The sequence below is a fragment of the Ensifer adhaerens genome (assembly GCF_001270265.1).
Lineage (GTDB): Bacteria > Pseudomonadota > Alphaproteobacteria > Rhizobiales > Rhizobiaceae > Ensifer > Ensifer adhaerens_B.
Window position 1 is genome coordinate 57,672 of record NZ_LGAP01000017.1, and the last position, 57,671, is coordinate 115,342.

The following is a 57,671-nucleotide window of genomic DNA, read 5'->3' on the forward strand; positions in this document are numbered from 1 at the left end:
GCCCGAAGGAGTAAGCGGCATATCGATCGACAGCCGCTCGGTCGGCAAGGGCGAGGCCTTCTTCGCGATCAAGGGCGACCGGGTCGACGGCCACGATTATGCCGGGCTTGCGCTCGCCAATGGCGCGGCACTGCTCGTCGTCAGCGAAGGCAAGCTGCCGGCGCTCGGCCGCCTCAGTGCGCCGATGATCGTCGTCGACGACGTGCTTGAGGCGATGATCCGGCTCGGTTGTGCTGCGCGCGACCGCAGTGCCGCCAAGATCATCGCCGTCACCGGTTCGGTCGGCAAGACCACCACCAAGGAGATGCTCCGGCATGTGCTGGTGCCGCAGGGGCGGGTGCATGCATCCGTCGCCTCGTTCAACAACCATTGGGGCGTGCCGCTGACGCTTGCGCGCATGCCCGAGGCCACCGACTTCGGCATCTTCGAAATCGGCATGAACCACCCGGACGAGATCCGGCCGCTGACGAAGATGGTTCGCCCGCATGTGGCGATCGTCACCAGCATCGCCGCCGCCCATCTCGGGAACTTCGAGAGCCTGGACCAGATCGCCGAGGCCAAGGCCGAGATCTTCGAAGGCGTCGTCAATGGCGGCCACGCGATCATCAATCACGACAGTGCCCAGTACAAGCTGCTTGAGAGGGCTGCCGGCACGGCCGGCGTCAGCTATATCCACTCCTTCGGCGTCAACCCGAAGGCGGAGTTCCGTCTCGTCGAGTTTGCCGGTGCTGCGGACGGATCGGTGCTTTGGGCCGCACTCGGCGGCCGGACGCTGGAAATCACCATCGGCGCACCTGGCCGTCATATCGCCGAAAATGCGCTGGCGGTGCTGGCAGCGGTGAAGCTCGTCGGCGCCGATGTCGATTATGCCGCCTCCACCCTTGCGACGATGCAGGCCGAAACGGGCAGGGGCCGGCGGCATCAACTGCTGATCGGTGCCGGCACGCTGACGCTGATCGACGAAAGCTACAACGCCAATCCGACCTCGATGCGCGCGGCGATTTCGCTGCTGCAGGATGCGGTTCCGGCGCCGGACGGCCGTCGTATTGCCGTGCTCGGCGACATGCTGGAGATGGGCGAACACGCCATCGACGTCCATGCCGCGCTCGCCAAGCCGCTGGTCGAAGCCGGCATCGCCGATGTCTGGCTTGCCGGGCCGCTGATGGCTCACTTGCGCGACGCGCTGCCGCCGGAAGTTTCCGTCGTCTACCGCGAAAGCGTCGACGAACTGAAGGCCTACGCACTCGGCGCGGTTGCAGCCGGAGACGTGGTGATGATCAAGTCTTCGAAGGGCACGGGCTGCGTCAAGATCGTCCACGCGCTGATCGAAGCCTATCCGGAGCCTGAGGCCGAGGGGAACGAAGCGACTGCATGATTGCCGGACCGCAAGCGGTTCAGGGGCAATGATGCAGCCGATGAAATGACTTGCCGCGACCTTCGTGCGCCTCGGGCGGCACGCAGCGTTGCGGCGGACGCCGTCGATGCTGGCGGCGGTGGATACAGCCTACTGCATGTTTCCTTAAATCGTAGCCGATTTGAGGACAAAAACATGCAGCAATTCAAAGTGCTACAGCGACCTTTGCGCGTCTGATAAGACGCGCGGCGCTGTAGGGTTAGGCAGCGCGGCCTAACACTTTCGCATACAAGCGCGTATCGTTTTTCAGATGATTCTGTTGGACGGTGTCCGATTTTAAACCTTTGGGGAAAGGTCCCTTATGCTCATCTGGCTCGTGGAACTGGCGGACCACTTTCAATTTTTCAATCTCTTTCGCTACATCACGTTCCGCACCGGTGCAGCGCTTTTCACTTCGGCTTTGATCGTATTCCTTTTCGGTCCGCGCATGATTGCCTCGCTCCGCATCCGTCAGGGCAAGGGCCAGCCTATTCGCGCCGATGGACCGCAGACGCATTTCAAGAAGGCCGGCACGCCGACGATGGGCGGCTTGATGATCCTCGCGGGCATCGTCGTCTCGTCGCTTCTGTGGGCCGATCTTTCCAGCGTCTATGTGGTGTCGACCCTTCTCGTCACGCTCGGCTTCGGCGCCATCGGCTTTTATGACGACTATCTCAAGGTCACCAAGCAGTCGGACAAGGGTTTTTCCGGCAAGGCGCGCCTCAGCATCGAGTTCGTCATTGCCGCAATTGCCGTGTTCTTCATGATGCAGGCGTCGCTTTCGGGCGGTACTGCCGGTTCGACCTTCGGCTCCTCGGTCACGTTTCCGTTCTTCAAGGATCTCGTGATCAATCTCGGCTATTTCTTCGTTCTGTTCGGTGGCTTCGTCATCGTCGGCGCCGGCAATGCGGTGAACCTGACGGACGGGCTCGACGGGCTTGCCATCGTGCCGGTCATGATCGCGGCGGCCGCCTTCGGCCTCATCGCCTATCTCGCCGGTAACGCCGTTTTCGCCAACTACCTGCAGATCCATTTCGTACCCGGCACGGGCGAGCTTGCCGTCATCCTCGGCGCGGTCATCGGCGCCGGTCTCGGCTTCCTCTGGTTCAACGCGCCGCCCGCCGCCATCTTCATGGGCGACACCGGTTCGTTGGCGCTCGGCGGCCTGATCGGCACCGTTGCCGTCGCCGTCAAGCATGAATTTGTCATGATCATCATCGGTGGCCTGTTCGTCATGGAAACGCTGTCGGTGATCATCCAGGTGTTCTGGTTCAAGCGCACCGGCCGCCGCGTCTTCCTCATGGCGCCGATCCACCACCACTTCGAAAAGAAGGGCTGGACGGAAAGCCAGGTCGTGATCCGTTTCTGGATCATTGCGGTCATCCTGGCGATGATCGGCCTGTCCACCCTCAAGCTGCGGTGAGCGGACGATGATCGCGGTCAGCACATTCAAGGGCAAGAAGGTCGCTCTCTTCGGGCTCGGCGGCTCGGGGCTGGCGACGGCCCAGGCGCTCGTCGCGGGCGGGGCCGATGTGACGGCCTGGGACGACAATCCCGACAGCGTCGCCAAGGCCGGGGCGGCGGGTGTGCCGACGGCGGACCTACACGGCATCGACTGGCGCGCTTATGCAGCCTTCGTGCTTTCGCCCGGCGTGCCGCTGACCCATCCCAAGCCCCATTGGACCGTCGACCTGGCGCATGCCGCCGGCGTCGAGATCATCGGCGATGTCGAGCTCTTCGTGCGCGAGCGCCGGGCGCAGGCGCCCGATTGCCCGTTCATCGCCATTACCGGCACCAACGGCAAATCGACGACGACGGCGCTGATCGCTCATATCCTCAGAGAGAGCGGCCGCGATACGCAGCTCGGCGGCAATATCGGCACGGCCGTAATGACACTCGATCCTCCGAAGGCCGGCCGGTTCTATGTGGTCGAGTGCTCGTCCTACCAGATCGACCTGGCGCCGACGCTCAACCCGACGGCCGGCATCCTGCTCAATCTCACGCCCGATCATCTCGATCGCCACGGCACCATGCAGCATTACGCCGATATCAAGGAGCGGCTGGTGGCCGGCAGCGGCACGGCCATCGTCGGCGTCGACGACAGTTTCTGTGCGCTGATTGCCGACCGTGTCGAACGGGCGGGCACCAAGGTGGTTCGCATTTCGCGCCGGCATGTGCTGGCTGACGGAATCCACGCCGAGGGCTCGCGCATCCTGCAGGCTCACGGCGGAACGTCGCGGCTCTTCGTCGACCTCGATGGCATCCAGACGCTGCGCGGCGGCCACAATGCGCAGAATGCGGCAGCCGCAATCGCCGCCTGCCTTGCCGTCGGCGTCAGCGAAGATGAAATACGCCAGGGGCTGACAAGCTTCCCGGGGCTGAAGCATCGCATGCAGCCGGTCGGCCGCAAGGGTGCGGTCGTATTCGTCAACGACAGCAAGGCGACCAATGCGGACGCAGCGGCACCGGCGCTGTCGAGCTATGAGCGCATCTACTGGATCGCCGGCGGCCTTCCGAAGGAGGGCGGCATCACTTCGCTGTCGCCGTTTTTCCCGAAGATCGTCAAGGCGTACCTGATCGGCGAGGCCGCACCTGCCTTTGCCGCGACGCTCGGCGAGGCGGTGCCTTTCGAGATCTCGGGGACGCTGGAGAAGGCCGTTGCTCACGCCGCGGCGGATGCGGAAGGTGACGACAAGGGCGCTTCGGCGGTGATGTTATCCCCGGCTTGCGCAAGCTTCGACCAGTATAAGAACTTTGAAATACGCGGCGATGCCTTCGTCGGTCACGTCAAGGCGTTGCAGGGCGTGACGATGCTGATCTGACATTGCCCTGTCTGCGCGCCCCAGCTGGCGCGCAGCGGTGGCGATGATGCCGGGGTTTCGGACGTTTGGCGCAAGCGCGCCTGATAAAGGGGACTGACAAGATGGTAAGCCGAGCCGAACGTGGCCCTGTGGCCGACTGGTTCTGGACGATCGACAGGTTCTTCCTGGCGACCTTCATCCTGTTGATGGGCGTGGGCTTCATGCTGTCCTTTGCGGCAAGCCCGGCGGTCGCCGAGCGCATCGGCCTCGACAGCTTCCACTTCGTCAAGCGCCATGCCGTCTTCCTGCTGCCGTCGCTGGTGGTGATGGTGGCCATCTCCTTCCTGTCGCCGAGGCAGGTGCGCCGCGCCGCGATCATCCTGCTTGGCGTGTCGCTTTCCATGATGGTGCTGGTGCTGTTCGTCGGCCAGGAGGTCAAGGGCTCGATGCGCTGGATCTCGATCGCCGGCATTTCGATCCAGCCCTCCGAATTCATGAAACCGGCCTTCGTGGTCGTCTGTGCCTGGCTGTTTTCCGAACATGCGCGCCAGCCGGAAATCCCCGGAAACCTCTTTGCGATCCTGCTCTTCGGCATCGTCGGCGCGCTGCTCGTCGCCCAGCCCGACCTTGGCCAGACGATCCTGACGACGGCGGTCTGGGGCGGCATGTTCTTCATGGCCGGCATGCCGTGGCTGTGGATCATCGTACTCGCCGGCGCTGCCTTCGGCGGCTTCTTCGTCGCCTATACCATGCTGCCGCACGTGGCCGGCCGTATCGACAAGTTCCTGACCGGGGAGGGCGACACCTTCCAGATGGACACGGCACGCGAGGCGATCATCCGCGGCGACTGGTTCGGCCGGGGTCCGGGCGAAGGCATCGTCAAGCGCATCATCCCGGACAGCCACACCGACTTCGTGTTCTCGGTCGCGGCCGAAGAATTCGGCATCGTCTTCTGCATGCTGATCGTGATGATCTTTGCCTTTCTGGTGCTGCGCGGCCTCAACCACGCCTTCCGCGAGCGCAACGACTTCAATCGCTTCGCCGTCGCAGGCCTTGTCCTGCAGATCGGCATCCAGTCGATGATCAACATCGGCGTGAACCTCGAACTGCTTCCGGCCAAGGGCATGACCCTGCCGCTGATCTCCTATGGCGGCTCGTCCATGGTGGCGATCTGCGTCACTGCCGGCTTCATCCTGGCGCTCACGCGCCACCGCCCGGAGAAGCGCGCCGTGGAGCGCAGCCTGTTTCGGTCCGGCATTGGCGTGCCGGCGGAGTAAAACATGACCAAAGGCATCATTCTTCTTGCCGCCGGGGGCACCGGCGGCCATCTGTTTCCAGCCGAGGCGCTCGCCCATGAGCTGAAGGCCAGCGGCTATTCGGTGCATCTGGTGACCGACAGCCGCGCCGAGCGTTTCGCCGGCAAGTTCCCGGCCGACGAGGTGCATGTGGTGCCGTCGGCGACGATCGGCTCGAAGAACCCCATCCATGTCGTACGCTCGCTGTGGACGCTCTGGACCGGCATGCGCGCGGCGCGCCGGCTGATCGCCCGGCTGCGGCCGAAGGCCGTCGTCGGCCTCGGCGGATTCCCCACCGCCCCCCCCCCTCTTGCGGCCACGGGCACGGGCGTGCCGTCGCTGATCCCTGGGCAGAACGCGGTGGAGGGCCGTGCCCACAAGGCGCCCGCCGCCCGCGTCAAGGCGATTGCCGGCGGCTTCCCGCCCGAGGGTACCGGCACCTTTGCCGCCAAGACGGTGACGACAGGCAACCCGGTACGTCCCGCCGTGCTCGAGGCTGCCAAGGTCTCCTATGACGCAGCCTCCGGTGACGTCCCGTTCCATCTCGTCGTCTTTGGCGGCAGCCAGGGCGCACAATATTTTTCGAAAGCGGTCCCGCAGGCCATCTGCCGTCTCGACGACGCGCTTCGTCAGCGGCTGAAGGTGACGCAGCAGGCGCGCCCGGAAGATCGCGACGGCGTCATTGCCACCTATGAGAAGCTCGGCGTTCCCGCCGACGTCTCGCCGTTCTTCACCGACATGGCCGAGCGCATCGCTAGCGCCCAGCTGGTCATCTGCCGCTCGGGCGCCTCGACGGTTTCCGAGCTTGCCGTCATCGGCCGCCCGGCGATCCTCGTTCCCTACCCTTACGCGCTTGATCACGATCAGGCGGCGAATGCGGCGGCGATCGCCGCCAAGGGTGGGGCAAAGGTAATCGCCCAGGCGGAACTGACCGCCGAGCGTCTTGCCGGCATTCTCGCCGACGCCATGGCCAATCCGCAATCGCTGGTGCAGATGGCCGCCCATGCGCGCGAAACCGGCAAGCCTGATGCCGCGCGCTTGCTTGCATCCATGGTAGAGGCTATTGCCAGCGGTTCGACAGTCGAGAAATTCAGGGAAACACGCTCATGAAAATGCCGAAAACGATCGGTCTGGTCCATTTTATCGGTATCGGCGGTATCGGCATGAGCGGCATTGCCGAGGTGCTGCATAATCTAGGGCACCGGGTGCAGGGCTCCGACCAGTCGGACAGCGCCAATGTCCAGCGCCTGCGCGACAAGGGCATCGAGGTGTTCGTCGGCCACAAGGCCGAGAATATCGGCGATGCCGAAGTCGTCGTCGTGTCGACGGCGATCAAGAAGGACAATCCCGAACTGATCGCCGCGCGCGAGAAGCTGCTGCCGGTCGTGCGCCGCGCCGAAATGCTGGCCGAGCTGATGCGCTTCCGCAATGCGATCGCCATCGGCGGCACCCACGGCAAGACGACCACGACCTCGATGGTTGCCGCCCTCCTTGATGCCGGCGAGCTCGACCCGACCGTCATCAACGGTGGCATCATCAATGCCTACGGCACCAATGCCCGCATGGGCGAAGGCGAGTGGATGGTGGTCGAGGCTGATGAGTCCGACGGCACGTTCCTCAAGCTGCCTGCCGATGTCGCCGTCGTCACCAATATCGACCCGGAACATCTCGACCACTACGGCAACTTCGATGCCGTGCGCGCCGCCTTCCGCCAGTTCGTCGAGAACGTCCCGTTCTACGGCTTTGGCGTGCTCTGCCTCGATCACCCCGAAGTGCAGACCATGGTCAGCAAGATCGAGGACCGCAAGGTCATCACCTATGGCGAAAACCCGCAGGCCGACGTCCGCTTCCACAACATCCGCATGGACGGCGCCACCTCCGTCTTCGACATCGAGATCCGCCGCCGCCGTACCGGCCAGGTGATCACGATGAAGGACCTGCGCCTGCCGATGCCCGGCCGCCACAATGTGTCGAACGCCACGGCCGCGATCGCGGTTGCGCAGCGCCTCGGCGTCAGCCCCGAGGCGATCGCCAAGGGGCTTGCCTCCTTCGGCGGCGTCAAGCGGCGCTTCACCTTTACCGGCGATTGGAACGGCGTGCGCGTCTATGACGACTACGGCCACCATCCGGTCGAGATCAAGGCCGTGCTCAAGGCAGCGCGCGAGGCGTGCCAGGGGCGAATCATCGCCGTGCACCAACCGCACCGCTACTCGCGCCTTGCGAGCCTGTTCGAAGATTTTTCCGCCTGCTTCAACGACGCCGACACGGTCCTGATCGCGCCGGTCTACGCGGCCGGCGAGGAGGCGATCGACGGCGTCAACGCGGAAGAACTCGTCAACCGCATCAAGGCCGGCGGTCATCGCGATGCCCGGTACGTAGTTGGCCCCGAAGCAATCGCGCCGGTTGTCAGCAAGATTGCGCAGCCGGGTGATTTTGTGGTTCTCTTGGGGGCTGGTAGCATTACTTACTGGGCCGCTGCCCTGCCGCGGGAACTCGCAGACATTTCAGGAAATTGAGCATGAAACAGGTCAACGGTCATAAACTACTCGAAGCACTCGGAAGCGGAATAAGCGACGTTCGCGGCCGCATCACGCCCGACGCGCCGATGGATCGCGTGACCTGGTTCCGCGCCGGCGGTCTTGCCGAGCTGATGTTCCAGCCGCACGATACCGACGATCTGGTCACCTTCCTGAAGCTGGTTCCTGCCGACGTGCCGGTCATGGTCATGGGCGTCGGCTCCAACCTTTTGGTTCGCGACGGCGGCATTCCGGGCGTCGTCATCCGGCTGTCGGCCAAAGGCTTCGGCGATCTCGAACTCGTCGGCGAGAACCGCATCAAGGCCGGCGCCATCTGCCCGGACAAGAATATCGCGGCGATGGCGCTCGATAACGGCATCGGCGGCTTCTATTTCTACTATGGCATTCCCGGCGCGATCGGCGGCGCACTGCGCATGAACGCCGGCGCCAACGGCACGGAGACGCGCGAGCGCGTCGTCGAAGTGCATGCGGTCGATCGTCAGGGCAACACGCATGTGCTGTCGAATGCCGACATGGGTTACGGCTATCGCCACTCCTCGGCGTCCAAGGACCTGATCTTCACGCATGCCATCTTCGAAGGTTATCCCGAGGACAAGAACAAGATCCGCACCGACATGGACGCCGTGCGCCAGCATCGGGAAACCGTGCAGCCGATTCGCGAAAAAACCGGCGGCTCGACCTTCAAGAACCCGGAAGGCCATTCGGCCTGGAAGCTGATCGACGAAGCCGGATGCCGCGGCATGATGATCGGCGGCGCGCAGATGTCGCCGCTGCACTGCAACTTCATGATCAATACCGGACAGGCGACCGGCTACGAGCTGGAATATCTCGGCGAGACCGTGCGCAACCGCGTGCTCGAACATTCCGGCGTTCGGCTCGATTGGGAAATCAAGCGCATCGGCACCTTCATGCCGGGCTACGAGATCAAGGAATTCCTCGGCCGCGGCATCGCCTGAGCCGGAGCGAGCAAGGTATGTGAGAAAGGGCCGCAGCGGCAACGCTGCGGCCCTTTTGTTGGTCCGGCAAACGCTCCAATCCGAACGGCTCCTCGCGCTCCGTCATGCTCGGGCTTGACCCGAGCATCCATAGCCACAGGTCTTCCCTCTTGCACGGAGGCTGGATCCTCGGGTCAAGCCCGAGGATGACGGGAGGAGAGGTTGCGCCCGATGGGTGGCGGCGTTGAGGCCAGCGGGATCAGACGCCGAGGCGGCGGAGTGAAGTGAGGTCGATCGGAAGAGAGGGTCGACGTCCCTTCAATTAGCTCAAAGGGCGGCCAGATCGCCACTGCGGCTCTTCCATTTGTCTGGGATACCCTGTCCCGAACGGCTCCTCGCACTCCGTCATGCTCGGGCTTGACCCGAGCATCCACGGGCTCAGGTCATCCCTCTTGCACGGAGGCTGGATCCTCGGGTCAAGCCCGAGGATGACGGGAGGAGAGGTTGAGCCCGATGGGTGGCGGCGTTGAGGCCGACGGGATCAGACGCCGCGGCGGCGGAGTGAAGTGAGGTCGATCGGAAGAGAGGGTCGACGACCCTTCAATTAACTCAGAGGGCGGCCAGATCGCCACTGCGGCCCTTCCATTTGTCTGGGTACCCTGTCCCGAACGTCTCCTCGCGCTCCGTCATGCTCGGGCTTGACCCGAGCATCCATGGACTCAGGTCATCCCTCTTGCGCCGAGGCTGGATCCTCGGGTCAAGCCCGAGGATGACGGGAGGAGAGGTTGAGCCCGATGGGAAGAGGCGTTGAGGCTGACGGTATGTCAAAGCGGCGGGAGGAGAAGTCGAAGCTGGGGAGGCGGACATCCTGTCATCAATGGAAAGGGCCGCAGCGTTGCCGCTGCGGCCCTTCTTTTGCCGGTGTCTGACGCGCAAGCGCGGCTGATCCTGATCAGGCCGAGACCTCTTCCTCCGAGGAGAGGACGAGGCACAGGAGCGTGATCGCGGCGGCCGCCAGCAGGTAGTAGCCGACATGGTCGAGGCTGTAGTTGGTTGCAAGCCAGGTGGCGATATAGGGCGCCAGCGACGCGCCGAAGATGCCGGCGAGGTTGAAGGTCATCGACGCGCCGGTATAGCGCACCGAGGTCGGGAAGGGGGCAGCGAGCGCTGCGCCGATCGGACCATAGGTGAGCCCCATCAGGCCGAGGCCGAGGATGGAGAACAGGAAGGCGCTGCCGAGGCCGCCGGCCAAAAGCGGCGCCATGACCAGGCCGAAGGCGCCGATGCCGATGGTGGTGACGATCAGCACCAGGCGGCGGCCGTAGCGGTCCGACAGGATGCCCGAGACCGGGATCATCAGGCCGAAGAAGACGACGCCGGTCATCTGCACCACGAGGAATTGCTCACGCGAATAGCCGAGCTTGGCCGTGCCCCAGGACAGCGAGAATACCGTCATCAGGTAGAACAGCACGAAGGTGGCGAGCGCCACGAAGGTACCGAGCACGAGGCTGCGCTTGTGGAACCGGAAGATCTGCGCGATCGGAACCTGGACGCGCTCATGCTTGTCGATCGCTTTCTGGAATTCCGGCGTCTCGGTGATCTTCAGTCGGACATAAAGGCCGACGATGACCAGCAGGATGCTGGCAACGAAGGGCACGCGCCATCCCCAGGCGAGGAAGGCCTCGTCGGTCATAACTTCGCCAAGGATGAGGAAGGTTCCGGCCGACAGGATGAAGCCGATCGGTGCGCCGAGCTGCGGGAACATGGCGTACCACGTGCGCTTGCCCTCGGGCGCATTCTCGGTGGCGAGCAGCACTGCGCCGCCCCATTCGCCGCCAAGGCCGAGACCCTGGCCGAAACGGCAAAGGGCGAGCAGCAGGGGCGCCGCGACGCCGATCGACGCGTAGGTCGGCAAGAGGCCGATGACGACGGTGGAAATGCCCATGGTCATGAGCGCTGCCACCAGCGTCGCCTTGCGGCCGACCTTGTCGCCGAAGTGGCCGAAGATCACGGCGCCGAACGGGCGGGCGAAGAAGGCGATGGAGAAGGTCGCGAAGGACTGCAGCATGGCCGATGTCGGATCGGCCGTCGGGAAGAAGAGGTGCGGGAAGACGAGCACCGCTGCGGTGGCGTAAACGTAGAAGTCGAAGAATTCGATGGTCGTGCCGACGAGGCTGGCGAACAGCACCCGGGCAGGGGAGTTCACTGCCGGCGTCTGCAACGCGCTATCCTTCGGCGACAGGGAGGTTGTCGCGTCTGTCATTGTTGTCGTTCCTGATATGGATGTCATGCCGTCTTGGGAGGCGGTCAGGGCGTCTTAACGCAAGTTTCCGCATGATGAAACCCTGAAATCGTAAGATATGCGAACGAAATCGAAGGGCGGCGCAGCATTATTCCGAGGCTGCATGGGTCAAGGGAATCGCAGCTCTTGCTGCTCTGAAAATAGGCAGATCGGTAAGGGGGCGGTGTCCGATTTCGTGTTTTACGGGCGATGAAGCTCACGTCACAACCGGGCTTGACCGGAATCAAAATGTGGCAAACTCTGGGCGACTGAAGCGATCGGCTTCGGTTTTCGGGAGAGAATGCATGTTCAGGAAGCTTTCTGCGGAATTTCTCGGTACATTCTGGCTCGTTTTCGGCGGTTGCGGCAGTGCGGTGCTGGCGGCTGCTTTTCCGGCTGTTGGTATCGGCCTGCTCGGTGTCTCCTTCGCCTTCGGCCTGACCGTTCTGACCATGGCCTATGCGGTCGGCGGCATTTCCGGCGGGCATTTCAACCCGGCCGTTTCCGTTGGTCTGACGGTTGCCGGCAAGTTCCCCGCCTCCAATCTCATCGGCTACATCATCGCCCAGGTGCTGGGCGCGATCGTGGCTGCAGCCGTGCTTTACATTATTGCCAGCGGCAAGGCGGACTTCCAGCTCGGCGGCTTTGCCGCCAATGGCTATGGGGAACATTCGCCCGGCGGCTATTCGCTGACCGCTGCGCTTGTCATGGAAGTGATGATGACTTTCTTCTTCCTGTTCATCATTCTCGGCGCTACCCACGGCCGCGTGCCCTCCGGCTTTGCGCCGATCGCCATTGGCCTGGCGCTGACGCTGATCCATCTGGTGTCGATCCCGGTCACCAATACGTCGGTCAATCCGGCCCGGTCGACAGGGCAGGCGCTGTTCGTCGGAGACTGGGCACTGGCGCAGCTTTGGCTCTTCTGGCTGGCGCCGATCGTCGGCGCGGCGATCGCCGGAATCGTCTGGAAGATTGTCGGCGAAGACGACCTTGCGTTTGTGCCCGATTCCCTTAGAGCGGAATCGGTTTAACGAGAATATCATGCGGCAAGTTTGAGCTGATCAGCGTCCTCAGCGCATCATGTTTGACACGTGGCGCTATCCGCTGAAAGGCGGCCAATCGTTAAGGTCCCGCACCGAACTGGTGCGGGGCCTTCATTTTTTAGCAGCTTTTGTTTCGTGTAAACAGGCGCTGGCAACACGCTGATTTTGCGCCAGAAAGTGTTGTATTCGCAGCGTTTTCGGGCGCAGCCGCCGATCGTTTCCCGACTAAGGTTAATAAAAGTAAACGGTTCATTAACTATAATGCCGTTCTAGTGCCCCCGATGGCCACCGGCGACTCGCGATGCCGGAACAAGCCAGGCGCAAGCAAGCGTTGCGATAGTGGCGTATTTTCGGGGGTATGGATGAACGGCAAGCATGTAGCTGTCCTTATGGGCGGATTTTCTTCGGAGCGACCGGTGAGCCTGTCGTCCGGGGCTGCTTGCGCCGATGCTCTGGAAGCTGAAGGTTACCGCGTTACGCGTGTAGACGTCGCGCGCGATGTCGCTTCGGTTCTTGCCGAACTGCGCCCGGATGTTGCCTTCAATGCCCTGCACGGGCCCTTCGGTGAAGATGGTACGATCCAGGGCATTCTCGAATATCTGGAAATTCCCTACACCCATTCCGGCGTTCTGGCTTCGGCGCTCGCCATGGACAAGGCGCAGGCAAAATACGTTGCTGCCGCTGCCGGTATCCCGGTCGCCGATGCGCTGGTCATGGATCGCCAGGACTTTGGCCCGAAGCACCCGATGCAGCCGCCCTACGTCGTCAAGCCGGTTCGCGAAGGATCGAGCTTCGGCGTCGTCATCGTCAAGGAAGATCAGTCGCACCCGCCGCAGGTCGTCACCTCGAGCGAGTGGCGCTACGGCGACCGAATCATGGTCGAGCGTTATGTCGCCGGCCGCGAGCTCACCTGCGGCGTCATGGGCGACAGGGCGCTTGGCGTCACCGAGATCATCCCGCAGGGCCACGCCTTCTACGATTATGATTCCAAATACGTAAAAGGTGGCTCGCAGCACGTCATTCCGGCACAGCTTTCACCAAATATTTACCAAAAAATACAAACACTCGCATTGAAGGCGCATCAGGCAATCGGTTGCCGTGGCGTCAGCCGATCCGACTTTCGCTTCGACGACCGTACCTCCGGTGAAGGCGAACTGATCTGGCTGGAAATCAACACCCAGCCCGGCATGACCCCAACCTCCCTGGTGCCCGAGATGGCCCAGCATGCGGGCCTTGGTTTTGGCGAGTTTCTGACTTGGATGGTGGAGGACGCTTCGTGCTTGCGGTGAGGGGCAAAAGGGGCAAGAGAGTTCGTGATCCGCTGGGCGCAGTTGCTGCCGAGGCCGATGGCGCACGCGTTCTGCCGCGGCCGCTTCGCAAGGCCGTTCGCTTCCTGGTCAGCCTCGGCAGCGGGCGCGTCCGCTTTCCCGCCCATACCGGTACGATCGCGGCCATCGCTTTCTTTGCTGCCACCGGATTTTATGGCATGTCGCTCGGCGGCCACACGCAGAACGTCGCGCAGGCTTCGACCACCGCGGCCGGTTTTGCCATCGAGGACGTGCGCGTCTCCGGCAACGAGCAGACGTCAGAGATCGATATCCTGCAGCAGCTTGGCCTGGACGGCACGACCTCGCTGGTGGCGCTCGACATCGTCGAGGCGCGCAAGCTGATCGCCGAACTGCCCTGGGTGCAGGGCGTCACGGTCCGCAAGGTCTATCCGAGCACGATCGAAGTGACGCTGACCGAGCGCAAGGCCTTCGGCATCTGGCAGCACGGTTCCGACCTGTCGCTGATCGAGCGCAGCGGCAGCGCGATTGCGCCGTTGCGCGACAACAAGTTTGCAGCCCTGCCGCTGTTCGTCGGCCGCGATGCTGAGACGGCTGCCGCCGATTTCTTCGACGAGTTTTCCCGCTGGCCGGAGATCCGCTCGCGGGTGAAGGCCTTCGTGCGCGTTGCCGGCCGTCGCTGGGACTTGCGCCTCGACAACGGCATCGTCGTCAAGCTGCCGGAACACGATGTCGCCCGCGCGATGCAGGTTCTGTCCGAAATGGAAAGCCAGCACCAACTGCTCGAGCGCGACATCGCCGCCGTCGACCTGCGGCTGGAAGATCGAACCACAGTTCAATTGACGCCGGATGCGGTCACCCGGCGCGAAGTTGCCTTGAAGGCGAGGGACAAGATGCTGAAGGCGCAGGAGACGGAGAAGAAGAAAGAGGGGCGGATATGAGTTTGTTCGGTTCCTCCAGCTTTGGCCTGCCACGCCTGAAGCCGCTTTCGTCGAAGCGGTCTCATGTCGTCTCGGTGCTGGATATCGGCTCGACGAAGATCGTATGCATGATCGGCCGGCTGACGCCGCGCGCCGAAAGCCAGATCCTGCCGAACCGCACGCATAGCGTCGAGATCATCGGCATCGGCCACCAGAAATCCCGCGGCGTGAAGAACGGCGTCGTCGCCGATCTCGATGCGGTCGAAAGCGTCGTGCGGCTCGCCGTCGATGCGGCCGAGCGCATGGCCGGCCTCACCATCGACAGCCTCATTGTCAACATCTCCGCCGGCCGCCTGCAGAGCGACGTCTACACAGCGACCATCGATCTCGGTGGCCAGGAGGTCGATGCCAGCGACCTGAAGAAGGTGCTGTCGGCCGCCGGTCAGCAATCGCTGCGCTCCGACCGCGCCATCCTGCATTCGCTGCCGACGGGCTTCTCGCTCGATGGCGAGCGCGGTATCCGCGATCCGCTCGCCATGTTCGGCGACGTTCTCGGCGTCGACATGCACGTGCTGACCGCCGAGCGGGCGGCGCTGAAGAATCTTGAACTTTGCGTCAACCGAGCGCATCTCTCGGTCGAGGGCATCGTCGCGACGCCCTATGCCAGCGGTCTGGCAGCTCTCGTCGATGACGAAGTCGAACTCGGCTGTGCCGCGATCGACATGGGTGGCGGCACGACGACGATCTCGGTCTTTGCCGAAGGCAAGCTGGTTCACGCCGACGCCGTCAGCCTCGGCGGCCACCATGTGACGACGGATCTGGCGCGCGGTCTTTCGACCCGCATCGAAGACGCCGAACGGCTGAAGGTCGTACACGGCTCGGCCCTGCCCAACAGCGCCGACGAGCGCGACATCGTCTCGGTCCCGCCGATCGGCGAGGACGACCGGGATCAGCCGACCCACGTGCCGCGCGCGCTGGTGTCGCGGATCGTGCGTGCCCGCATCGAGGAAACGCTGGAACTCATCCGTGACCGCATCCAGCGCTCGGGCTTCAGCCCGATCGTCGGCAAGCGCATCGTTCTGACGGGCGGTGCCAGCCAACTGACCGGCCTGCCGGAAGCGGCACGCCGCATCCTGGCGCGCAACGTTCGCATCGGCCGTCCGCTCGGGGTTTCCGGGCTGCCGGCGGCTGCCAAGGGACCGGCGTTCTCCACGGCCGTCGGTCTGATGATCTATCCGCAGGTCGCCGACCTCGAAACGCATGCGGCCCAGGGCGGCATGTTCTCGGGGCTCGGCAACGGCAACGGCCGCATCGCCCGCATGGGGCAGTGGCTGAAAGAGAGTTTTTGAGTACGACCGGTACCGAGCAGGACGGTGCTGGACGAAGACAGTTTTGGAATTTCAAGGATTTGGTCGGCTCGGCAAGGCGGCCAGAAAACAGAAGGAACGGGTACTATGACTATCAACTTGCAGAAGCCGGATATCACGGAGCTGAAGCCCCGCATCACCGTCTTTGGTGTTGGCGGCGGCGGCGGCAATGCTGTCAACAACATGATCACCGCGGGTCTGGAAGGCGTCGATTTCGTCGTTGCCAACACGGACGCGCAGGCGCTGACCATGACCAAGGCTGAACGGATCATCCAGATGGGTGTCGCCGTCACCGAGGGCCTGGGCGCCGGCTCGCAGCCGGAAGTCGGCCGCGCGGCTGCCGAAGAGTGCATCGACGAGATCATCGATCACCTGCAGGGCACCCACATGTGCTTCGTTACCGCCGGTATGGGCGGCGGTACCGGCACCGGTGCAGCCCCGGTCGTCGCGCAGGCCGCCCGCAACAAGGGCATCCTGACCGTCGGCGTCGTCACCAAGCCTTTCCATTTCGAAGGCCAGCGCCGCATGCGGCTCGCCGACCAGGGCATTGCCGAACTGCAGAAGTCGGTCGACACCCTGATCGTCATCCCGAACCAGAACCTCTTCCGCATCGCCAATGACCGCACGACATTTGCCGATGCGTTTGCGATGGCCGACCAGGTTCTCTACTCGGGTGTTGCCTGCATCACCGACCTCATGGTCAAGGAAGGCCTCATCAACCTCGACTTCGCCGACGTCCGCTCGGTGATGCGCGAAATGGGCCGCGCCATGATGGGCACCGGCGAAGCCTCGGGCGAGGGCCGCGCAATGGCCGCAGCCGAAGCTGCGATCGCCAACCCGCTACTCGACGAAACCTCGATGAAGGGCGCACAGGGCCTGCTGATCTCGATCACCGGCGGCCGCGACCTGACGCTGTTCGAACTCGACGAAGCAGCGACCCGCATCCGCGAAGAAGTCGATCCGGACGCCAACATCATCCTCGGCGCCACGTTCGACGAAGAACTCGAAGGCCTGATTCGCGTATCGGTCGTTGCCACCGGTATCGATCGCACGGCCGCGGAGGTGGCCGGTCGTTCGGCTGACTTTCGTTCGGTAGCAGCACAGAAGCCGATCGTCCGTCCGTCCGCAGCCATTCCGGCACAGCAGCCGGCAGTCGCCCAGCACCAGCCCGCTCCGGTCCAGCAGCCGGTCGCCCAGCCGGTGCAGCAGCAGCAGAATTCCGTCGACCAGATCGCGCTTGCGATCCGCGAAGCGGAAATGGAACGCGAACTCGACATCGCGACCCGTGCGGCCACCCAGGCTCCGGCCCCGGTGCAGCAGGCCCACGATGACTTTCGTCCCCAGAGCAAGCTTTTTGCCGGTGCAGCACCGGTAGAAGCCGCTCCGGTCATGCGTCAGCCGGCTCCGGTTCAGCGTCCGGCCGAAATGCCGGTTCACGCGCAGGTCCAGCCGCAGCCGGTTCAGCGCCAGGAGCCGATCGCTCCGGTCGTACGCCAGCAGGCCGAGCCGGTTCGCATGCCGAAGGTCGAGGACTTCCCGCCGGTCGTCAAGGCCGAGATGGACCAGCGCGCCCAGCCGGCGCCGCAGATGCAGGAAGAGCGCGGGCCCATGGGCCTTCTCAACCGCATCACCAGTTCGCTCGGCCTGCGCGACAGGGAAAGCCACAGCGTGGCCGCCGACATGACGGCCGGTGCGCCGGCCGCCGCTTCCCAGCAGCGCCGTCCGCTTTCGCCGGAAGCCAGCCTCTATGCGCCGCGTCGCGGCCAGCTTGACGATCACGGCCGCGCCGCTCCGCAGGCGCGCTCGCACGAAGATGATCAGCTCGAGATCCCGGCGTTCCTGCGCCGGCAATCGAGCTGATTTGAAGGCCCGTTCCTTCACCTTGCCGAATGCCCGGGCTACCGCCCGGGCATTTTTGCATTTCAACCATTGTTTCAATTGGTTGCTTCGTTCGATCCGCCTGTTGCAAATGCGTAACAAAGCGAAACGAACAGTGATTTGGAATGGTGCCTCAGAACCTCTATTTTCAAGCTCGGAATTGGGGATGCATGCGATTCGATCACGCGCTGTCTGTTCGAAACGCAGAGTTCCGGCCTTTGTGCCGAAACTCTCGGGCGCCTTTGTTGTGCCCTGAAAACCGCTGCATCCGCCTGATGTTTGGGCCTTAGGGCCATAGGTATTGAAAGTGAAGACGAGAATGGGAATCGAACTGCTCGGGTTTCAGACCACGATCGCTAGCCCGGTAACGCTTAGGGGTATTGGCGTTCATTCCGGCGCCGAGGTGGAAATCACCTTTCATCCGGCCGAAGCCGATGCGGGCATCGTTTTCCAGCGCGTTCTCGCCAATGGCCGCCTGAGCGAGTTCAAGGCGGTTTCCCCGCAGGTCGGCAACACCGATCTCTGCACCGTCCTCGGCATGTCGCCGGCCACCTCGATCGCAACGATCGAGCATGTGATGGCTGCCATCTACGCGCTCGGCCTCGACAACCTCACCATCGAGGTTCACGGCGCCGAGATGCCGATCATGGACGGCAGCTCCGAACCCTTCATCGATGCGATCGAGCAGGTCGGCGTTCGCGCGCTGGCCGTCAAGCGTCGTTACATCCGCGTGATCAAGCCGGTGCGAATCGAATCAGGCGCTTCCTGGTCGGAATTCACGCCCTATGACGGCATGCGCTTCGAGGTTGAAATCGATTTCGATTGCCCGCTGATCGGTCGCCAGGCCTGGAAGGGCGACATGTCGCCTTCGGTGTTCAAGCGCGAACTGTCGCGTGCCCGCACCTTCGGCTTCATGCGCGACGTCGAGCGCCTGTGGGCTGCCGGCTACGCGCTCGGCTCGTCGCTCGAAAACTCGGTGGTGATCTCCGACGACAATACGGTCGTCAATATCGAAGGCCTGCGCTACACCGACGAGTTCGTGCGCCACAAGACGCTCGACGCCGTTGGCGACCTGTCGCTCGCCGGCGCACCGTTCATCGGCTGCTACCGTTCCTATCGCGGCGGCCACAAGATGAACGCAAATGCGCTCAAGGCTCTGCTCAGTGATCCGACCGCCTACGAGGTCGTCGAAACCGCCACGCCACGCCAGCGCACCCGCGCGCGCGACATGGTTGCGGTTGCAGTTCCGGGCTTCGCGCCCTGGTCCGCATAACAACAAAAGGACAATCTCCTCCAGTCGCCGGCCGAAAGGCCGGCATTTTCATGTCGGCGCCGCCACAAATTTGCATGAATCACCGATCATGACGTTGCGGTCTTGAGGCAACTTGCTCTAAAAGCGCATGTCTGGCGGGGTCCATGCCCGCAGAATGGAACGGGAATATCCGATGGTTCTTGCAGTTTCTGTTGATTTGAGAAAGTCAGCGCGTGTGTTCGCCGTGGTAGTCGCGGCCGTTGCCGGCAGCGCCCTGATTACCGCCTGCCAGAACGATCCCGATATCGACATCACCAAGCTGACGGCTGAGACCGATCCGCCGGAGGTGCTGTACAACCAGGGGCTCGCCAACCTCAATGCCGGCAAGACCACGGAAGCGGCGCGCAAGTTCGAAGCGCTCGACCGGCAGCATCCGTTCTCCGAATACGCTCGCAAGGCGCTGGTGATGAACGCCTTCGTCAGCTATCGCAACGGCCAGTACCAGGAGGCGATCAACTCCACCGGGCGCTACCTGAACCTCTATCCGCAGTCGGAAGATGCGGCCTATGCGCAGTACATTCAGGGTCTTGCCTATACCAAGCAGATCCCGGCCGTGACGCAGGACCAGAAGCCGGCCTTCAAGGCGATCGAGGCGATGCAGGCCGTCGTCGACAAGTATCCGGACTCGCAATATGTCGAGGATGCCCAGGCGAAGATCCGCTTTGCCCGCGACCAGCTCGCCGGCAAGGAAATGCAGGTCGGCCGCTATTATCTCGAGCGCAAGGAATACCTCGCCGCCGTGTCGCGTTTCCGTACCGTCGTCGAGCAGTATCCCAATACCAACCAGGTCGAAGAAGCTCTGGCCCGTCTGGTCGAAGCCTATTACGCAATGGGCGTGACCTCCGAAGCGCAGACCGCTGCCGCCGTTCTCGGACACAACTATCCGGACAGCCAGTGGTATAGTGATTCCTTCAAGCTGTTGCAGTCGGGTGGCCTGGAGCCACGCGAAAGCGGCAGTTCCTGGATTGCGCGCGCAGGCAAGAAGCTGATCGGCGCCTGACACGGAAGATTTGACCCCGGATGCTCGCCCAGATCTCGATCCGCGATATCGTCCTGATTGAACGGCTTGATCTGGCGTTCGAGGCCGGCCTGTCCGTGCTGACCGGTGAGACCGGCGCAGGAAAATCGATTCTGCTCGACAGCCTGTCGCTCGCCCTTGGCGGGCGCGGCGACGGCTCGCTCGTGCGCCACGGCTCGGACAAGGGGCAGGTGACGGCGGTCTTCGACGTGCCGATGGGGCACTCGGCACGGCTGATGCTGCGCGACAACGGCATCGACGATGACGGCGATCTGATTTTCCGTCGGGTGCAATCGGCCGATGGCCGCACCAAGGCCTTCGTCAACGACCAGCCGGTCAGCGTTCAATTGATGCGGCAGCTTGGCCAGACGCTGGTCGAAATCCACGGACAGCATGACGACCGCGCCCTGGTCGATATCGACGCCCACCGCACGCTGCTCGATGCCTTCGGCGGCACCACCGACGAGGCCGAGCAGGTCTCCGGCCTCTATCGCGCCTGGAAAGATGCCGAACGCGGGCTGAAGAAGCATCGCGAGCGCGTCGAGGCGGCAGCACGTGAGGCGGACTATCTGCGCTCCTCGGTCGAGGAGCTGGAAAAGCTCAGGCCGCGTGATGGCGAAGAGGACGAACTTGCCGAAAAGCGCGCCCGGATGATGAAGTCCGAGCGCATCGCCGGCGACATCAACGAGGCCTCCGAATTCTTGAACGGCAATGGCTCGCCGGTTCCGCTGATCGCCTCGCTGGTGCGCCGTCTGGAGCGCAAGAGCCACGAGGCGCCGGGGCTGCTCGAGGAAACCGTCGAGCTGCTGGATGGCGCGCTGAACCAGCTTTCCGACGCGCAGATGGCCGTCGAGCGGGCGCTGCGCAACACCGAATTCGACCCGAAGGAGCTGGAGCGGGTGGAAGAGCGCCTGTTTGCGCTTCGTGGCGCCAGCCGCAAGTATTCCGTGCCGGTCACTGAGCTTCCGGCGCTGGCCGTCAGGATGATTTCTGACCTGGCCGACCTCGACGCCGGCGAAGAGAAGCTGAAGCAACTCGACGCACAGGTTGGTGCCGCGCGGGTTGCCTTCGACGCTGCCGCGCGCACGCTGTCCGAAAAACGTCACAACACCGCGTCTGCGCTGTCGGCTGCCGTCATGGCCGAACTGCCGGCGCTGAAGCTCGAGCGCGCCCGCTTCATGGTCGAAGTGCAGAGCGATGCCACGCAGCCGACCGCCGATGGCATCGATCTCGTCGAATTCCATGTCCAGACCAACCCAGGCACCCGGCCCGGGCCGATCATGAAGGTTGCTTCCGGCGGCGAACTTTCGCGCTTCCTGCTGGCGCTGAAAGTGGCGCTTGCCGATCGCGGCTCGGCGCCGACGCTCGTCTTTGATGAAATCGACACCGGCGTCGGCGGTGCCGTGGCCGATGCCATCGGCCAACGGCTGAAGCGACTTTCCGGCACGGTCCAGGTGCTTTCGGTTACGCACGCGCCGCAGGTGGCCGCACGCGCGGCAACGCATCTCTTGATCTCCAAGGGACCATCGAGCGAAAAGGCCGAGATGATTTCGACCCGCGTCGCCCGCATGGACGACAGGGCCCGCACCGAGGAGATCGCCCGCATGCTCGCCGGCGCCTCGATCACCGAAGAGGCGAGGGCGGCCGCCGCAAGCTTGCTTTCCGGCAACGGTTAGGGCCGTCTGACGGCATCGGCGCCGTCATCAGTCAAGTGTCGCCGCAGCCGGATGATCGCGCGATGGCGGTTGCTCTTTTCTTTCCCGGCAGTTGCTCTAAAAAACGACTCCCAATCCGGAGTCGTCGCGCATGTCCAGTGAACTGAAACCCGTCGAGAATCTGAACGAAACGGAAGCCGCCGAGGAGCTGGCCTTTCTCGCCTCCGAGCTTGCCCGCCATGACGCGCTCTATCACGGTAAGGACGCGCCGGAGATCACGGATGCGGACTATGATGCGCTGAAACGGCGCAATGACGCGATCGAGGCGCGGTTCCCGGCGCTTGTGCGCGAGGACAGCCCTTCGAAGAAGGTCGGAGCTGCGCCATCCGTCACCTTCCAGCCGGTCGTTCATGCCCGGCCGATGCTGTCGCTGGACAATACGTTTTCCGACGAGGACGCCCGCGATTTTGTCGCTTCTGTCTACCGCTTCCTCGGGCAGCTGCCGGATCATTCCATCGCCTTTACCGCCGAACCCAAGATCGACGGCCTCTCCATGTCGCTGCGCTACGAGAACCGGCGGCTGGTGACGGCGGCGACGCGCGGCGATGGCACGACCGGCGAAAACGTTACCGCCAATATCCGCACCATCGGCATGATCCCGCAGACGCTGCCGGCGGGCGCGCCCGAGATCGTCGAGGTGGGCGGCGGAATCTACATGGGGGAGTCTGACTTTGCCGCCCTCAATGCCGAGATGGCAGCGCTCGGCAAACCGCTCTACGTCAATCCGCGCAACACGGCTTCCGGCTCGCTGCGCCAGCTCGACGCCAAGGTGACGGCCAGCCGCAAGCTGCGCTTCTTTGCCTATGCCTGGGGCGAGATGTCGGAAATGCCGGCCGATACGCAATTCGGCATGGTCGAGGCGTTCAAGGCCTGGGGCTTCCCGGTCAACCCGCTGATGCAGCGGATTTCGTCGGCCGACGAGCTGCTCGCGCATTATCATCACATCGAGCGCGAACGCCCCGATCTCGACTATGATATCGACGGCGTGGTCTACAAGGTCGACCGGCTCGACCTGCAGGCGCGCCTCGGTTTCCGCTCGCGCTCGCCCCGCTGGGCGACGGCGCACAAGTTCCCGGCGGAGCAGGCATTTACGCGGCTGACCGCCATCGACATCCAGGTGGGGCGCACTGGCGCACTGACGCCGGTCGCCAGGCTGGAGCCGATCACCGTCGGCGGCGTTGTCGTCACCAACGCCACGTTGCACAACGAGGATTACATCAAGGGGCTCGGCAACAGCGGCGAGCCGATCCGCGAGGGCCGTGACATCCGCATCGGCGACATGGTGATCGTCCAGCGGGCCGGCGACGTCATCCCGCAGATCGTCGACGTCGTGATGGACGAGCGCAAGGAAGGGAGCGAGCCCTATCGTTTTCCGAGCACATGCCCGGTCTGCGGCAGCCATGCGGTGCGCGACATCAATGAAAAGTCAGGCAAGGTCGATGCGGTGCGCCGCTGCACCGGGGGCTTCGTCTGCCGGGCGCAGGCGGTCGAGCATCTCAAGCATTTCGTCTCACGCAATGCTTATGACATCGAAGGCCTCGGCTCCAAGCAGATCGAGTTCTTCTTTGAGAGCGAGGACCCGACTCTGTCGATCCGCACGGCGGCCGATATCTTCACGCTGGAGAAGCGGCAGGAGACGTCGCTGACGAAGCTCGAGAACATCGACGGCTTCGGTCGCGTAAGCGTACGCAAGCTCTATGACGCGATCAACACGCGCCGCTCGATCGCGCTTCATCGCTTCATCTACGCGCTCGGCATTCGCCATGTCGGCGAGACCACGGCCAAGCTGCTGGCGCGCTCCTACGGCAGCTACGAAGCCTTCGGCGCAGCCATGAGCGAGGCCGGCACTTTTGCCGGCGATGCCTGGAACGAACTCAACAGCATCGACGGCATCGGCGAAGTGGTCGCCCGCGCCATCGTCGAATTCTACAAGGAGCCGCGCAACCTCGAAGTGGTCACGCGGCTGCTTGCGGAAGTGACGCCCGAAGGGGCGGAGAAACCGGTTACCAGCGACAGCCCGGTCGTCGGCAAGACCGTCGTCTTTACCGGTTCGCTGGAAAAGATGACGCGCGACGAAGCCAAGGCCAAGGCGGAAAGCCTGGGCGCCAAGGTGGCAGGTTCGGTGTCGAAGAAGACCGATATCGTCGTCGCAGGCCCGGGGGCGGGCTCCAAGCTCGACAAGGCGCGCGAACTCGGCGTGCAGACGATGGACGAGGACGAATGGCTGGCGCTGATCGCCGGCTAATGCCCGCGATCAGCGCGTCGACATACCGTGTGGTTACGCCTGCTCGGTATCGTAGGCTTCGGATGCGGCCTTCAATGCGCCGATGTCGTCGGCGCAGATGAAACGGCGCAGTGCGTCGAATTTTGACCTCTCCCACCGGTAAATGCCGAGTGCGAGCAGCGCCTCGACATCAGCCTCGGGGAAGCGTTGGCGAACGGAACGGGCCGGATTGCCGGCAACGATGGTGTAGGGCGCCACGTCCCTGGTCACGATAGCGCCCGAAGCGATGACGGCGCCTTCGCCAAGCGTGACGCCCGGCATGATCATGGCGCGCAGGCCAATCCAGGCGCCGTCGCAGATGACGGTGTCGCCCTTGCCGATATAGGCCTCACCGATCACGTCGAGGAAGGGATAGAGGCTGACCCAATCGGTGCGGTGGGTGTGGTTGCCGCCCATCAGGATCACGGCCTCGGCACCGATCGCGACATAGTTGCCGATCCGAAGCTGGTCGATCGGCCATTGCGGCTCCCAGGCCTTGAGGCTGTAGTCATCGCCGTAGAGATAGCGCACGACGCTCTCTTCGAAGGAACCCGTCCAGGCGTTGCTGTAATAGCTGTTGGTGCCGCGCACATGGATGTTCGGGTTGCGCACGGTCTCGTGCAGAAGCTCGACCTTGGACCAATGCTTGGCTTCGACATTCGTGGACATGGGGCTTCCTCGTTCTGCATGCTTGCAAGCGTCGCCTACGGCTCGCTCGCCCTTCTCGACGTTTAAGCTCCCCAACTATCGGATTTCTCGAGCAATTTCTCCCCCAAACCGCCGCGACCGAAAGCCCTTTCGTTGTTCCTGTCGTTGGAACACGCAAAAACGCCCGCCGCGAAAAGCGGCGGGCGCAAGACAAGGGGGCATTGCGTCAGATCAGGAGGCCTGCTGCTGGGCGGCTTCCTGGTCCATCCACATGAATTCCCAGACGTGGCCGTCGAGGTCTTGGAAACTGATGCCGTACATGAAGCCGTAGTCGAGCGCCGGCTTCCAGGGCGTGGCACCGGCAGCGAGTGCCTTGGCGAGCATGTCGTCGCATTCGGCGCGGCTCGAAGCCGAAAGGGCGGTGATGACCTCGGTGCCCTTTCTGGCGTCGCTGATCTCGCCGGTGATGAAATCGCGGAACTTCGGTTCAGTCAGAAGCATGACGAAAATATTGTCCGAGATCACCGTGCAGGCGGCCGTGTCGTCGGAGAACTGCTCGTTGAAGGTGAAGCCAAGCGCGCCGAAGAACGCGCGCGACGCCTTCAGATCCTTGACGGGCAGGTTTACAAAAATCATGCGCATGGAATGCTCCTCGTAAGGGATTTTCTTGATTGGACATAACTAGGACGTTCGGCGGGACACGGGGCCGACAGCCCGTCAGAATTTTTTTGAGGAATGCGATTTGTCCCTGCTGATGTGGTGTGCAATCAGGGGTTTTCAACCACCCATGTCTACCCGAGGCTGCCGGCAAATCTCTCGGCAAGGCGGTTTCGTTTGAAATGCTCGGCGACGAAGTCGACGAAGACGCGGGTCTTTGCCGGCAGCAGCGTCCGGCTGCCATAATAGATCGAGATCGGGCCGGCATCGGCGTACCATTTCGGCACTAGGCGGATGAGGGCGCCGCTTTCGAGATGGGCGAGCACATCGGGAACTGCCACCAGGGTCACGCCGAGGCCGAGCAGGGCCGCACGGCACATGGCGCTCGGGTCGTTGACGACAATGGTTTCGCGCGGCGGAGCGCTCATTTCATTGCCGGCGGCGTTACGCATCGCCCAGTGGCGGATGCGGCCGGTACGGGTGGCGCGCATGACGATGCCGTCAAGGTCGGCGAGCCCGCTGGGGTCGACGGGCAGGGGGCGGTTCTTGAGGAAGGCGGGCGAGGCGACGGCAATGATGTGCGCCGGCGCTATCGGCCGCGAGACGATGCCGGGCGAAAGCTCGAAGCCGCCGCCGATCGCCGCGTCGAAACCTTCGGCGACAAGATCCACCTGCCGGTTGTCGAACTGCCAGTCGAGGCGGATCGCCGGATACTTCTCAAGGAACGCCGGCATGAGCGGCAGGATGTGGTCGGTGCCAAAGGTGGGGCTGAGACTGACCTTGAGCAGGCCGGCCGGCTCACCGCCTTGGCCCGCTATGCCGGCGATGGCGCTTTGCAGGCCCTCGAGATTGTCGCGGATGGCAGCGAGGAAACGCTCGCCTTCTTCGGTCAGCGTCAGCTTGCGGGTCGATCGATGAAACAACCGTACGCCGAGGTTCCGCTCCAGCATCGCCACGTTGCGGCTGACGGCCGCCGGCGTCAGCGCCAGCTTGCGCGCCGCACCGGAGAAGCCGCCGAGTTCGGCGCTGCGCACGAAGGATTCGAGATTGGCCAGCGTTTCCATGATCGAATATTCAAGCAATCGTTGAAGATGATGAAAGCCATTTCCGACTTATCCTAACGGAATGAAATGGCAATATCCACTCCATCAAAACCCTGAAGGAGTTGATGTCATGACCGAGAACAGAAAGACGCTTGCAGGCAAGGTGGAGCTGGTTACCGGCGGCTCGCGCTCGATCGGTGCCGCCGTCGCGAAGCGCCTGGCCACAGACGGTGCGACCGTCGCCATCACCTATCACGGCTCGCCGGAAAAGGCGGCTTCCGTGGTCGCGGCGATCGAGGCTGAGGGCGGGCGCGCCGTTGCCATCAAGGCGGATGCCGGCGATGCCGGCGCGGTGCGCGCTGCCGTCAATCAGGTGGCAGATGTGCTGGGCGGCGTCGACATTCTCGTCAACAATGCCGGCATTGCGCTCGGCGGGCCGATCGACGAGATCACCGACGAGGACTACAACCGCATGATCGCCGTCAACGTCACCGGCGTCTTCGTCGCCACCCAGGAAGCGGTGCGCAAGATGAAGCCGGGCGGCCGCGTCATCCATATCGGCTCGTCGATGGTGCGCTATGCCGCCTTTCCGACGGCCTCGCTCTACACGCTGACCAAGGGTGCCGTCGCCGGCTTCAACCGCAGCCTGGTGCGCGATCTCGGCCCCCGCGGCATCACCGTCAACACCGTGCATCCCGGCCCGACGGACACTGACATGAACCCGGATGGCGGCCCCGTCTCCAAGATCGTCGGCCCCGGCATGGCAATCGGCCGCTATGGCAAGCCGGAGGAGATCGCCAGCGTGGTGTCCTATCTGGCAAGCCCGGAGGCTGCCTTCGTCACCGGCGCCGACATCGTCGCCGACGGTGGCTTTACCGCCTGATCGGTGAACTCGCCCAAGGCCGTGCGCCGGCTGGCGCACTGACCATCGCTTCCTAACCCCGACCAGCGCCGCGGCAGCCCTTCGACACGGCTCGCCTCCGCGCGGAGCAAGCAAAGGAGAATGTCCATGTCCATCGGTATTATCGGCTCCGGCAATATCGGATCGGCCTTCGCCCGGGCGCTGGCAAAAGCGCGGATCCCTGCAACCATCGCCAACAGCCGCGGCCCGGAAAGCCTGACGGGGCTTGCCGACGAACTCGCATCCTTCATCACCGCCGGCACGCGGGAAGAGGCGGCAAGCGCCGATATCGTGCTCGTTGCCGTCAACTGGTCGAAACTGCCGACCGCGCTTGCCGGCCTGCCCGACTGGAACGGCCGCATCGTCATCGACGCGAACAATCCGATCGAGGCGCCGCTGTTCAAGCCGGCACAGCTCGACGGAAGACTCTCGATCGAGGTCTTTGCCGACCTCGTGCCCGGCGCCCGCGTCGTCAAGGCATTCAACCACCTGCTGGCGCCGCTCCTCTCCGGCGACCCGAAGGCCGAAGGCGGCAGCCGGGTGCTGTTCTTCTCCGGTGATGATGACGCCGCAAAGGCAGAGGTCGCAGTGCTGATCGACCGCCTCGGCTTCTTCGGCATCGACCTCGGATCGCTGGCGGTCGGCGGCAGGCTGGTGCAGTTCCCGGGTGGGCCACTGCCAGCGCTCAATCTCGTCAAGTTCGGGTGAGGGGGCCGGAGCCGATCTCTCTTCCATCACTGAGGTGCGCCGCGCCGAGTGCATTCGGTGCGGCGCATCGATCATTGCCGCCTGGCTCCGTCATCCTTCAAGCCAATGGTTCCTGCGGAACCCTTATCATTTGCACATCCGGCGTTTCTGGCGGATGTTCACGCAATTCTGCAAGGGCGAGGGGGGCGCCCATGATGTGAGGGGACACCATGCGTTTGAATCAGGTGACGGTGACGATGCCCGATCTCGATGCGGGGTGGGAATTCTACCGCACGCTCGGGCTCCGGCCGATCGTCGATGCGCGGCCGCATTACGTGCGCTTCGTCTGCCCCGATGGCGGCAGTTCTTTCTCCTTGCACCAGGGCGAAGCGGGAGGCGGCGGCACCACCGTTTATTTCGAGTGCGACGATCTCGATCTGACCGTCAGCCGGCTGATCGAAGCCGGCATCCTGTTTGCGAGCAGCCCCGCCGACAAGAGCTGGCTGTGGCGGGAAGCCGAAGTCTTCGATCCTGCGGGCAATCGCATCGTGCTCTATTTCGCAGGAGCCAACAGGCTTGATCCGCCCTGGCGGGTGCCGAGTTCCGCAGACCTGTGAGCCTGCGGGTTCCAGATACCCCACCCATGCCGTGCGGTAGGCTGGCGGATGTGTGATGGCATCGATGCCGGGTTCGCCCCATTCGCAGCGGCACCATTTCCGTTTGTCTTTTTGCGCTGCACAAGATAGAGATTTGCAGCCAAATTTTGTGCAATTGCCTTTTCGCGGAGCCGGCCGAGCGCCCTATACTGCGAGGCAGGGCGCTAGCGGCGCCTTCGCGGATTGGAGGGTCCGGATTTGAAGACCATTGCCACCATCACCGAGCTGCGCGCAGCCCTTGCCGAACACCGGCGGGCGGGCAAAACGGTCGGGCTCGTGCCCACCATGGGCTATCTGCATGTCGGCCACATGGAGCTCGTGCGTCGTGCGCGCGGCCAAAACGACGTGGTCGTTGCCAGCATCTTCGTCAATCCGCTGCAGTTCGGCCCCAACGAAGATCTCAGCAAATATCCGCGCGATCTCGCTCGCGACCAGGCAATGCTGGAGGAGGGCGGCGTCGACTTCCTGTTTTCGCCCGGCGTGTCCGACATGTATCCGCGCCCGATGGAAACGGTCGTCGACGTGCCGAAGCTCGGCTCGGAGCTCGAAGGCTCGGTGCGCCCCGGCCACTTTGCCGGCGTTGCCACTGTCGTGACCAAGCTGTTCAACATCGTGCAGCCGGACCGTGCCTATTTCGGCGAGAAGGATTTCCAGCAGCTGCAGATCATTCGCCGCATGGTCGAGGATCTCGCCCAGCCGGTGGAAATCATCGGCGTGCCGACAGTGCGCGAGGCCGACGGGCTCGCCTGTTCGTCGCGCAATGTCTACCTCAACGCCGAAGAGCGCCAGGCGGCTGCCATCGTGCCGAAGGCGCTTGCCGAGGCCGAGCGGCTGGTCGCGTCCGGGATCACCGATGCTGGCGAAGTGGAAAGGGCGGTCACGGCCTTTCTTTCCACCGAGCCGCTGGCCCGGCCGGAAGTCGTGGCGCTGCGCGACCCCGACACGCTCGAAACCATTGACGCGATCGGCGCCAAGCCGGTGCTCCTGCTGCTCTTCGTCCGCTTCGGCACGACGAAGCTGCTCGACAACCGCGTGATTGCTCCGAAATCAGCCCATTTTGCAAAGGTTGCCTGAGAATGAGCGTACAATCGTCCAGACGCCGCCTGAGCCCCGCCAATATCGAAGCGCTGAAGGGCGAGCGCCCGATCGTCAGCCTGACCGCCTATACGACGCCGATCGCCCGGCTGCTCGATCCGCATGTCGATTTCCTGCTGGTCGGCGATTCGCTCGGCATGGTGCTCTATGGTCTCGACACCACCGTCGGCGTCACGCTCGACATGATGATCGCCCATGGCCAGGCGGTCATGCGCGGTTCGGAGCGCTCGTGCATCGTCATCGACCTGCCGTTCGGCTCCTACCAGGAATCCAAGGAGCAGGCCTTCCGCAGTGCGGCACGCGTTCTGAAGGAAACCGGCTGCAGCGCCGTGAAGCTCGAGGGCGGCGCCGAGATGGCCGAGACGGTCGCGTTCCTCGTCAGCCGCGGCATTCCGGTCCTCGGCCATGTCGGCCTGATGCCGCAGCTCGTCAACACCACCGGCGGCTATCGCTCGGTCGGTCGCAACGAGAAGGAAGTGGCCAAGATCCGTCGCGACGCCAAGGCGATCGACGATGCCGGCGCCTTCGCCATCGTCGTCGAAGGCACGGTCGAGCCGGTTGCGCGCGAGATCACCAGCGAGTTGCGCTCGCCGACCATCGGCATCGGCGCGTCACCGGCCTGCGACGGCCAGATCCTGGTCTCCGACGACATGCTAGGCCTGTTCAACGACTTCAAGCCGCGCTTCGTCAAGCATTTCGCCGAACTGGCGCCGGCGATCTCCAAGGCGGTCGAGGAATACGCAAACGAGGTCAAGGCGCGCACGTTCCCGGGCGTCGAGCATACGTTCCAGGTCAAGCGCTAACCCATTTCGCATTCACGCGATCTCGCCGCGCCGAACGAAGGCGCGGCGAGGCGGTGACAAAACGGTGGCCGTTTGCCGGCCCATGCGCATTTCGTTCAAGCCTGCAGCCGGCAGGCATCATAAAATTCAATCATTGCATAAGCGCAATTGAATTGTTGGTCAGGGGCGAAGCGCCTATCTGTCCGGCACAGGACGATGGCCGTGCGCGCTTTGAGGCGCGCGACGGCGGTTGTCGCAGTTTTGAAATGCTGCATGTGGCCTTGATCGAAGGCGGCATGCCGCGGGCGCCCATTGCCGGTGCCGCGGGAGGACTCCATGAGAAAAGACGAATTCTGGGAAGGGGTGCGCGGCGGCTTCCCGATCATGCTGGCGGCGTCGCCGTTCGGTGCGCTGTTCGGGGCGCTTGCGGTCGACAACGGTTTTACCATTGGCGATGCCGTCTTCATGAGTGCGGCGGTCTATGCCGGCGCCAGCCAGATGGTCGGCATCGAGCTGTTCGGCAACCATGTCCAGCCCTGGCTGGTGGTGCTTTCGGTCTTCGCCGTCAATTTCCGCCACGTGCTCTATTCCGCCTCGATCGCCAAGCATGTCCGGCATTTCACCTTCGTCCAGAAGTTCTTTGCCTTCTTCCTGCTCGTCGACCCGCAATATGCCGAGACCGAGAAGCGCGGCGAGCGTGGCCTGCCGGTCACTTTCCCCTGGTATCTCGGCTTCGGCCTGGTGATCTATTTCCCCTGGATCTTCAACACGCTGCTCGGCGCGATCTTCGGCCAGCTGGTCGGCGATCCCAAGGCCATCGGTCTCGACGTACTGCTGCCGATCTATTTCCTCGGGCTGGTGATGGGCTTCCGCAAGCGCGACCGCTTCCTGCCGATCGTTGCCGTTTCCGCCGTGGCTTCCGTTGCCGGCATGCATTTCGTCGGCTCGCCCTGGCATGTCAGCATCGGGGCGCTGGCGGGCATTCTGCTTGCCGCCTGCCTGCCGCCAGCCGAGACCGTGGCAGCGCCACCCGTCGCCATCGAGAAGGAGGCCTGAGCCATGGATCCGCAACACCTCAACCTCATTTACCTCATCATCGCGGCGGCGGTTGCGACCTTCATAACCCGCATCGGCGGCTATGTGCTCATTACCCAGATGAAGCAGATTCCGCCGCGGCTCGAATCGGCGCTGAACGCCGTTCCAGCGGCGGTGTTGACGACGCTGGTGGCGCCGGCCTTCGTCTATGGCGGCTTCGACGTCGCGGTCTCGATGTTCGTCGCCTTCGCCATTGCGCTCGGGCTTAATCTCTCCACCTTGCGCATGCTCGTCATCGGCTGGGTGGTGGTGATGCTGCTCCGCCATCTCGTGCTGTAAGTTCTTCACACCCCTTCGCGCGGGCAATCCCTGTCGAAGACGGGCGGGCAGGGCGTGTTGAACTCTCAGGCGTTGGCGTCGGACGCGTCCTGGATTATCATCCTCTGATTGCCGGAGAGGCACTCCCGTACCACGCGCCCTGTCTGACGCGCAAAGGTCGCGGGGGCATCTTGTTGCAGCCTCCCGGCAGTGGAGGAGCGACCATGTTTACCAGGATCTCGATTGCCCTTTTGCTCGCGCTTGCGCCTGCGACGGCCCTTGCCAGCCAATGCCCGACCATGATGGCTGCGATCGACGCGGCCTTGCCCACGGCGTCTCTGTCCGACGCCGACAAGGCGAAGGTTGCGGAACTGCGCAAGAAGGGCGAAGAACAGCACAGCGCCGGCGATCATGCCGGTTCGGAGGCATCGCTCGGCGAGGCTAAGAAACTTCTGGGAATCTGAACCCAGCGGGAATTCCCGGCCCCCGCTGCTGCACTGGAGAACCGCGGCACGGCATGAAGCGGCCGCGGTGGCGAATGTGTGCCGCCTGGGCTCCCGCGATGGAGGAGCCCAGACGAATGCCTGACTCAGCGCGTGATTTCCTTTGTCGCGGCCTTCAGCCAGTCGCGGGTCTCCTCGCTCACCAGCAGCGGCATCAGCTTTTCGCGCGTCTCGGCGTGGTAGGCATTGAACCAGGCCAGCTCCTCGTCGGTCAGCAGCGCCGGCAGCACCAGGCGTCGGTCGATCGGGCAATAGGTGATCGTATCGAAGCCGAGCATGGCCAGGTCGCCGCCGGCGATCTCTTCGGCCGGCTGCACGACGATGAGGTTTTCGATGCGGATGCCGAAGGCGCCGGGGCGGTAATAGCCCGGCTCGTTCGACAGGATCATGCCCGGCAGCAGCTCCTGGGTGGAGAGCCTGGCGATGCGCTGCGGTCCCTCATGCACCGAGAGGTAGGAGCCGACGCCGTGGCCGGTGCCATGGGCGTAGTCGGCGCCCGCCTTCCACAGCGCGATGCGGGCCAAGGGGTCGAGGTCGACACCGCGCGAGCCCTTGGGGAAGCGTGCGGTGCTGATGGCGATCATGCCCTTCAGCACCAGCGTGAAGAAACGCTTCTGCTCTTCCGGAACCGCGCCGATCGCCACCGTGCGGGTGATGTCGGTCGTGCCGTTGATGTACTGCGCACCGGAATCGATCAGGAACATCGTGCCGGCTTCGATCGCGCGGTCGGTGTCGGTGGTGACGCGATAGTGCATGATTGCGGCATGCGAGCCGGCGCCGGAGATGGTGTCGAAGGAAATGTCCTTGAGCGGGTTCTGCATGCGCTCGCCGATGGCGGCGCGGGCGGCCTCCAACTGGTTGGCGGCACCGATCTCGGTGACAGTGCCGGGTTCGGCCTTGTCGAGCCAGGCGAGAAATTCGACCATGGCGGCACCGTCCTGCAGGTGCGCGCGGGTCGAGCCCTCGATTTCGGCCTTGTTCTTCTGGGCGCGGGGCAGGCGAGCCGGGTCGACGGCTTCGACCACCTTGCCGCCCTTGCCGCGGATCAGCTCGGAAATGGCGAAGGAGGCGAGGTCCGGGTCGATCATGACCGAGGCACCGGCGGCGCCCAGCGCGGACAAGCGGTCGTCGAAGGTCGAGGGCGCCGCGATCTCGGCGATCTGGGTGAGATAGGCTTCCTGCTCGATGCCGGTCTTGCGCTTGTCGAGGAAGAGTTCGGCGCGGCCATCGGCATGGATGATGGCGCGGGCGAGCGGATGCGGCGTGTGCGGCACGTCGGTGCCGCGGATGTTGAAGGTCCAGGCGACGGAGGAGGGGTCGGTGAGCACGACGGCGCCGGCGCCGGCCTTGCCGAGGCCGGCTGCAATCGTCGCGATCTTGTCCTTGGCAAGCTCGCCGGCCTGCTCGATCGGCTGGATGGAGACGCGACCGAGCGGGGCTGCCGGACGTCCGGTCCAGATGCGGTCGAGCGGGTTGTGATCGAGGAAGACGAGGGCGCCGCCGAGGACGGCAAGCGCCTTTTCCAGCCGGCGCACTTCGGCGCCGGTATGGAGCCACGGGTCGATGCCGAGCTTGAACCCCTTGGTGCCGTTATTCTCCAGCCAGAGATGCGGCGGCTCGCCAATGAGGTCGCCGCCGGTAAAGACTTGGCCGTCGACCTGCTCCTTCAACTGGGTCACGTAACGTCCATCGACGAAAACGACGGCCTGACGCTCAGTGATGAGGGCGACGCCGGCAGAGCCGGTAAAGCCGGTCAGCCAGGAAAGCCGCTCCGACGACGCCGGCACATACTCGCCCTGGAACTCGTCGGCACGGGGCACGAGAAAGCCGTCGATGCCGAGGCTAGCGAAGGAGGCGCGCAAAGCTTCGGTACGCTCCTTGCCGAACTGGGGCGTGGAGGTGACTTCAAAGGACTGAAACATGAGGGATTTCCGGTAGATTGGGCGGAGAACCGCGGGAAAGATGCGCGATCTTAGCGGAAACGCCCCTTGCGAGGAAAGAGGCGAGATCCTGCCGGGCATGTCGGCGGCAGGACGTGCACAGAATTGCTGCATGGTTCCTTAAGTCGGAATCGATTTAAGGAGAAAATTATGCAGCAAGTTTAGAGTGTTGCAGCGGCCTCAGCGCGTCACATTTGACGCTGCAGAGGGCAATTGCTCATTTACCATACATATGCGCTTTGTGCATGGCTCCTATGCTAAGAAGCCGCTATCTCTATCGGAATAATAGTTTATAAGCCGCCTCAACGAACACGGACGTACATCCGGTGGTTCAAAAGCCTGCAGTTCCGAGAATAGTTGGTCATTCTGTTCTCCTCCTCCCTCAAGGGTGGCCAATTTCGGAACGGTAGACGCCCGCTCGAGCGCTCCTCCTCCTCAGGCTCGCGGGCATGGTCGGTCTCAAGCCGACCAGCAGGCGATGCCCCTGGCATCGCCTTTGTTTCGAAAGGCCGCCCGTCATGAAAGACGTGGCGGCCTTTTCGTTTTTCCGACCTTTGGAAGTGTGCGTGGCGCTTGTTTGTCGCCGGCCGCGACAGCGGTGTTGCTATCTCTTGTTCATTTTAACCCTCTCCCCGCAGGCGGGTAGAGGGGACGTGCGCGCTGGCTGGGCCCACCACCGGGAGGTGGCGCACCGTGAGGCGACGAACCACCCAGCTAGAGCAATTGCAGGAAAAGTGTGAAACGGTTTTCCGCCCGGAATTGCGTAGTTTCAAAGAGTTAGATCATTTCACTGTTTCAATGAAACAATGAAATGATCTAGGGCTAAGCTGGTGCTATTGGGGTGCGGGATACGAAAGAGATGCAACGTGGCAAGAGCGCGCCGCAATTGCCTTCTCCCCGCAGGCGGGAAGAAGGTGCCGGCAGGCGGATGAGGGGCAGCCTCAACACCGAATGCCCCTGCGGTCGCCGCGACTACTTCTCCAGGTGGATCGTCACCCAGCCGTTGCGCCAGATGGTGCGCACGTGGCGCAGGTGCTGGCCGTTATAGGCCGCAAGCACCTTCCAGCGTTGTTCGGCGAGGATGCCGGAGAGGATGACGGAGCCGCCGGGGGCGAGGTTGGCGGTCAGCTGCGGCGCCATCTTCATCAGCGGGCGGGCCAAGATGTTGGCGATGATCAGGTCGAACGGGCCGTTGCCGCTGAAAGCGGTGGAATGAAAGCCGGGTGCCGTCGCAAAGGTCATGCCGGTGACGACGCCGTTGCGGCGGGCGTTTTTCTCCGCAACGCGGGGGGCGGTCGGGTCGATGTCGGGGGCGGGCACCGGCCCATGCAGGAGCTTCCAGGCGGCAATCGCCAGCACGCCGCTGCCGGTGCCGAGGTCGAGTACGTTGCGCACCGTGCGGGTGCGCGCCACGGTCGCCAGCACCTCGAGGCAGCCCGCGGTGGTGCCATGGTGGCCGGTGCCGAAGGCCTGGCCGGCCTCGATCTCGATGGCGATTTCGCCGGTCCGGATCTTGTCGCGGTCATGGGAGCCATGCACGACGAAGCGGCCGGCACGCACCGGCGCCAGCCCTTCGAGCGACTTGGCGATCCAGTCGATATCCGGCAGCACCTCACGCGCGATTGGAAGATGGGAGAAGCCGTCGGCGAGCGCGTCGGTCAGACGTTCGTTCACGCCCTCCTCGTCGGCCGCCATCATGTAGATCGAGGCTTCCCACACGTCGCGCTTTTCGTCGACTTCCGTCGTGCCGATGGCAAAATCCTCTTCGCCGAAAACCTCGCTCATGCGGTCGAGCACGGCTTCCGCCTGCTTCTCGGTGGTGGTGACGAAAAGTCTGATCTCGCTCAAGGCTCTGTCCTTCGGCTGGCACTGCATAATCTTCGCGCACCCGATCCGGCGCGCGGCACTGCATGCCCCGCCGCTACCATGAATGCCTGGCAAACGCAAAGCGCCGGGCGATGCCGGCGCTTGCAAAGATGTTCGATTGAGGCTGGAAGCGTCCTCAGCCCTTGGCGAGGTTCTCGAGCTTCTTGACCGCCGTCTCGGGGTTTTCCTCATAGGCGATCGTGCCGGAGAAGCGGCCGTCGGCGTCAAGCAGGAACACCGAGGCGGTGTGGTCCATGGTGTAGTCACCATCAGGTTTTTCGGCGTCGAGCGGCACCTTCTTGGCGTAGACACGGTAGCCCTTGACCATATCAAGCACCTTGTCGGCCGGACCGGAAATGCCGGTGATGCGCTTGGACACGTTGGAGACGTACTGGCCGAGAATTTCCGGCGTGTCGCGCTCGGGGTCGACGGTGATGAAATAGGCCTGCAGTTTGTTGCCTTCCGGATCAACCTTTTCCAGCCAGCCGTTCAGCTCGAACAGTGTCGTCGGGCAGACCTCGGGGCAATGGGTGAAGCCGAAGAAGAGCGCGGTCGGCTTGCCGGCGAAGGCCTTTTCGGTGATCTCCTTGCCGTCCTGCGCCACCAGCGCGAAGGGCACGCCGAAGGGGCCGGAGGCGGCCTGCTGCTTCGACTGGGTCATCTCATAGGTCAGCCAGCCGAGAACGCCGGCCATGACGACGACGGCGGCCCAAAGGGCGATGCGAATGGTTTTCATGCGTGCTACCGATTTTGTTGGGGCCTTGGCCGGCCGTATCAGGTTGATCGGCTTTTGATACCGTCTCCATCGCGGCCACGCAAATGGGACAATTGCCGCAGGCAATCTCTTGGTGTTGACGCATTTCCGGACGGAAAACCGTTTCGCACCCTTTTTCCTGGAAATGCTCCGGCAACAGGCTCGTCAGGTCAGAAACACCAGGCAAGGCCGGATTGGGCGAGCGCCAGGAAGATATCGGCGCCGTTCGACATCCAGCCGCGGAAGGCGACAAACGTCACGACGGCAAACGCCATCGCAAGACCCGCAAGCAGCGGAAGCCGGATCGATCTCTGCGTTCTCGTGTTCATGGCCCCATCATAGCATCTGAAACGGCGAGGGGAAGGGATGGCAGGCAAGGCCGAGGAGCAGGCGGTGCTGCTCCGCTTTCTTGAAGGCGCGACCGCGCTTCAGCAAAGCATGTCGCCGCACTCCGTTTCCCCATGATTCGGGTGACGTCTTAGCGAATGCTTAAGGTCTGTTTGCCAGTGTTTTGCCAACGCGGGTGAAGTGCTTCACCTCTACATGACATGACGTCATCCGGTTTGATCGAGCCCGGCTTTCCGCATCGATTTTAACGGAGGACTTCGCCTGGCTTTGGGCAGGTCCGTGACCATGGACTGCTCGATGACCGCAACGTCTGCGCCCCTGAAGAAGAACCTCTCCGTCAGCCAGCGGCTTGCCACGCTCGCCGGTGCCGCCTTTGTCGGCTTCGGCTCCGTGCTTGGCGTCGGCTGGTATGACGACATGCGCTCGAACGAGGCGCTGAACGGCGCCATCACCGCGCAGCGCGGCCTGACCACCGTCGCCGAGATGCGGCTTGCCGCCACCAACCTCGTGCTCAACGCCATGGACACGATCGTCGACCGCGACGAAGGCGTCATCCATCCGGAGCGCGCTGCCAGCATCGCCACCACGCTCGGCCATATCGAGGCAAGCAAGGCGGATATCAAGGCGCTTGCGGTACTGCTCGGCCGGGACGACGCGCTATCGACCTTCGACGCGGATCTGGCCGAACTTCGCCAGGCGATTGGCGTCGACCTGAAGGCGCTGGTCGAAGGCAAGGCCTCGACCGATGAATTCGGCAAGATCGACGACGCGATCGACGGTGCCGGCGAACGGCTCGGTACTGCACTTGCACAGCTCTCCGAAGCTGCGACGCAACTGGTTCAGACGCGGGTCGACGAAGCGCGCGCCGTATCGGCCGATGCGCTTTTGCTGCAGACTGCCGCCGGCTTGCTCGCCATGGCGACATTGCTCGGCCTGCTCTGGTTTCACGGTGCCACGCTGCGCCGCGGCATCCTCGGGCTTCGCGACAGCATGCAGCGCATCCAGAAGGGCGAGCTTGGCGCAAAGGTCGATGCGCTCGATCGCGGCGACGAGATCGGCGTCATGGCCCGCTCCGTCGACCTCTTCCGCGCCGCGGCCATCGAAAAACAATCGCTTGAGCAGAATGCCGCGGCCAGTCGCCGCGAGATCGAGAAGGAACGCGAACAGCAGCAGGGCGAGCGCGACGAAGCGGTGCGCCGCATCCAGGCTGCGGTCGACAGCCTTGGGCTGGCGCTGACGCAGCTTGCCGATGGCGATCTGGCCGTCAGCATCGAGCGCCCCTTCGACGGCAATCTCGACACGTTGCGCCGCAACTTCAACCAGACGGTCGAGCGCCTGCGCGACGTGCTCTTCAACGTCAAGGAAAACGCGCTCTCGATCGAATCGAACGGCCGTCAGATGCGCACCGCCGCCGACGACCTGGCCCGCCGTACCGAGAAACAGGCGGCCTCGCTGGAACAGACGTCCGCCGCCCTCGACGAGATCACGGCGACCGTGCGCACGGCGACACAGCGCGCCGAAGAGGCGAGCCGTATGGTCGACGACACCCGCACCAATGCGCGGGAATCCGGCCGCATCGTCGGCGAGGCGATCAGCGCCATGGCCCGCATCGAGGATGCCTCGAACGAGATCGGCAAGATCATCAACGTCATCGACGAGATCGCCTTCCAGACCAATCTTCTGGCGCTGAACGCCGGCGTCGAGGCGGCAAGGGCAGGGGAAGCCGGCAAGGGCTTTGCCGTCGTGGCGCAGGAAGTGCGCGAACTGGCGCAGCGCGCCGCCGGTGCCGCCAAGGATATCAAGACGCTGGTCAGCCGCTCCGGCAACGAGGTCGGCACCGGCGTCCGGCTGGTGCAGGCGACGGGCGAGGCGCTCGGCCGCATCGGCGTCGATGTCGCCCGCATCAACGAACATATGAGTTCCATCGTCATGGCGGCGCGCGAGCAGTCGACCGGGCTCAACGAAATCAGCACGGCCGTTGGCCAGCTCGACCAGATGACGCAGCAGAATGCGGCGATGGTCGAGCAGACCAACGCCTCCAGCCACACGCTGGCGCAGGACGCGGAAAAGCTGACGCAGCTCGTCGGCCAGTTCCACGAGGGCCGCGCCGTTCACGCATCGATGCGATCCAGCGCGCCGTCTCAGACGCCCCCGAGCGTGCGGCCGGTAGCAGCTCCCCCTGTCCAGACGCAGGCGACAGCGACGCCGGCATCCGCAAGGCTGGTCCCCAGGGGCACCGACAGGGCAGTGCCGCTGCGCAACCTCGCCTCGGCAAAATCGACCTCGCGTCCAGCTCCATCCCCCGCCAAGGCCCTCATGGGCAAGCTTGCGGGCGCATTCGGCAACCAACCGGGCTCCGTGCCATCGACGTCGGCCTCCGGTGAGAATTGGGAAGAATTCTGATCATGTCCAACGCAATCAAGCAGTCCGGTGCCTATCTCGAAATCGTTTCGTTCCATCTGGGCGACCAGGAGTTCTGCATCGACATCATGGCGATCCGCGAAATCCGTGGCTGGGCGCCGGTGACGCCGATGCCGCACACGCCGCCTTACGTGCTCGGCCTCATCAACCTGCGCGGCGCGGTGATCCCGGTCATCGACATGGCCTGCCGCCTCGGCATGAAGATGACCGAGCCGTCGGAACGTTCGGCGATCATCGTCACCGATATCGCCGGCAAGCTGGTGGGCCTGCTCGTCGAGCAGGTGTCTGACATGATGACCATCAAGAGCGAAGACCTGCAGCCGGCACCGGAGATCATTCCGGAAGCGCAGCGCGCCTTCTGCCGCGGCATCGTCGCGCTGGAAAAGACCATGGTCTGCTTCCTCAATCTCGACACGGTGATTGCAGACGAGCTCGCCCAGGCGGCCTGATCGCAGCCACATCGCAACGCAATTTGAGACGGCTCGGGACAAAGTTCCGGGCCGTTTGCTTTTTCTTTCTTCGGGAACTTTCCACGGTTGTGGATGGTTGTCAGCATTATCGTCGTCAAAACGGGCGACGACGCGAAGCAGCACGGCGTTTTCGCGCGCTCTTTCGGCTGCGGAAAATCACGAACTTTCAGTTGCTTGATGAAATGTCTCGGCGCCTGTGGCTCCACCGAGCCGAGGCGGTCAAGTTACAGTTGCGTAATGTTCATCACGGTTTGCACGAGATTAAGTGAGCGAAACGTCAACTACATCAGGGGAACAAGTGGGTGTATGGTACGTTCGTGCTCGTACCCGAACGGAGGCCGGGTCTTGCAAAGACAACGACATAGGAGTTGATGTCATGAAACTGTCTCTGAGAACTTCACTTGCTGCATTTGTCCTATCGACCGCCCTTGCTGGCGCAGCTGCTCCGGCATTCGCCGACAGCTACTACCAGGGCATCGATCCACATGCGATCAAGCCGCGCCCGACGACGCAGTCGCAGATGATGTACGACAATCGGTCCGTTGACCGCATGCCGACCGGCAGCATCTATCAAACCGCTCCGCCGCGCGTAATTTACCAGAATCCGCAGCTTCAGGATCGGTACCAGGGCGGTGACGGCGACTACTATCAAGGCATCGTCGCGCCGACTTATTGAGTGTTGAACCAATGAAAGCATGACCCGCCAGTAGTGTGGGGACTGGCGTCGCTCGCACCCTCCGGAAGTAAAGGCTTCGGGAGGGTGCTGCATTTTTTCAGGGCTGCGGTTTGCCTTCCTGCCAGTTGACGGTCTGGCCGTAGAGCGGGATCGTCGTGATCGACATCTTGGCCGAGCCGTCGGTCAGTTCGCGCGAGTGGGCGAGATAGATCAGTGTGTCGTTCCTGCGGTCGTAAATGCGGGTGACCAGCAGGTCTTTCCAGATCAGCGACAGGCCGGAGCGGAAGACTTCCTCGCCTTCCTTCGAAAGATCGATGTCGCCGATCTCGATCGGGCCGGTCTGGCGGCAGGCAATCGAGTTGTTGGAGGGATCCTCGAACCAGTTGCCCTTCTTCAGCCGGTCGATGACGCCGCGATCGAAATAGGTGACGTGACAGGTCACGCCCTTGACCTTGGGGTCGCTTACCGCCTCGACGATGATGTCGTTGCCGAGCCAGTCGACGCCGACTTCGCCGACGGTTTCGGCGCGGGCGGGAGAGACGGTCGCCACGAAAGCGGCGAGGCCCGCCAGGATCGAGACGCGGAACGAACGGGACATGGATTTCCTCCGGTGGACTGCACCGTTCACATAGGTTCTGCCGCTGTCAATGCAAGATTGGCGACAAGAGGCGGGCCGTGCGGAGGTTGCCTCAGCCGGTGTCGCGCAGCAGTTGCGGTGCACGCGAATAGTCTTCGGCTGCGCGAAGCTGCGCGGCGGCGGCGGCGAGCACGCGCGCGCTCGCATCCGGCTGCAGCCGGCCGGCGATCGTACAGCGGTCGCGGCCGTCGGCCTTGGACGCATAGAGCGCCATGTCAGCCCGGACCATCACGTCGGTCATGGTATCGCCCTGGCTCGCGCTGGCAATGCCGATGCTGACCGTCAACCGGATCGGCTGGCCGAAGCGGCCGATAGGCGTGTCACGTACCGTGCGGCCGATCTCCTCGGCGAGCAGAAACGCCTCCCCCTCCGTGTGATCGGACAGAACGATCCCGAATTCCTCGCCGCCGATGCGCCCGAAGGTGCCGCGTCCGGCAAGGCAGGCCGCGACGATGCCGGCGAAGTGGCCGAGCGCGGCGTCGCCGGCAGCATGGCCGTAGCGATCGTTGATCTGCTTGAAATAATCGAGATCGAGCAGCAGGAAGGCGGCCGGGCGTGTGCGGGCGAGGCACGATGCGAACAGGCGCTCGCCGAGATCGATGAAGGCGCGTCGTGACAGCGCTCCTGTCAGCTCGTCGCGGGCGATCGTGGTCTTGAGATCGGCGATAACGCGGTCATGCGCCATGAGTATGACGCCAAGAAACAGGATCGGCATGTAGAGCAGCCACATGGCCGCCAGCGCGAAATTCCAGGCGATCTGCGCGACCGGGCCGGTCTGGTTCACGGTGGCGGCTGGCAGGTGTGCGGCGATATGCAGGAGCGTCACGCCGGCGACGGCAGCCCCGACGACGATCGCCCGTCGTATTGTCGGATCGCTGGCCGTGCGCAGCCTCAGGACAAAAATGCAAGCGATCACGAAGACGGCGGCTGCGATGCCGAGCGCGATCAGCGCCCGCGTTGCGACACTCTCCGGGCCAGAGGCTGCCAGAACCGATATGGTGGCAGCCAAGGCTGCGCCGAGCGACAGGATTGCCGACCTCCAGGTGGGCAGAGCGAAGAATGCGCGGAAACCGGCAAGAACGAAAAGACAGGCGACGGCGAGAAACGCATAGCCGACAAGCGCCAGCGGCCGGAGCGGCGAAATCTCGGACAACATCACCAGCGCCATGGCAACGGCCGTCGTTGCGCAGCCTGAGGCGAACTCCGCGGCGCCCGGGGTCGAGGATTTCCGCAGTGACAGCAGCACCGGCAGCATCACCAGCAGGGAGATGATCGATAGGGCAGGGAGAAAGCTCATTTCGAAACGGCCCGTCGTGCTAAAATCGAGGAAGGCGGCTTGCGACAAAGCCAAATATGCAGGGTCAATTGGTAGCTTTGGCGCCTTAATGAAACCCGGCGAAATTCGCTGCAATTTTAGCGATTGCTGCAATTGGTGTGGTTGTCCAACGATGCTGGACGACAACTGCCGGACGGTGGGGCGTTTGGTTGGTCGCGACGCGGTGCCAAGTGGTTCAAAAGGCTTTCCGCTGATCGGGAGAGGCGACATGTTCACGGGACCGGTGTTGTTTGAGGATAGGGCCGATGCGGGCCGCCGGCTGGCGCAGGCGGTGGCCGCCGAGGCGCCGCCGGAACCCCTGATAATGGCGCTGCCGCGTGGTGGCGTTCCGGTTGCCTTCGAGATTGCCATGCATCTCCACGCGCCGCTCGAGGTGTTGATCGTGCGCAAGATCGGCGCGCCGGGCCATCAGGAATTCGGCCTTGGCGCACTGGTCGATGGCGAAGAGGCGGAGCTGGTGCTGAACCGCGAGGCCGTGCGCCTGGTGCGGCCGCCACGTGGCTACCTCGCCGCCGAAACCGAGCGCCAACGCGCCGAGATAGCAAGGCGGCGCATACTCTATCTCGGTGACCGCGAACCGCTTTCGCCAAAGGATCGCAATGTGGTGCTCGTCGATGACGGCATTGCCACCGGCGGCACGATCCGCGCGGCGATCGAGGCGCTGCGCCGGGCCGGTGTGCGCAGTCTGCTGCTGGCGGTTCCCGTCGCGCCGGCCAGCGCGATCGCGCGCCTGCGGTCATCGGTCGATAGCATCGTCTGCCTCTCCACCCCCGCCTTCTTCCGCGCCGTCGGCCTGCATTACCGCGACTTCGAGCAAACCTCCGATGCCGAAGTCATGGCGCTGATCAGCAAGGCGAGGTTGGACGACGGCGGAGATGCGTGAGGCGCACTGCCTCTACCATCATCTGCTGCCCGCCGTATTGAAACCTTGGAACCGCCGCGCCACATTCCCGGTGCTTGATTGAAGCGTGGGACGGCCGCCTGAGGAGGGGGCCGGAAGAGGGGAATGATGGCAGTTTCACTGGAAATTGGGAAAACGCTTGCCGATTTTTGCCGACCGGACCGGATGGCGCTGGTCGTCTACGACATGCAGGTGGGGATCGCCAACCAGGTCAAAAATGGCCCGGCGATCCTGGCTGAGGTGCTGAAGGTTCTGGAGGCGGCACGGGCTGGCGGCTATCCCGTCATCTTTCTGCGGCACCTGTCGATGCCGAAGCCGCTGATGGGCGCGTTCCAGATGCGCCAGGCGATGGCCTGGCAGCGCACGGACGACCCTGATGCAGTGAAGCCCTGGTTCCTGCGCGGCACGCCGGGCTTCGAACTGGTGCCGGAACTGGCGCCGCGCGAGGGCGAAGCGATCCTGGACAAGATCACGTTCTCGGCCTTCGAGGGTACGCCGCTTGCCATCATTCTGCGCGATCTCGGGCTCACCTCGTTTGCCATCTGCGGCATTGCAACAGAAATCGGCATCGACCCGACCGTGCGTCATGGCGCCGATCTTGGGCTCGTGCCGATCGTCATCCGCGACGCCTGCGGTGCCGGCCACCACGAGGCGGGCGAACGCTCGATGGACAACATCGCCTTCATGGGCGATGCGATCCTGACCGGCGTGGACGGGATCATCGAGGCGATGGCAAGAGGCGCTACAACCATTCCGGGTGTCGCCTGACAGCCGACGGCGCGGCTTTGCGAAGCTGCGCCGGATACCGGGCTCTGCCGGCGGCGGCAACGTGCCGCAAGGAGCGAAAACCCGCTGTTAGCGGGCCAGGCTCATGCGCCATGTTTCGGTATCGCCAAATCCCTTGATGTGCGTGATTTCGCCGGCTTCAAACGCGAATTTGCCATCGAGGGCGGCCTTGACGTCACGTGTCGTGACGATACACCCGGCGTGACCGATCGCTTCGAGCCGTGCCGCAAGGTTCACTGGTGCTCCCCAGATGTCGTAGGCATAGCGGGTGCGGCCCAGCACTCCGGCAGTGACCGATCCCGAGGCCATGCCGATGCGCAAATGCAGCGCGACCCCGTGCGCCCTGCCGACATTTTCAGCGATCTCGAACGCGAGGAAGCCGAAGCCGGCGGCTGCCTCTACGCCATTGGGATGGGCGCTTGGTACTCCCGCTGCGGCCAGATAGGCGTCGCCGATGGTTTTGATCTTCTCGACGCCGAACCGGGCAGATGCCGCGTCGAGCTGCGAGAAGAAATCGTCGAGCAGCGCGACCGTCCGCTCCGGGCCGAGCTCGTTGGAAAGCCTGACGAATTGAACGATATCGATGAGCAGCACCGCAGCCATATCGAATTTCTTGATCGTGGCGGCGTGATCACCCTTGCGCAACTGGTCGACGATCTCGGCGGGCATGATCGACAGCATGAGATTGCTCAGACGCATCTGGGCATCGCGCGCCAGCGTGAGGGCATAGTGCATGGTGGCGAACATCAGAAGGGTGACGGTCAGGATCGACGAGACGTTTACGAGCTGGAGGAAGTTCTCGTCGGCATAGACGCCAGGCCATGGCGTCGGAAAAGCAATGCCGCCGAGGATGATGATCGCGGCGGAGAGGAGGCCCAGGCTGGCGACCATGCGCCAATGATCGAGGCCCAGGATTGCAAATGCGACGGGCGTGACGCCGAGGAGATTCAGCAGGGCGCCAGAATTCCGGCCGAGATGCGCGCTGACGATCGTCAGTGCCACAGCACTTATGGCGAATCCCCAAAGCGCCGACGCCCGCTTTCCAAACCGATGGAACAGAGGTGTCATTGCGGCGGCGACTGCCAGCAGAACATTGCAAAGGACCAGCCCTTGCAGGCTCGATTGCCCGTGGAGCGCGTAGATGACGGCGAAACCACTTGCCGAGACAGCGATAACGGCTGCTGCCAGGTTGGCGACCGATATGCCCTGTCGATCCGCCTCGCACGCCTCAGTCAGGCCCAGTTCCGCCAACCAACGTATCGCGCTTGTCCAAGACATGTCGCCGCTCGCCTTTTGATCGTTGAGACAGGCATTTCGCAATAATATAAGTCCGACCTAATGTTCTCAATTTGTGGGGGAAAAGTCAGTCTCAAAGATGCGCTGCGCCCACAATTCGCAGATGCTCCCGAGCAAAGCCACATGCGCCGCCAAAGAGCAGGAGCCGACATGACCGACGCACTTCGCATCCGCCCGATTGTCCGCGGCGACTACGAGCAATGGCTGCCGCTCTGGGATGGCTACAACGCCTTTTATGGTCGCTCGGGTGCAACGGCGCTCGATCCCGCCATTACCGCGATGACCTGGTCGCGCTTCTTCGATGCCTACGAGCCGATGCATGCGCTGGTGGCCGAAAGCGAAGGCCGGCTCGTCGGGCTCACCCACTACCTCTTTCACCGCAGCACCACGTCCATCGGCCCGAACTGCTATCTCCAGGATCTGTTCACCAGCGAAGCTGCGCGCGGCAAAGGTGTCGGCGCGGCGCTGATCGAAGCGGTCTACGAGGCCGCACGCAAGGCCGGCTCGCCGCGGGTCTATTGGCAGACGCACGAGACCAACGAGACGGCGATGAAGCTCTACGACAAGGTGGCGGAGCGTTCGGGCTTTATCGTTTATCGCAAGATGGTCTAGGTTGAGGTCGGCAGAAGGCCTTGCAACAGCGGGTGAAACGAGATGAGCGCCATGGGCAACGTGCAGGTTTCGACGATCGGCTTCACCAAGTCGTCGGCCGAAGATTTCTTCGATCGCCTGCAAAAGGCCGGCGTCAAGACGGTCGTCGATGTCCGGCTGCACAACACGTCACAGCTGGCCGGTTTCGCCAAGGCCAATGACCTTGCCTTCTTCCTGAAGAGAATTGGCGGCATCGACTATGTGCATCAGCCGCTTTTCGCGCCCACCGAGGCGATCATGAAAGCCTACAAGACCGACAAGGGCGACTGGAAGACCTTCTCGCGGGACTTCTTGGACCTCATGGCGGAGCGCAAGATCGAGCAGCACGTGAAGCCGGAGGCGCTGCAGGGCGCCTGCCTGCTCTGCGCCGAGGACAAACCGCACCGCTGCCATCGGACGCTCGTCTGCGAATACCTGAACGACCGCTGGGGCGGGCGCCTTCGCGTCGAGCATCTGTAGGCGGTTGACGCAGACGCATGAGACCAAAGAGACGGCGATGACGCCCTATGACCGGGCGGTGGAGCGTTTGGGGTTGGTCGTTTATCGGACGGTGATTTGAGTGGGCGATTGGATACTCGTTGCCCCGACGATACCGTCACTGCTAGCTTGACCGAGTGGCCAACAATATTCGGTGCAACTTATGCTAAAGCAAACAATAGACCCTGAGTTGGAACAATTGTTTGCTGATGGCCCGGTCTCCCATCAGACTATGTTGCGTTTCCTCCACGAGATCGAGCGCATCGATCAAGAGGAGATTGCATTTGCGAACTCCTTGCTGCCGAGCGCGGGCGACTATCTGAATGGGCGTTGGTTGAGGCGCTTCATCACGGCAGATATTTCCGACGATGACGCGAGACGGTGGATGTCTCGCCAGAAGGCGTTAGTTGGAAGGCTGTGTGCCCTTTTTCCAACCGTCCTCCGTTACGTGACTTTAGAGGAGAAAAGGCGAGCACTAAATATTTTGAGCATGATTTACGGCTGCGCCAACGACTATGACTATGTAATTTCTAATGGTCGCAGGGATGCGAACAGGAAGAAGATAGTAAATAATATTCGCAATGTTGGCGATATGGTTGAGAAATTGCTTAATTTTAGTGATTGGAATTATATTGGCTATTCCGAATTTGAGAACGCATACAAATCGTACCATAAAGGCGTAAAGGAGGTTGAGGGCGATCCATTAACAAGGCTCCAGCATGACCTAAAGTTCCTTGGGTGTTTTTTGAAGCTAAGCCTATATCGCGCTCAGAGTGAAGCCGACTACATCAAGCCGCCTGATAACCAAGCCAAGACACGCATCGTGGATTGCGCATATACGGTATCCCTCTGGTGGCGCGGCCCACCACTTGTAACGACGCCTGGCTCTGACTTTTCCGCAATGTGCAGCCTCATCTTCGAAATTGCGACCGGTATAGCCGACGAGAGTTTGGCAGGAGCGATCAACCGATTTGCTAGAAGTCAGGAGCGGGCACAAGCTGACAAGGATGAACTAGACTATGGTCCGGCCTGGGAGCGCGCGAGGAATGACGATAATTTCTATGATATTAAGGAGACTAGTCTCAGTCTTCAAAACAAAATTGAAAAGCTGAACGTAACTCTTCTTGATCCTTCATTGCCGGTTGAAGCAACGGCTATAGTGCGAAGCTTGCTCGATGACGCAATCGAGGAAGCAGAGCGAAATGAGAACGAGCATGGCCCGTTCCAAATGTGGGCATCGCAGGTGAAGGGAGATTGGAGTGCAGAGCTGCAACTATCCAATGACTTGGAATCTCTGAGACTACGGTTGGATATTGAGATTGGCAAACGTCGCCGCGCGGCGCGAGAACGAGGTTGACGTCATTCGAGTGATTTTCGACAAATCGCGTCAACACGGGTCTCTTTCAGCAAGGTAGTTAGAACTCAACGATGTCTTTTGCATCGTGGTCGCGGCGTAGCTCAATGGGAAGAGCAATTCGCTTTCTACTCGGATGGCAACGCATTCGGGGGTGGATAGGTTGTGGGTTCGAGCCCCATCGTCGCGTCTCCTGCTCTGGGAGGGTAAGGGACGATCTCAGAAGTCGTTTGCGAAAACAGGTCTTCTAACTACTGTTTACGATCCAGATTGCTCGGAGAGCGCATACACGCGGACAGGGGCCTTGGCTTAACCGACGGCGACTACCTGCCGCTTGAGCGCGCCTTCACACCTTCTCGACGAACCCATCGAGCACCCGCTTCTGGCCGGCCTTGTCGAAGTCGATCGTCAGCTTGTTGCCTTCGATGCCTGAGATGTTGCCGTTGCCGAACTTCATGTGGAAGACGCGGTCGCCGACAGTGAAGCGCGAGGGCTCGGTGCTGGTGGATTTCGCCACCAGCTCGCCGTCGATGGTGCGGCTGCGCGGGCCGCTTTCGCCATAGCCGATGCGCTCGACCGCGTGGCCGGAGCGCGAGCCCCAGTTGTCGCGCGTCGCATCCGAGCGGTGCTGCTGGGCGCGCTTCCAGCCGGGGGTCGAGTAGTTGTTCTGGAAGGGATCGGCCTTGTCGAAGCGCGATTGGCCATAGCCGCCGCGGCCGTAACCGCCATAGGACTGCTCGGTCTCGGCGACCTCGACATGGGTGATCGGCAACTCGTCGAGGAAGCGCGACGGCAACGTCGATTGCCACAGGCCGTGGATACGGCGGTTGGAGACGAACCAGATGTGGCAGCGGTGTTTTGCGCGGGTGATGCCGACATAGGCGAGGCGGCGTTCTTCCTCGAGGCCGGAGCGGCCGCCCTCGTCGAGCGCGCGCTGATGCGGGAAGAGGCCTTCTTCCCAACCGGGCAGGAACACGGTGTCGAACTCCAGGCCCTTGGCCGAGTGCAACGTCATGATCGACACGGCGTCGAGGTTCTCGTTCTGCTCGGCATCCATGACTAGGGCGACGTGTTCGAGGAAGCCGCGCAGGCTCTCGAAGGCTTCCATCGAGCGGATGAGTTCCTTCAGGTTTTCGAGCCGACCCGGCGCTTCGGCCGATTTGTCGTTCTGCCACATCGCGGTGTAGCCGCTCTCGTCGAGGATCTGCTCGGCAAGTTCGGTATGCACAGTGGTTTCGAGCAGGCTTTGCCAGCGGCGGAAATCGGCGACGACATCGAACAGCCCCTTGCGGGCCTTGGGCTTCAGCTCGTCGGTCTCGATGATATCGGTCGCAGCGGCCAGCATCGGCACGTCGCGGGCGCGGGCATAGTCGTGCAGGGTGCGAATTGTGGTGTCGCCAAGGCCGCGCTTCGGCGTGTTGACGATGCGCTCGAAGGCGAGGTCGTCGGCCGGCTGACAGACGAGCCGGAAATAGGCCATGGCGTCGCGGATCTCGAGCCGCTCGTAAAAGCGCGGACCGCCGATGACGCGGTAGTTCAAGCCCAACGTGACGAAGCGATCTTCGAACTCGCGCATCTGGAACGAGGCCCGCACCAGGATCGCCATGTCGTTGAGCTTGTGGCTCTTGCGCTGCAGCTGTTCGATTTCCTCGCCGACGGCGCGGGCTTCTTCTTCGGAATCCCAGGCCGCGTGCACCTGCACCTTCTCGTCGTCCGGGTCGCTGCGGTCGGTAAATAGCGTCTTGCCCAGCCGCCCCTCATTGTGGGCGATCAGATGGGCGGCGGCGCCGAGAATATGCTCGGTCGAGCGGTAGTTGCGCTCGAGCTTGATGACCTTGGCGCCCGGGAAATCCTTTTCGAAGCGCAGAATGTTGTCCACTTCCGCGCCGCGCCAGCCATAGATCGACTGGTCGTCGTCGCCGACGCAGCAAATATTGATTTGCTGCTGTTTGTTTGCGCTCGCGCTGTCGCCTTCGTCTCTTGAAAAGTGAGATGTCTCACCGGAAGACGGATCGCGTATCAATGAATCGGAGGATGCAGCATTGCCTCCTGCGTTGGCAGTTGTGGCCTTGCCCTTGGGCCGCTGCGCCAAGAGACGCAGCCACATGTATTGCGCGGTATTGGTGTCCTGATACTCGTCGACCAGGATGTAGCGGAACTTGTCGTGGTACTCCTTCAGCACATCCGGATTGGTGCGGAACATTCGGATCGGGTGCAGCAGCAGATCGCCGAAGTCGCAGGCGTTCAGCGTTCGCAGCCGGTTCTGGTAGGCAGCGTAAAGTTCGCGGCCCTTGCCGTTGGCGAAGGCGCGGGCATCGCCCTCGGGGATCTGTGCCGGGTCGAGGCCCTTGTTCTTCCAGCCGTCGATCATGCCGGCGAACTGTTTGGCCGGCCAGCGCTTGTCGTCGAGGCCCTCGGCCTGGATGATCTGCTTGATCAATCTGACGACGTCGTCGGTGTCTAGGATGGTGAAGTCGGAGCGCAAGCCGACGAGTTCGGCGTGGCGGCGCAAGAGCTTGACGCCGATCGAGTGGAAGGTGCCGAGCCAGGGCATGCCCTCGACCGCATGGCCGACGAGCACGCCGATGCGCTCCTTCATCTCGCGCGCCGCCTTGTTGGTGAAGGTCACCGCCAGGATCTGCGAGGGGAAGGCGCGACCGGTGGAAAGAATGTGGGCGATGCGGGTGGTCAATACCCGCGTCTTGCCGGTGCCGGCGCCGGCGAGAACGAGCACCGGGCCATCAAGGGATTCCACCGCTTCGGCCTGCTCCGGATTGAGGCCGGAGAGATAATCCGGGCGCTGTTGGCGGTCGCGGGCGGCCATGGCGCGCGCGGCAATGCCGCCCGTTGCCGGCGGCGGCTGCTTGCGCGGGGCCGGCTCATCATCGAAGAAGGGAATGTCGTCGAAACCACTCATCATGCGGCTCAATGTAGTGATTCGGAGGCGAAAGGCCAGAAAGGATGTTCTTCTTTTATTCCGTTTTCTGCGCCAGCCGCACCAAGTCTGTGGAAAGACAGTCGATTTCGAAGCCGCTTATCCTCCGCACGCGCGTCATCAAGCCGTCCTGTCGAAGGCGGCGTCCACCGGCACCTGCAGCGCAGTTGCCAGCTGGTTGGTTCTGGCGGCAAGCGAGATTACCCGCAAGAGATCGGCATGCTCGGCATCGGTCATGCCCTTGGCTCTGGCGGCGGCCGTATGGGAATGGGCGCAGTAGCCGCAGCCATTGCTGACGGAAACGGCGATATAGAGCATTTCCTTGACCAGCGGATCGAGTGCGGAGGGCGTTGCCATCACCGCCTTGACGTCGCGCCAGGTCTGCTCCAGCAGATCCGGATCGAAGGCGAGCCACAGCCACATATTGTTGATGAAGTCCGATTTGCGCGTGGCGCGGATGTCGTCGAACACGGCTTTTACGCGCGGGTCGGATTCCGGGTCGGTAGGCGGGGTGATGGTGCTCATGAGGTCTCCTGGTCAAAGGTCTCCGGCGGCGCTTGGCCGCCGGATCGGCAAAGGGGTCAGACGAGCGCAAACACGCGGGCCGGGCCGCCGGTGCCGCCACGATGTTTGGGGGCGCCAAGCACGAGGGTCGCGCCCTTGGCCGGCACCTTGTCGAGGTTGGCCGCCGCCTCCAGCCCCCAGCGGCCTTCAGGCAGCCAGGCATAGTGGGTGGCAAAATCGGGCGAGGGGCCGTGGTCGAGCGAAAGCGTGTCGACGGCAATGCCGGCTGCCTTGGTCTCTTCCAGCAGGTACTTCGCCGCCTCGACGTGGAAGCCGGGAAAATGCAGCTTGCCGTTTCCGTCGGCGTTGCGGAACTTGTCGGTGCCGAGATGGGCGCCCCAACCCGAAAGCATGGCGACGCAGGCGTTTTCGGGGATCTCGCCATTGGCAGCGACCCAGGCCTTGATGTCGTCGGGTGTGAGCTGCGCATCGGCGTCGGCGGACGCCTTCTGGCGGATGTCGACGACGCAGAGCGGCACGACCAGCTTTTCGACCGGCAGCTCGGCGACCGACAGGCCGTCGGCGGAAAAGTGCAGCGGCGCATCGACATGGGTGCCGGTGTGCTCGTTTACCCGGAGCTCGAACAGGTTGAACTTGTCCTTGGCATAGGTGAACTTCGCCTCGCGGAAGAACTGCTGTTGGCCGAAGAAGGTCGGGAACTCCTCGTAGAGTTCGTGGGTGAGGTCGGTGACACCAGTGTGGCCCTGAGCCAGCGCCGGCGGGGCGATGCCCGCGCTCGCCACGGCAAGGCCGGCGGTTCCAACTGCGGCGGCTTTGAAGAAGCTGCGGCGCGAGAGCATGCGCTCCTTGACCGTTTCCATCACACAGGCATCGCACATCGTCTTCTCTCCTCCTAAGCGCCTTGAAATGCAGGCTGCGAACCGACCGGCGGCCGCCGGTGGTTGCAGGATAACGCAGTCCTCGCGGCTGTAAACGGTGAGCGCCTGTAGAGCCTCCGTGTTAAGCCCGGATCGATGCACCGGCGTTGCGAGGTCGGCAAGGCGTTTCGATTGTGTATTTCTGTTTTCTAAAATTCCGCCGTGTGCTATTTATAGTTGAAGTGAGGGGAGCTGAAATCACTTCCCGTGGATCGGAGATTGCCGATGGCCAAACGTTCCTGGTCGGGCAGGGAAAGGGTTCTCCTCGTATACGGATTGGCCGTCGTATTGTTTCTTCTATGTTTGACTTTTGCGTTTGCTGCGATGGTCATATCGGCGGACAGGGACATTGTTGATAGGGTAAGTAAAACTCATAATATTCTCAAAAACTTCAATGTGTACATGTCCTGCGTTTTCAATCTTTTTGTTTCCTTTATGTATTATAGGCTTGTTGTTGAGTTCGATTCGATAAAGATGCAAATGAAGCCGCTTGAATTGTATATGGATTTCTTTGCTTTTCTCGTTCTTTTTACGGCACTGGCGCTGTTTACGATGGCATTTATGTTGGTGCCGACGGCCCTGTCTGCGTATCTTGTTTTTGTTCAATCATGACGGCGCACCAGACCGGCTGTGCCAGAGGGCGCCGTCGATGAGCCTGCAAAATTCCGGGGCCGTACAGACCCCTGACAGGCAAATACGTCATCATGCCGCCAACAAATTCGCTTTTATTACAATTGCGTAATGATGCCATTCCGCCGTTGCCCCCAAAGGTCCGAACAACGATACTCAGGGCAAATCGGAACGCTCCGCCGGCACGTGCCGCGCAGGAGCGCGCTTTGCATATTTGGAGACATGAATGCGGGTTTGGAAACAGCTGGCGGTGAGCGCCGTTGTGCTTTTGGTGGGTGCCGGCGTCTGGGTGCGGTTCGTGCCCGGGGCAGGCGAAACGCTGGCGGCGATCGGTGTCTCGCATCCGTTGATCGATGCCATTTCCAAGCAGGAAGGCGGTGCCGGCGGCGAAGGTGGTCAGGGCAATGGTGCTCGCAGGCAGGGCGGCAATGACGCCATCCTCGTCATGGTGCGCCCGTCGGCGACCTCCGTCGTCAACGACCGGCTGAACGCGATCGGCAATGGCGAGGCGATCCATTCCGTCACCGTGACGCCGACGGCTACCGGCAACCTGACCGAAATTCTCGTGCGCTCCGGCGACAAGGTATCCCAGGGCCAGGTGATCGCCAGGCTCGACAGCGACGACCAGAAGATTGCCGCCGACCAGGCGCGGCTGACGCGCGACAGCGCGAAGGAAAAGACCGAGCGTTACCGCAATTTGAGCACCGCGCGCGCCGTGACCGCGGTCGAGGTGCGCGACGCCGAAATCGCCATGCAGGCAGCGGAACTGGCACTGAAGACCGCCGAACTCGACCTCAAGCGCCGCGATATCGTAGCGCCGTCGAAGGGCGTCGTCGGCATCATCACCGTCAATGTCGGCGACTACGTCACCACGACGACGCCGCTTGCCGTCGTCGACGATCGTTCGGAGATCCTCGTCGACTTCTGGGTGCCGGAGCGTTTTGCCAACAAGATCGTTGTCGGCCAGCCGGTAACGGCAAACGCCATCGCCCAGCCCGGCAGCCAGCTCGACGGCGTCATCCACGCGATCGACAACCGCCTGGACCAGGCGAGCCGTACCCTGCGGGTGCGGGCGCGGCTGGAAAACCCTGACGACACGCTGCGGGCCGGCATGTCCTTCTCCGTCAGCATGGCTTTCGACGGCGACACCTATCCGACCGTCGATCCGCTCGCCATCCAGTGGAGTTCGGAAGGCTCCTATGTCTGGCGCGTCAGTGGCGACAAGAGCGAAAAAGTTCCGGTCAAGATCATCCAGCGCAACCCCGACAAGGTGCTGGTCGATGCCGCCTTGAGCGAAGGCGACGAAGTCGTCACCGAAGGCGTGCAGCGATTGCGCGACGGCGGCGAGGTCCGCATCGCCGGGCGCGAGCGCCTCGATGCCGCGCAGAAGGTCGCGGAGGAGGTGAAGTGAGCGGCGCGAAGGAACCCGGCCACCAGACCGCTCGCGAGGCCGGCAAGACCGGCTTCACCGCACTTTTCATCCGCCGGCCGATCTTCGCGCTGGTGGTCAATACGCTGATCGTCGTTGCCGGCCTTGCGGCCTGGAACGGCATCGAGATCCGCGAGCTGCCGCAGGTCGATCAGCCGGTGATTTCGGTGACGACGACACTCGACGGTGCTGCGCCCGAGACCATGGACCGCGAAGTGACCTCGGTGGTCGAAGGTGCGGTGTCGCGCGTTCAGGGCATCAAGGACATTTCCTCGACGTCCAATTTCGGTCGCAGCCGGGTGACGCTGCAATTCTCCGACACGACCGACATCGGCCAGGCGGCCAACGATATTCGTGACGCGCTCGGCCGCGTGCGCAACCAGTTGCCCGAGGATGTCGACGAGCCGAGCATCGTCAAGGCCGACGCCGACAGCCAGCCGATCATGCGGCTGGCACTGACCTCCGACACCATGTCGATGGAAGACATGACGCTGCTGGTCGAAAACGAGATCAGCGATCGGCTCGCCGCCGTCGAGGGTGTCGCCGACGTTGCCGTCTATGGCGACCAGGAAAAGATCTTCCGCATCGACCTCGACCAGGCAAAGCTTGCCGGACGCGGCGTGACAGTTGCAAACCTGCGCACAGCGCTTGCCAACGCCTCCTACGACGTGCCGGCGGGGTCGCTCACCAGCGCCAGCCAGGACATTTCGGTGCGGGCGACGGCCGACCTGCAGACGCCTGAGCAGTTCGAAAACCTGATCCTCGTCAACAATGTCCGGCTGCGCGACATCGGCACGGTGACGCTTGGGCCGGACACCGGCACGACGGCGCTTCGCTCCAACGGCCGCCAGGGCATCGGCCTCGGCATCATCCGCCAGGCGCAATCCAACACCGTCGACATCTCCGAAGGCGTGCGCAAGGTCGTCGAGACGATCCAGACGGAGATCCTGCCGGAGGGCACCGAGCTGAAGATCACCAGCGACGATGCGGTGTTCATCAACGGCGCCATTCACGAGGTGGAGATCGCGCTGGTCGTGGCGATCTTCATCGTTACGCTCGTCATCTACCTGTTCCTGCTCGACTGGCGCGCGACGCTGATCCCGACCATCACCATGCCGATCGCGCTGATCGGTACCGTGGCGGCGATCTACATGGCCGGCTTTTCGATCAATATCCTGACCTTGCTCGCGATCGTGCTGGCGACGGGGCTTGTGGTCGACGACGCGATCGTGGTTCTGGAAAACATCGTGCGCCGACGGGCCGAAGGGCTGGGCCCGAGGGCCGCGGCCGTGCACGGCACGCTCGAAGTGTTCTTCGCCGTGCTAGCAACGACGGCGACGCTTGCGGCCGTGTTCGTGCCGCTGTCGTTCCTCCCCGGCCAGACCGGCGGTCTGTTCCGCGAGTTCGGCTTCGTGCTCGCCTTCTCGATCCTGCTTTCGTCCTTCGTGTCGCTGACGCTCTGCCCGATGCTGGCGTCGCGCATGCTGACGCAGGAGAACCATGCGAAGCCGGGTCCAATGCGCCGGTTCGGCGCGCGTGCATCCGAGTTCTACCGCGTCACCTTGCGCGGCTGCCTCAATGCGCCGCTGATCGTCTTCGTCGTTGCCGCCTTCTTTACCGCCATGGGCGGCGTCGGCTTCATGACGCTGAAATCGGAGCTGACGCCGAATGAGGACCGGTCGCAGGTGATGATGCGCATCAACGCGCCGCAGGGCGTGTCGCTCGAATATGCGCAATCGCAGATGCGGCGGATCGAAGACGGCCTGCAGCCGCTGGTCAAATCCGGCGAGATCGACAACATCTTCTCGATCTCGGGCCAGGGCGGCTCGGCCAATAGCGGCTTCATGGTGCTGACGCTTGCGCACTGGGACAAGCGCGAGCGCAGCCAGCAGCAGATCGTCTCCGAGATCAACAAGGTGACGGCGCAGATCCCTTCAGTTCGCGTCTTTGCGATACAGCCCAACAGCCTCGGCATTCGCGGCGCCGGCAGCGGCCTGCAGGTGGCGCTGGTCGGCAACGACTACACCAAGCTCGGCGATGCCGCGGCCAAGCTCGTGCGCCAGATGGAAGACACCGGGCGCTTCGAGAATGTGCGACTGAACTACGAGGCCAACCAGGCGCAGCTTTCGATCACCATCGACCGCGAGCGCGCTTCCGACATGGGCGTCGATATCGGCGGCCTGGCCTGGGCGCTGCAGGCGATGCTCGACGGTAACAGCGTCGTCGACGTCTTCGTCGACGGCGAGTCCTATCCGGTCAAGCTTCTGTCCTCGACCAATCCGGTCAACGACCCGACGGATCTGCAGAACATCTTCCTCAAGGCCGGCGACGGCAAGATCGTGCCGATGTCGACCATCGCCAGCGTCGAGGAGACGGCCGTGGCGCCGCAGCTGTCGCGGGAATCGCAGCTTCGCGCCGTATCGCTTTCGGCCGGGCTGAAATCCGACCTGGCGCTCGGCGAAGCGCTGACCATGGTCGAGCAGATGGCGGAACCGCTGTTACCGCCGGGCTCGCGCATCATGCCGCTGGCCGAGGCTGCGACCCTCAACGAGAATGCCAACGGGCTCATCGTCACCTTCGGCTTTGCCCTCGTCATCATCTTCCTGGTGCTGGCGGCGCAGTTCGAAAGCTTCATCAGCGGCCTGATCATCATGGCGACGGTGCCGCTCGGGCTTGCCTGCGCCGTCTTCGCGATGATCCTGACCGGCAATACGCTCAACATCTACAGTCAGATCGGGCTGGTGATGCTCGTCGGCATCATGGCGAAGAACGGCATCCTGATCGTCGAATTCGCCAACCAACTGCGTGACCGCGGCCAGGATGTGCGCACGGCGATCGAGAACGCGGCCAACATTCGTCTGCGGCCGGTGATGATGACGATGATCGCCACCATCGTCGGCGCGGTGCCGCTGGTGATGGCGAGCGGCGCAGGTGCCGAGGCACGCATCGCGCT

Annotated in this window: 48 protein-coding genes, 1 tRNA gene and 1 pseudogene (2 of these 50 cut by a window edge); 36 read left to right on the top strand and 14 right to left on the bottom strand. The window is 63.1% G+C overall.

Annotation, left to right across the window (positions count from 1 at the left end; translation table 11 throughout):
* The 7 genes from AC244_RS21945 to murB form a co-directional block, all read left to right on the top strand.
* Positions 1-1,375, top strand: the 3' portion of a protein-coding gene (locus tag AC244_RS21945) for a UDP-N-acetylmuramoylalanyl-D-glutamyl-2,6-diaminopimelate--D-alanyl-D-alanine ligase (RefSeq protein ID WP_053250951.1). It extends 65 nt beyond the left edge of the window; the window shows 1,375 of its 1,440 coding nt (coding positions 66-1,440); the start codon falls outside the window, past its left edge; its stop codon occupies positions 1,373-1,375.
* A 340-nt stretch (positions 1,376-1,715) separates the two neighbouring features.
* The gene (mraY, locus tag AC244_RS21950; protein ID WP_053250952.1) at positions 1,716-2,816 is read left to right on the top strand and encodes a phospho-N-acetylmuramoyl-pentapeptide-transferase; all 1,101 of its coding nucleotides are present in this window, start codon (positions 1,716-1,718) and stop codon (positions 2,814-2,816) included.
* Between the two features lie 7 nt (positions 2,817-2,823).
* Complete coding sequence (gene murD / locus AC244_RS21955) at positions 2,824-4,215, top strand: UDP-N-acetylmuramoyl-L-alanine--D-glutamate ligase (RefSeq protein WP_053250953.1); 1,392 nt, start codon at positions 2,824-2,826, stop codon at positions 4,213-4,215.
* Between the two features lie 101 nt (positions 4,216-4,316).
* Positions 4,317-5,471: a putative lipid II flippase FtsW gene (gene ftsW / locus AC244_RS21960; protein WP_053250954.1), complete on the top strand. Its 1,155-nt coding sequence runs from the start codon at positions 4,317-4,319 to the stop codon at positions 5,469-5,471.
* Positions 5,472-5,474: 3 nt separating this feature from the next.
* On the top strand, positions 5,475-6,599 hold the full coding sequence (gene murG / locus AC244_RS21965) for an undecaprenyldiphospho-muramoylpentapeptide beta-N-acetylglucosaminyltransferase (protein ID WP_053250955.1): 1,125 nt from the start codon (positions 5,475-5,477) through the stop codon (positions 6,597-6,599).
* The gene (gene murC / locus AC244_RS21970; protein WP_053250956.1) at positions 6,596-8,005 is read left to right on the top strand and encodes a UDP-N-acetylmuramate--L-alanine ligase; all 1,410 of its coding nucleotides are present in this window, start codon (positions 6,596-6,598) and stop codon (positions 8,003-8,005) included. The genes murG and murC overlap by 4 nt, the downstream gene beginning before the upstream one ends.
* 2 nt (positions 8,006-8,007) lie before the next feature.
* Positions 8,008-8,982 carry a UDP-N-acetylmuramate dehydrogenase gene (murB, locus tag AC244_RS21975; RefSeq protein ID WP_053250957.1) on the top strand — a complete coding sequence of 325 codons (975 nt, stop codon included), beginning with the start codon at positions 8,008-8,010 and terminating at the stop codon, positions 8,980-8,982.
* 931 nt (positions 8,983-9,913) lie between these two features.
* On the opposite strand, the gene AC244_RS21980 is transcribed toward murB, so the two are convergent.
* Positions 9,914-11,224: an MFS transporter gene (locus tag AC244_RS21980; RefSeq protein WP_053250958.1), complete on the bottom strand. Its 1,311-nt coding sequence runs from the start codon at positions 11,222-11,224 to the stop codon at positions 9,914-9,916.
* A gap of 323 nt (positions 11,225-11,547) precedes the next feature.
* Here AC244_RS21980 and aqpZ point away from each other — a divergent pair, with 323 nt between their 5' ends.
* The 9 genes from aqpZ to ligA all read left to right on the top strand — a co-directional run bounded on the left by aqpZ (position 11,548) and on the right by ligA (position 24,026).
* Positions 11,548-12,273: an aquaporin Z gene (aqpZ, locus tag AC244_RS21985; RefSeq protein ID WP_053250959.1), complete on the top strand. Its 726-nt coding sequence runs from the start codon at positions 11,548-11,550 to the stop codon at positions 12,271-12,273.
* Positions 12,274-12,647: 374 nt separating this feature from the next.
* Positions 12,648-13,574, top strand: coding sequence for a D-alanine--D-alanine ligase (locus AC244_RS21990; protein WP_053250960.1), 927 nt, complete (start codon positions 12,648-12,650; stop codon positions 13,572-13,574).
* Positions 13,571-14,512 (top strand): cell division protein FtsQ, encoded by a 942-nt coding sequence (gene ftsQ / locus AC244_RS21995; protein ID WP_321166230.1) that lies wholly within the window; start codon positions 13,571-13,573, stop codon positions 14,510-14,512. The genes AC244_RS21990 and ftsQ overlap by 4 nt, the downstream gene beginning before the upstream one ends.
* A complete protein-coding gene (ftsA, locus tag AC244_RS22000) occupies positions 14,509-15,840 on the top strand; it encodes a cell division protein FtsA (protein WP_053250962.1) in 1,332 nt (443 codons plus the stop codon). Before ftsQ ends, ftsA begins: the two co-directional genes overlap by 4 nt.
* A gap of 105 nt (positions 15,841-15,945) precedes the next feature.
* Positions 15,946-17,718, top strand: coding sequence for a cell division protein FtsZ (ftsZ, locus tag AC244_RS22005; protein ID WP_053250963.1), 1,773 nt, complete (start codon positions 15,946-15,948; stop codon positions 17,716-17,718).
* 337 nt (positions 17,719-18,055) lie between these two features.
* Positions 18,056-19,009 carry a UDP-3-O-acyl-N-acetylglucosamine deacetylase gene (lpxC, locus tag AC244_RS22010; protein ID WP_053250964.1) on the top strand — a complete coding sequence of 318 codons (954 nt, stop codon included), beginning with the start codon at positions 18,056-18,058 and terminating at the stop codon, positions 19,007-19,009.
* Positions 19,010-19,181: 172 nt separating this feature from the next.
* The gene (locus AC244_RS22015) at positions 19,182-20,048 is read left to right on the top strand and encodes an outer membrane protein assembly factor BamD (RefSeq protein WP_053250965.1); all 867 of its coding nucleotides are present in this window, start codon (positions 19,182-19,184) and stop codon (positions 20,046-20,048) included.
* Between the two features lie 20 nt (positions 20,049-20,068).
* Entirely contained in the window at positions 20,069-21,742 is a 1,674-nt protein-coding gene (gene recN, locus AC244_RS22020) for a DNA repair protein RecN (protein ID WP_053250966.1), read from the top strand.
* A gap of 130 nt (positions 21,743-21,872) precedes the next feature.
* Complete coding sequence (gene ligA, locus AC244_RS22025) at positions 21,873-24,026, top strand: NAD-dependent DNA ligase LigA (protein WP_053250967.1); 2,154 nt, start codon at positions 21,873-21,875, stop codon at positions 24,024-24,026.
* A gap of 33 nt (positions 24,027-24,059) precedes the next feature.
* Here the strand turns inward: ligA and AC244_RS22030 are convergent, their stop codons facing one another.
* The 3 genes from AC244_RS22030 to AC244_RS22040 all read right to left on the bottom strand — a co-directional run bounded on the left by AC244_RS22030 (position 24,060) and on the right by AC244_RS22040 (position 26,413).
* Positions 24,060-24,713 carry a CatB-related O-acetyltransferase gene (locus AC244_RS22030; RefSeq protein ID WP_053250968.1) on the bottom strand — a complete coding sequence of 218 codons (654 nt, stop codon included), beginning with the start codon at positions 24,711-24,713 and terminating at the stop codon, positions 24,060-24,062.
* A 210-nt stretch (positions 24,714-24,923) separates the two neighbouring features.
* Positions 24,924-25,334, bottom strand: a complete 411-nt coding sequence (locus AC244_RS22035; protein ID WP_053250969.1) for a VOC family protein — start codon at positions 25,332-25,334, stop codon at positions 24,924-24,926.
* 149 nt (positions 25,335-25,483) lie between these two features.
* The gene (locus AC244_RS22040; protein WP_053251008.1) at positions 25,484-26,413 is read right to left on the bottom strand and encodes a LysR family transcriptional regulator; all 930 of its coding nucleotides are present in this window, start codon (positions 26,411-26,413) and stop codon (positions 25,484-25,486) included.
* Between the two features lie 109 nt (positions 26,414-26,522).
* Here AC244_RS22040 and AC244_RS22045 point away from each other — a divergent pair, with 109 nt between their 5' ends.
* The 8 genes and pseudogenes from AC244_RS22045 to AC244_RS22085 all read left to right on the top strand — a co-directional run bounded on the left by AC244_RS22045 (position 26,523) and on the right by AC244_RS22085 (position 32,330).
* Complete coding sequence (locus AC244_RS22045; protein ID WP_053250970.1) at positions 26,523-27,275, top strand: 3-oxoacyl-ACP reductase family protein; 753 nt, start codon at positions 26,523-26,525, stop codon at positions 27,273-27,275.
* 117 nt (positions 27,276-27,392) lie between these two features.
* Positions 27,393-28,001, top strand: a pseudogene (locus AC244_RS22050) (NADPH-dependent F420 reductase); the annotation flags it as partial.
* 209 nt (positions 28,002-28,210) lie between these two features.
* Positions 28,211-28,597 carry a VOC family protein gene (locus AC244_RS22055; RefSeq protein WP_053250972.1) on the top strand — a complete coding sequence of 129 codons (387 nt, stop codon included), beginning with the start codon at positions 28,211-28,213 and terminating at the stop codon, positions 28,595-28,597.
* Positions 28,598-28,834: 237 nt separating this feature from the next.
* On the top strand, positions 28,835-29,710 hold the full coding sequence (gene panC / locus AC244_RS22060; protein WP_053250973.1) for a pantoate--beta-alanine ligase: 876 nt from the start codon (positions 28,835-28,837) through the stop codon (positions 29,708-29,710).
* Positions 29,711-29,712: 2 nt separating this feature from the next.
* The gene (gene panB, locus AC244_RS22065) at positions 29,713-30,534 is read left to right on the top strand and encodes a 3-methyl-2-oxobutanoate hydroxymethyltransferase (protein WP_053250974.1); all 822 of its coding nucleotides are present in this window, start codon (positions 29,713-29,715) and stop codon (positions 30,532-30,534) included.
* A 315-nt stretch (positions 30,535-30,849) separates the two neighbouring features.
* On the top strand, positions 30,850-31,569 hold the full coding sequence (locus AC244_RS22075; protein WP_053250976.1) for an AzlC family ABC transporter permease: 720 nt from the start codon (positions 30,850-30,852) through the stop codon (positions 31,567-31,569).
* 3 nt (positions 31,570-31,572) lie between these two features.
* Positions 31,573-31,887, top strand: coding sequence for an AzlD family protein (locus AC244_RS22080; protein WP_053250977.1), 315 nt, complete (start codon positions 31,573-31,575; stop codon positions 31,885-31,887).
* Between the two features lie 203 nt (positions 31,888-32,090).
* Positions 32,091-32,330 carry a hypothetical protein gene (locus tag AC244_RS22085; protein WP_053250978.1) on the top strand — a complete coding sequence of 80 codons (240 nt, stop codon included), beginning with the start codon at positions 32,091-32,093 and terminating at the stop codon, positions 32,328-32,330.
* Between the two features lie 125 nt (positions 32,331-32,455).
* Here the strand turns inward: AC244_RS22085 and AC244_RS22090 are convergent, their stop codons facing one another.
* The 4 genes from AC244_RS22090 to AC244_RS37635 form a co-directional block, all read right to left on the bottom strand.
* On the bottom strand, positions 32,456-34,291 hold the full coding sequence (locus AC244_RS22090) for an aminopeptidase P family protein (protein ID WP_053250979.1): 1,836 nt from the start codon (positions 34,289-34,291) through the stop codon (positions 32,456-32,458).
* Between the two features lie 990 nt (positions 34,292-35,281).
* Positions 35,282-36,157 carry a 50S ribosomal protein L11 methyltransferase gene (locus AC244_RS22095; protein ID WP_053251009.1) on the bottom strand — a complete coding sequence of 292 codons (876 nt, stop codon included), beginning with the start codon at positions 36,155-36,157 and terminating at the stop codon, positions 35,282-35,284.
* Positions 36,158-36,311: 154 nt separating this feature from the next.
* On the bottom strand, positions 36,312-36,911 hold the full coding sequence (locus AC244_RS22100; protein WP_053250980.1) for an SCO family protein: 600 nt from the start codon (positions 36,909-36,911) through the stop codon (positions 36,312-36,314).
* 188 nt (positions 36,912-37,099) lie between these two features.
* Positions 37,100-37,258 (bottom strand): hypothetical protein, encoded by a 159-nt coding sequence (locus AC244_RS37635; RefSeq protein ID WP_202596102.1) that lies wholly within the window; start codon positions 37,256-37,258, stop codon positions 37,100-37,102.
* A gap of 316 nt (positions 37,259-37,574) precedes the next feature.
* Between AC244_RS37635 and AC244_RS22105 the strand changes: the two genes are divergently transcribed.
* The 3 genes from AC244_RS22105 (at position 37,575) to AC244_RS22115 (ending at position 40,844) form a co-directional block, all read left to right on the top strand.
* Entirely contained in the window at positions 37,575-39,680 is a 2,106-nt protein-coding gene (locus tag AC244_RS22105) for a methyl-accepting chemotaxis protein (RefSeq protein WP_063934136.1), read from the top strand.
* A 2-nt stretch (positions 39,681-39,682) separates the two neighbouring features.
* Positions 39,683-40,147, top strand: a complete 465-nt coding sequence (locus AC244_RS22110) for a chemotaxis protein CheW (protein WP_018326507.1) — start codon at positions 39,683-39,685, stop codon at positions 40,145-40,147.
* Between the two features lie 397 nt (positions 40,148-40,544).
* Complete coding sequence (locus tag AC244_RS22115) at positions 40,545-40,844, top strand: hypothetical protein (protein ID WP_053250982.1); 300 nt, start codon at positions 40,545-40,547, stop codon at positions 40,842-40,844.
* A gap of 97 nt (positions 40,845-40,941) precedes the next feature.
* Here AC244_RS22115 and AC244_RS22120 read toward each other — a convergent pair whose 3' ends face one another.
* Both AC244_RS22120 and AC244_RS22125 read right to left on the bottom strand, forming a co-directional pair.
* On the bottom strand, positions 40,942-41,442 hold the full coding sequence (locus AC244_RS22120; RefSeq protein ID WP_053250983.1) for a CreA family protein: 501 nt from the start codon (positions 41,440-41,442) through the stop codon (positions 40,942-40,944).
* Positions 41,443-41,533: 91 nt separating this feature from the next.
* Positions 41,534-42,778 carry a sensor domain-containing diguanylate cyclase gene (locus AC244_RS22125; RefSeq protein WP_053251010.1) on the bottom strand — a complete coding sequence of 415 codons (1,245 nt, stop codon included), beginning with the start codon at positions 42,776-42,778 and terminating at the stop codon, positions 41,534-41,536.
* Between the two features lie 247 nt (positions 42,779-43,025).
* Between AC244_RS22125 and AC244_RS22130 the strand changes: the two genes are divergently transcribed.
* Both AC244_RS22130 and AC244_RS22135 read left to right on the top strand, forming a co-directional pair.
* Positions 43,026-43,700, top strand: a complete 675-nt coding sequence (locus tag AC244_RS22130; RefSeq protein WP_053250984.1) for a phosphoribosyltransferase — start codon at positions 43,026-43,028, stop codon at positions 43,698-43,700.
* A 126-nt stretch (positions 43,701-43,826) separates the two neighbouring features.
* On the top strand, positions 43,827-44,486 hold the full coding sequence (locus AC244_RS22135) for a cysteine hydrolase family protein (RefSeq protein ID WP_234716999.1): 660 nt from the start codon (positions 43,827-43,829) through the stop codon (positions 44,484-44,486).
* A gap of 87 nt (positions 44,487-44,573) precedes the next feature.
* Here the strand turns inward: AC244_RS22135 and AC244_RS22140 are convergent, their stop codons facing one another.
* On the bottom strand, positions 44,574-45,782 hold the full coding sequence (locus AC244_RS22140) for an adenylate/guanylate cyclase domain-containing protein (protein ID WP_152976054.1): 1,209 nt from the start codon (positions 45,780-45,782) through the stop codon (positions 44,574-44,576).
* Positions 45,783-45,950: 168 nt separating this feature from the next.
* Between AC244_RS22140 and AC244_RS22145 the strand changes: the two genes are divergently transcribed.
* The 4 genes from AC244_RS22145 to AC244_RS22160 all read left to right on the top strand — a co-directional run bounded on the left by AC244_RS22145 (position 45,951) and on the right by AC244_RS22160 (position 48,472).
* Positions 45,951-46,412: a GNAT family N-acetyltransferase gene (locus AC244_RS22145; RefSeq protein ID WP_053250987.1), complete on the top strand. Its 462-nt coding sequence runs from the start codon at positions 45,951-45,953 to the stop codon at positions 46,410-46,412.
* Between the two features lie 42 nt (positions 46,413-46,454).
* Positions 46,455-46,910, top strand: a complete 456-nt coding sequence (locus AC244_RS22150; RefSeq protein ID WP_321166229.1) for a DUF488 domain-containing protein — start codon at positions 46,455-46,457, stop codon at positions 46,908-46,910.
* A 181-nt stretch (positions 46,911-47,091) separates the two neighbouring features.
* Positions 47,092-48,285 carry a hypothetical protein gene (locus tag AC244_RS22155; protein ID WP_053250988.1) on the top strand — a complete coding sequence of 398 codons (1,194 nt, stop codon included), beginning with the start codon at positions 47,092-47,094 and terminating at the stop codon, positions 48,283-48,285.
* A gap of 90 nt (positions 48,286-48,375) precedes the next feature.
* Positions 48,376-48,472: transfer RNA gene (locus AC244_RS22160), tRNA-Arg, on the top strand.
* Positions 48,473-48,628: 156 nt separating this feature from the next.
* On the opposite strand, the gene AC244_RS22165 is transcribed toward AC244_RS22160, so the two are convergent.
* The 3 genes from AC244_RS22165 to AC244_RS22175 form a co-directional block, all read right to left on the bottom strand.
* On the bottom strand, positions 48,629-51,202 hold the full coding sequence (locus tag AC244_RS22165) for an ATP-dependent helicase (protein WP_053250989.1): 2,574 nt from the start codon (positions 51,200-51,202) through the stop codon (positions 48,629-48,631).
* A 135-nt stretch (positions 51,203-51,337) separates the two neighbouring features.
* Positions 51,338-51,742: a carboxymuconolactone decarboxylase family protein gene (locus AC244_RS22170; RefSeq protein WP_053250990.1), complete on the bottom strand. Its 405-nt coding sequence runs from the start codon at positions 51,740-51,742 to the stop codon at positions 51,338-51,340.
* A 56-nt stretch (positions 51,743-51,798) separates the two neighbouring features.
* Complete coding sequence (locus AC244_RS22175; protein WP_053250991.1) at positions 51,799-52,620, bottom strand: cyclase family protein; 822 nt, start codon at positions 52,618-52,620, stop codon at positions 51,799-51,801.
* Between the two features lie 264 nt (positions 52,621-52,884).
* Here AC244_RS22175 and AC244_RS22180 point away from each other — a divergent pair, with 264 nt between their 5' ends.
* The 3 genes from AC244_RS22180 to AC244_RS22190 form a co-directional block, all read left to right on the top strand.
* Positions 52,885-53,271 carry a hypothetical protein gene (locus AC244_RS22180; RefSeq protein WP_053250992.1) on the top strand — a complete coding sequence of 129 codons (387 nt, stop codon included), beginning with the start codon at positions 52,885-52,887 and terminating at the stop codon, positions 53,269-53,271.
* A gap of 244 nt (positions 53,272-53,515) precedes the next feature.
* Positions 53,516-54,700: an efflux RND transporter periplasmic adaptor subunit gene (locus AC244_RS22185; protein WP_053250993.1), complete on the top strand. Its 1,185-nt coding sequence runs from the start codon at positions 53,516-53,518 to the stop codon at positions 54,698-54,700.
* A protein-coding gene (locus tag AC244_RS22190; RefSeq protein WP_053250994.1) for an efflux RND transporter permease subunit crosses the window boundary here: on the top strand, positions 54,697-57,671 show its 5' portion. 163 nt of this gene lie beyond the right edge of the window; only the first 2,975 of its 3,138 coding nucleotides appear in the window; it begins with the start codon at positions 54,697-54,699; its stop codon lies off the right edge, out of view. The genes AC244_RS22185 and AC244_RS22190 overlap by 4 nt, the downstream gene beginning before the upstream one ends.

Bases quoted from the DNA above. Each gene is read 5' to 3' on its own strand.
- mraY (WP_053250952.1), top strand. From the start codon at position 1,716: ATGCTCATCTGGCTCGTGGAACTGGCGGACCACTTTCAATTTTTCAAT.
- murD (WP_053250953.1), top strand. From the start codon at position 2,824: ATGATCGCGGTCAGCACATTCAAGGGCAAGAAGGTCGCTCTCTTCGGG.
- ftsW (WP_053250954.1), top strand. From the start codon at position 4,317: ATGGTAAGCCGAGCCGAACGTGGCCCTGTGGCCGACTGGTTCTGGACG.
- murG (WP_053250955.1), top strand. From the start codon at position 5,475: ATGACCAAAGGCATCATTCTTCTTGCCGCCGGGGGCACCGGCGGCCAT.
- murC (WP_053250956.1), top strand. From the start codon at position 6,596: ATGAAAATGCCGAAAACGATCGGTCTGGTCCATTTTATCGGTATCGGC.
- murB (WP_053250957.1), top strand. From the start codon at position 8,008: ATGAAACAGGTCAACGGTCATAAACTACTCGAAGCACTCGGAAGCGGA.
- AC244_RS21980 (WP_053250958.1), bottom strand. From the start codon at position 11,224: ATGACAGACGCGACAACCTCCCTGTCGCCGAAGGATAGCGCGTTGCAG.
- aqpZ (WP_053250959.1), top strand. From the start codon at position 11,548: ATGTTCAGGAAGCTTTCTGCGGAATTTCTCGGTACATTCTGGCTCGTT.
- AC244_RS21990 (WP_053250960.1), top strand. From the start codon at position 12,648: ATGAACGGCAAGCATGTAGCTGTCCTTATGGGCGGATTTTCTTCGGAG.
- ftsA (WP_053250962.1), top strand. From the start codon at position 14,509: ATGAGTTTGTTCGGTTCCTCCAGCTTTGGCCTGCCACGCCTGAAGCCG.
- ftsZ (WP_053250963.1), top strand. From the start codon at position 15,946: ATGACTATCAACTTGCAGAAGCCGGATATCACGGAGCTGAAGCCCCGC.
- lpxC (WP_053250964.1), top strand. From the start codon at position 18,056: ATGGGAATCGAACTGCTCGGGTTTCAGACCACGATCGCTAGCCCGGTA.
- AC244_RS22015 (WP_053250965.1), top strand. From the start codon at position 19,182: ATGGTTCTTGCAGTTTCTGTTGATTTGAGAAAGTCAGCGCGTGTGTTC.
- recN (WP_053250966.1), top strand. From the start codon at position 20,069: ATGCTCGCCCAGATCTCGATCCGCGATATCGTCCTGATTGAACGGCTT.
- ligA (WP_053250967.1), top strand. From the start codon at position 21,873: ATGTCCAGTGAACTGAAACCCGTCGAGAATCTGAACGAAACGGAAGCC.
- AC244_RS22030 (WP_053250968.1), bottom strand. From the start codon at position 24,713: ATGTCCACGAATGTCGAAGCCAAGCATTGGTCCAAGGTCGAGCTTCTG.
- AC244_RS22035 (WP_053250969.1), bottom strand. From the start codon at position 25,334: ATGCGCATGATTTTTGTAAACCTGCCCGTCAAGGATCTGAAGGCGTCG.
- AC244_RS22040 (WP_053251008.1), bottom strand. From the start codon at position 26,413: ATGGAAACGCTGGCCAATCTCGAATCCTTCGTGCGCAGCGCCGAACTC.
- AC244_RS22045 (WP_053250970.1), top strand. From the start codon at position 26,523: ATGACCGAGAACAGAAAGACGCTTGCAGGCAAGGTGGAGCTGGTTACC.
- AC244_RS22055 (WP_053250972.1), top strand. From the start codon at position 28,211: ATGCGTTTGAATCAGGTGACGGTGACGATGCCCGATCTCGATGCGGGG.
- panB (WP_053250974.1), top strand. From the start codon at position 29,713: ATGAGCGTACAATCGTCCAGACGCCGCCTGAGCCCCGCCAATATCGAA.
- AC244_RS22075 (WP_053250976.1), top strand. From the start codon at position 30,850: ATGAGAAAAGACGAATTCTGGGAAGGGGTGCGCGGCGGCTTCCCGATC.
- AC244_RS22080 (WP_053250977.1), top strand. From the start codon at position 31,573: ATGGATCCGCAACACCTCAACCTCATTTACCTCATCATCGCGGCGGCG.
- AC244_RS22085 (WP_053250978.1), top strand. From the start codon at position 32,091: ATGTTTACCAGGATCTCGATTGCCCTTTTGCTCGCGCTTGCGCCTGCG.
- AC244_RS22090 (WP_053250979.1), bottom strand. From the start codon at position 34,291: ATGTTTCAGTCCTTTGAAGTCACCTCCACGCCCCAGTTCGGCAAGGAG.
- AC244_RS22100 (WP_053250980.1), bottom strand. From the start codon at position 36,911: ATGAAAACCATTCGCATCGCCCTTTGGGCCGCCGTCGTCGTCATGGCC.
- AC244_RS37635 (WP_202596102.1), bottom strand. From the start codon at position 37,258: ATGAACACGAGAACGCAGAGATCGATCCGGCTTCCGCTGCTTGCGGGT.
- AC244_RS22105 (WP_063934136.1), top strand. From the start codon at position 37,575: ATGACCGCAACGTCTGCGCCCCTGAAGAAGAACCTCTCCGTCAGCCAG.
- AC244_RS22110 (WP_018326507.1), top strand. From the start codon at position 39,683: ATGTCCAACGCAATCAAGCAGTCCGGTGCCTATCTCGAAATCGTTTCG.
- AC244_RS22115 (WP_053250982.1), top strand. From the start codon at position 40,545: ATGAAACTGTCTCTGAGAACTTCACTTGCTGCATTTGTCCTATCGACC.
- AC244_RS22120 (WP_053250983.1), bottom strand. From the start codon at position 41,442: ATGTCCCGTTCGTTCCGCGTCTCGATCCTGGCGGGCCTCGCCGCTTTC.
- AC244_RS22125 (WP_053251010.1), bottom strand. From the start codon at position 42,778: ATGAGCTTTCTCCCTGCCCTATCGATCATCTCCCTGCTGGTGATGCTG.
- AC244_RS22130 (WP_053250984.1), top strand. From the start codon at position 43,026: ATGTTCACGGGACCGGTGTTGTTTGAGGATAGGGCCGATGCGGGCCGC.
- AC244_RS22135 (WP_234716999.1), top strand. From the start codon at position 43,827: ATGGCAGTTTCACTGGAAATTGGGAAAACGCTTGCCGATTTTTGCCGA.
- AC244_RS22140 (WP_152976054.1), bottom strand. From the start codon at position 45,782: ATGTCTTGGACAAGCGCGATACGTTGGTTGGCGGAACTGGGCCTGACT.
- AC244_RS22145 (WP_053250987.1), top strand. From the start codon at position 45,951: ATGACCGACGCACTTCGCATCCGCCCGATTGTCCGCGGCGACTACGAG.
- AC244_RS22150 (WP_321166229.1), top strand. From the start codon at position 46,455: ATGAGCGCCATGGGCAACGTGCAGGTTTCGACGATCGGCTTCACCAAG.
- AC244_RS22155 (WP_053250988.1), top strand. From the start codon at position 47,092: ATGCTAAAGCAAACAATAGACCCTGAGTTGGAACAATTGTTTGCTGAT.
- AC244_RS22165 (WP_053250989.1), bottom strand. From the start codon at position 51,202: ATGATGAGTGGTTTCGACGACATTCCCTTCTTCGATGATGAGCCGGCC.
- AC244_RS22170 (WP_053250990.1), bottom strand. From the start codon at position 51,742: ATGAGCACCATCACCCCGCCTACCGACCCGGAATCCGACCCGCGCGTA.
- AC244_RS22175 (WP_053250991.1), bottom strand. From the start codon at position 52,620: ATGTGCGATGCCTGTGTGATGGAAACGGTCAAGGAGCGCATGCTCTCG.
- AC244_RS22180 (WP_053250992.1), top strand. From the start codon at position 52,885: ATGGCCAAACGTTCCTGGTCGGGCAGGGAAAGGGTTCTCCTCGTATAC.
- AC244_RS22185 (WP_053250993.1), top strand. From the start codon at position 53,516: ATGCGGGTTTGGAAACAGCTGGCGGTGAGCGCCGTTGTGCTTTTGGTG.